This window comes from Pseudomonas sp. UBA6315, from assembly GCF_002438125.1.
In the GTDB taxonomy this organism is placed as follows: domain Bacteria; phylum Pseudomonadota; class Gammaproteobacteria; order Pseudomonadales; family Pseudomonadaceae; genus Aquipseudomonas; species Aquipseudomonas faucium.
Genome location: NZ_DJTF01000027.1, coordinates 1 through 45,024 on the forward strand (window position 1 = coordinate 1; position 45,024 = coordinate 45,024).

49 protein-coding genes are annotated in these 45,024 nt (G+C 65.0%); 27 read left to right on the plus strand and 22 right to left on the minus strand.

Features of this window, described 5'->3' with window-relative positions; all coding sequences use genetic code 11:
- Positions 1-379 precede the first annotated feature (379 nt).
- Complete coding sequence (locus tag B3E94_RS02595) at positions 380-1,162, plus strand: AraC family transcriptional regulator (RefSeq protein WP_176517035.1); 783 nt, start codon at positions 380-382, stop codon at positions 1,160-1,162.
- On the opposite strand, the gene B3E94_RS02600 is transcribed toward B3E94_RS02595, so the two are convergent.
- Complete coding sequence (locus B3E94_RS02600) at positions 1,150-2,037, minus strand: LysR family transcriptional regulator (protein ID WP_286912209.1); 888 nt, start codon at positions 2,035-2,037, stop codon at positions 1,150-1,152. The two genes, B3E94_RS02595 and B3E94_RS02600, sit on opposite strands and share 13 nt — an antisense overlap.
- 139 nt (positions 2,038-2,176) lie before the next feature.
- Between B3E94_RS02600 and moaB the strand changes: the two genes are divergently transcribed.
- Complete coding sequence (gene moaB / locus B3E94_RS02605; RefSeq protein WP_176517039.1) at positions 2,177-2,716, plus strand: molybdenum cofactor biosynthesis protein B; 540 nt, start codon at positions 2,177-2,179, stop codon at positions 2,714-2,716.
- An 88-nt stretch (positions 2,717-2,804) separates the two neighbouring features.
- On the opposite strand, the gene B3E94_RS02610 is transcribed toward moaB, so the two are convergent.
- A complete protein-coding gene (locus B3E94_RS02610) occupies positions 2,805-3,704 on the minus strand; it encodes a bestrophin family protein (RefSeq protein WP_286912211.1) in 900 nt (299 codons plus the stop codon).
- Positions 3,705-3,724: 20 nt separating this feature from the next.
- Complete coding sequence (gene moaA, locus B3E94_RS02615; protein ID WP_236237975.1) at positions 3,725-4,729, minus strand: GTP 3',8-cyclase MoaA; 1,005 nt, start codon at positions 4,727-4,729, stop codon at positions 3,725-3,727.
- 278 nt (positions 4,730-5,007) lie between these two features.
- Between moaA and B3E94_RS02620 the strand changes: the two genes are divergently transcribed.
- Positions 5,008-7,338 carry an FdhF/YdeP family oxidoreductase gene (locus B3E94_RS02620; RefSeq protein ID WP_286912213.1) on the plus strand — a complete coding sequence of 777 codons (2,331 nt, stop codon included), beginning with the start codon at positions 5,008-5,010 and terminating at the stop codon, positions 7,336-7,338.
- A gap of 91 nt (positions 7,339-7,429) precedes the next feature.
- Here the strand turns inward: B3E94_RS02620 and B3E94_RS02625 are convergent, their stop codons facing one another.
- Positions 7,430-7,891, minus strand: coding sequence for an Lrp/AsnC family transcriptional regulator (locus B3E94_RS02625; protein WP_286912214.1), 462 nt, complete (start codon positions 7,889-7,891; stop codon positions 7,430-7,432).
- A 126-nt stretch (positions 7,892-8,017) separates the two neighbouring features.
- Here B3E94_RS02625 and B3E94_RS02630 point away from each other — a divergent pair, with 126 nt between their 5' ends.
- Complete coding sequence (locus B3E94_RS02630) at positions 8,018-9,202, plus strand: trans-sulfuration enzyme family protein (protein ID WP_286912215.1); 1,185 nt, start codon at positions 8,018-8,020, stop codon at positions 9,200-9,202.
- 84 nt (positions 9,203-9,286) lie between these two features.
- Here B3E94_RS02630 and B3E94_RS02635 read toward each other — a convergent pair whose 3' ends face one another.
- A complete protein-coding gene (locus B3E94_RS02635) occupies positions 9,287-9,523 on the minus strand; it encodes a YdcH family protein (protein WP_286912216.1) in 237 nt (78 codons plus the stop codon).
- A 297-nt stretch (positions 9,524-9,820) separates the two neighbouring features.
- On the opposite strand from B3E94_RS02635, the gene B3E94_RS02640 reads away from it, so the two are divergent.
- The 4 genes from B3E94_RS02640 to B3E94_RS02655 all read left to right on the plus strand — a co-directional run bounded on the left by B3E94_RS02640 (position 9,821) and on the right by B3E94_RS02655 (position 13,919).
- Positions 9,821-11,458, plus strand: a complete 1,638-nt coding sequence (locus B3E94_RS02640) for a phosphoethanolamine transferase (protein ID WP_286912217.1) — start codon at positions 9,821-9,823, stop codon at positions 11,456-11,458.
- A 102-nt stretch (positions 11,459-11,560) separates the two neighbouring features.
- The gene (gene rnd / locus B3E94_RS02645) at positions 11,561-12,694 is read left to right on the plus strand and encodes a ribonuclease D (RefSeq protein ID WP_286912218.1); all 1,134 of its coding nucleotides are present in this window, start codon (positions 11,561-11,563) and stop codon (positions 12,692-12,694) included.
- Positions 12,691-12,984 (plus strand): YcgL domain-containing protein, encoded by a 294-nt coding sequence (locus tag B3E94_RS02650; protein ID WP_176517057.1) that lies wholly within the window; start codon positions 12,691-12,693, stop codon positions 12,982-12,984. The genes rnd and B3E94_RS02650 overlap by 4 nt, the downstream gene beginning before the upstream one ends.
- Before the next feature lie 2 nt (positions 12,985-12,986).
- Entirely contained in the window at positions 12,987-13,919 is a 933-nt protein-coding gene (locus B3E94_RS02655) for a D-2-hydroxyacid dehydrogenase (protein WP_286912219.1), read from the plus strand.
- Between the two features lie 125 nt (positions 13,920-14,044).
- Here the strand turns inward: B3E94_RS02655 and B3E94_RS02660 are convergent, their stop codons facing one another.
- On the minus strand, positions 14,045-14,638 hold the full coding sequence (locus tag B3E94_RS02660) for a nitroreductase family protein (RefSeq protein WP_176517060.1): 594 nt from the start codon (positions 14,636-14,638) through the stop codon (positions 14,045-14,047).
- 145 nt (positions 14,639-14,783) lie between these two features.
- Here B3E94_RS02660 and B3E94_RS02665 point away from each other — a divergent pair, with 145 nt between their 5' ends.
- Complete coding sequence (locus B3E94_RS02665) at positions 14,784-15,233, plus strand: YcgN family cysteine cluster protein (protein WP_176517061.1); 450 nt, start codon at positions 14,784-14,786, stop codon at positions 15,231-15,233.
- A gap of 41 nt (positions 15,234-15,274) precedes the next feature.
- The gene (locus tag B3E94_RS02670; protein ID WP_286912220.1) at positions 15,275-16,483 is read left to right on the plus strand and encodes a hypothetical protein; all 1,209 of its coding nucleotides are present in this window, start codon (positions 15,275-15,277) and stop codon (positions 16,481-16,483) included.
- Positions 16,484-16,584: 101 nt separating this feature from the next.
- On the opposite strand, the gene B3E94_RS02675 is transcribed toward B3E94_RS02670, so the two are convergent.
- The 3 genes from B3E94_RS02675 to B3E94_RS02685 all read right to left on the minus strand — a co-directional run bounded on the left by B3E94_RS02675 (position 16,585) and on the right by B3E94_RS02685 (position 17,912).
- Entirely contained in the window at positions 16,585-16,908 is a 324-nt protein-coding gene (locus tag B3E94_RS02675) for a YgaP-like transmembrane domain (protein WP_286912221.1), read from the minus strand.
- A gap of 85 nt (positions 16,909-16,993) precedes the next feature.
- Entirely contained in the window at positions 16,994-17,464 is a 471-nt protein-coding gene (locus B3E94_RS02680; protein ID WP_286912223.1) for an RNA methyltransferase, read from the minus strand.
- Between the two features lie 76 nt (positions 17,465-17,540).
- On the minus strand, positions 17,541-17,912 hold the full coding sequence (locus tag B3E94_RS02685) for a YajD family HNH nuclease (protein WP_176517065.1): 372 nt from the start codon (positions 17,910-17,912) through the stop codon (positions 17,541-17,543).
- A gap of 132 nt (positions 17,913-18,044) precedes the next feature.
- On the opposite strand from B3E94_RS02685, the gene B3E94_RS02690 reads away from it, so the two are divergent.
- On the plus strand, positions 18,045-18,323 hold the full coding sequence (locus tag B3E94_RS02690; protein ID WP_176517066.1) for a hypothetical protein: 279 nt from the start codon (positions 18,045-18,047) through the stop codon (positions 18,321-18,323).
- On the opposite strand, the gene B3E94_RS02695 is transcribed toward B3E94_RS02690, so the two are convergent.
- Together B3E94_RS02695 and B3E94_RS02700 are read right to left on the minus strand one after the other, a co-directional pair.
- Positions 18,320-18,787 carry a cyclic nucleotide-binding domain-containing protein gene (locus tag B3E94_RS02695; protein ID WP_176517067.1) on the minus strand — a complete coding sequence of 156 codons (468 nt, stop codon included), beginning with the start codon at positions 18,785-18,787 and terminating at the stop codon, positions 18,320-18,322. The genes B3E94_RS02690 and B3E94_RS02695 overlap by 4 nt on opposite strands.
- Before the next feature lie 146 nt (positions 18,788-18,933).
- Positions 18,934-20,976 (minus strand): S9 family peptidase, encoded by a 2,043-nt coding sequence (locus B3E94_RS02700; protein WP_286912224.1) that lies wholly within the window; start codon positions 20,974-20,976, stop codon positions 18,934-18,936.
- An 82-nt stretch (positions 20,977-21,058) separates the two neighbouring features.
- Here B3E94_RS02700 and B3E94_RS02705 point away from each other — a divergent pair, with 82 nt between their 5' ends.
- The 3 genes from B3E94_RS02705 to B3E94_RS02715 are packed head-to-tail and all read left to right on the plus strand — an operon-like array spanning position 21,059 to position 22,879.
- Positions 21,059-21,559 carry an MFS transporter gene (locus B3E94_RS02705; RefSeq protein WP_176517069.1) on the plus strand — a complete coding sequence of 167 codons (501 nt, stop codon included), beginning with the start codon at positions 21,059-21,061 and terminating at the stop codon, positions 21,557-21,559.
- 15 nt (positions 21,560-21,574) lie between these two features.
- Complete coding sequence (locus B3E94_RS02710) at positions 21,575-22,348, plus strand: class II glutamine amidotransferase (protein WP_176517070.1); 774 nt, start codon at positions 21,575-21,577, stop codon at positions 22,346-22,348.
- Between the two features lie 9 nt (positions 22,349-22,357).
- On the plus strand, positions 22,358-22,879 hold the full coding sequence (locus B3E94_RS02715) for a DUF2937 family protein (protein ID WP_236237965.1): 522 nt from the start codon (positions 22,358-22,360) through the stop codon (positions 22,877-22,879).
- Between the two features lie 135 nt (positions 22,880-23,014).
- Here B3E94_RS02715 and B3E94_RS02720 read toward each other — a convergent pair whose 3' ends face one another.
- Positions 23,015-23,926, minus strand: a complete 912-nt coding sequence (locus B3E94_RS02720) for a LysR family transcriptional regulator (RefSeq protein WP_176517073.1) — start codon at positions 23,924-23,926, stop codon at positions 23,015-23,017.
- Between the two features lie 130 nt (positions 23,927-24,056).
- Here B3E94_RS02720 and B3E94_RS02725 point away from each other — a divergent pair, with 130 nt between their 5' ends.
- Genes B3E94_RS02725 through B3E94_RS02740 form a run of 4 tightly spaced genes read left to right on the plus strand, consistent with a single transcriptional unit; the run spans position 24,057 to position 27,729 of the window.
- Complete coding sequence (locus B3E94_RS02725) at positions 24,057-25,343, plus strand: MFS transporter (protein WP_286912225.1); 1,287 nt, start codon at positions 24,057-24,059, stop codon at positions 25,341-25,343.
- A 9-nt stretch (positions 25,344-25,352) separates the two neighbouring features.
- Positions 25,353-26,132, plus strand: coding sequence for a 5-oxoprolinase subunit PxpA (locus tag B3E94_RS02730; RefSeq protein ID WP_286912226.1), 780 nt, complete (start codon positions 25,353-25,355; stop codon positions 26,130-26,132).
- Positions 26,129-26,815, plus strand: coding sequence for a 5-oxoprolinase subunit PxpB (gene pxpB, locus B3E94_RS02735; RefSeq protein ID WP_286912228.1), 687 nt, complete (start codon positions 26,129-26,131; stop codon positions 26,813-26,815). Before B3E94_RS02730 ends, pxpB begins: the two co-directional genes overlap by 4 nt.
- Positions 26,812-27,729, plus strand: a complete 918-nt coding sequence (locus B3E94_RS02740) for a biotin-dependent carboxyltransferase family protein (protein ID WP_286912229.1) — start codon at positions 26,812-26,814, stop codon at positions 27,727-27,729. The genes pxpB and B3E94_RS02740 overlap by 4 nt, the downstream gene beginning before the upstream one ends.
- Before the next feature lie 104 nt (positions 27,730-27,833).
- Here B3E94_RS02740 and B3E94_RS02745 read toward each other — a convergent pair whose 3' ends face one another.
- The 3 genes from B3E94_RS02745 to B3E94_RS02755 all read right to left on the minus strand — a co-directional run bounded on the left by B3E94_RS02745 (position 27,834) and on the right by B3E94_RS02755 (position 31,173).
- A complete protein-coding gene (locus B3E94_RS02745) occupies positions 27,834-29,012 on the minus strand; it encodes a vWA domain-containing protein (protein ID WP_176517846.1) in 1,179 nt (392 codons plus the stop codon).
- 12 nt (positions 29,013-29,024) lie between these two features.
- Positions 29,025-29,870, minus strand: a complete 846-nt coding sequence (locus tag B3E94_RS02750; protein WP_176517845.1) for an AAA family ATPase — start codon at positions 29,868-29,870, stop codon at positions 29,025-29,027.
- A gap of 229 nt (positions 29,871-30,099) precedes the next feature.
- Positions 30,100-31,173: a DUF748 domain-containing protein gene (locus B3E94_RS02755; protein WP_286912230.1), complete on the minus strand. Its 1,074-nt coding sequence runs from the start codon at positions 31,171-31,173 to the stop codon at positions 30,100-30,102.
- 132 nt (positions 31,174-31,305) lie between these two features.
- On the opposite strand from B3E94_RS02755, the gene cysK reads away from it, so the two are divergent.
- Both cysK and B3E94_RS02765 read left to right on the plus strand, forming a co-directional pair.
- Positions 31,306-32,280: a cysteine synthase A gene (cysK, locus tag B3E94_RS02760; RefSeq protein ID WP_286912231.1), complete on the plus strand. Its 975-nt coding sequence runs from the start codon at positions 31,306-31,308 to the stop codon at positions 32,278-32,280.
- 171 nt (positions 32,281-32,451) lie between these two features.
- Positions 32,452-33,387: an aspartyl/asparaginyl beta-hydroxylase domain-containing protein gene (locus B3E94_RS02765; RefSeq protein WP_176517842.1), complete on the plus strand. Its 936-nt coding sequence runs from the start codon at positions 32,452-32,454 to the stop codon at positions 33,385-33,387.
- A gap of 98 nt (positions 33,388-33,485) precedes the next feature.
- On the opposite strand, the gene B3E94_RS02770 is transcribed toward B3E94_RS02765, so the two are convergent.
- Positions 33,486-33,641: a hypothetical protein gene (locus B3E94_RS02770; protein ID WP_286912232.1), complete on the minus strand. Its 156-nt coding sequence runs from the start codon at positions 33,639-33,641 to the stop codon at positions 33,486-33,488.
- A 183-nt stretch (positions 33,642-33,824) separates the two neighbouring features.
- On the opposite strand from B3E94_RS02770, the gene B3E94_RS02775 reads away from it, so the two are divergent.
- Positions 33,825-34,706: a DMT family transporter gene (locus tag B3E94_RS02775; RefSeq protein ID WP_286912233.1), complete on the plus strand. Its 882-nt coding sequence runs from the start codon at positions 33,825-33,827 to the stop codon at positions 34,704-34,706.
- Between the two features lie 6 nt (positions 34,707-34,712).
- Here B3E94_RS02775 and B3E94_RS02780 read toward each other — a convergent pair whose 3' ends face one another.
- Positions 34,713-35,183 carry a DUF4265 domain-containing protein gene (locus B3E94_RS02780; RefSeq protein WP_286912234.1) on the minus strand — a complete coding sequence of 157 codons (471 nt, stop codon included), beginning with the start codon at positions 35,181-35,183 and terminating at the stop codon, positions 34,713-34,715.
- A gap of 56 nt (positions 35,184-35,239) precedes the next feature.
- On the minus strand, positions 35,240-36,121 hold the full coding sequence (locus B3E94_RS02785; protein WP_236237958.1) for a DMT family transporter: 882 nt from the start codon (positions 36,119-36,121) through the stop codon (positions 35,240-35,242).
- Positions 36,122-36,349: 228 nt separating this feature from the next.
- On the opposite strand from B3E94_RS02785, the gene aceK reads away from it, so the two are divergent.
- Positions 36,350-38,059 (plus strand): bifunctional isocitrate dehydrogenase kinase/phosphatase, encoded by a 1,710-nt coding sequence (gene aceK / locus B3E94_RS02790; RefSeq protein ID WP_176517837.1) that lies wholly within the window; start codon positions 36,350-36,352, stop codon positions 38,057-38,059.
- A gap of 121 nt (positions 38,060-38,180) precedes the next feature.
- Here the strand turns inward: aceK and B3E94_RS02795 are convergent, their stop codons facing one another.
- Positions 38,181-39,041, minus strand: coding sequence for a DUF6279 family lipoprotein (locus tag B3E94_RS02795; protein ID WP_286912237.1), 861 nt, complete (start codon positions 39,039-39,041; stop codon positions 38,181-38,183).
- Between the two features lie 131 nt (positions 39,042-39,172).
- On the opposite strand from B3E94_RS02795, the gene B3E94_RS02800 reads away from it, so the two are divergent.
- On the plus strand, positions 39,173-40,009 hold the full coding sequence (locus tag B3E94_RS02800; protein ID WP_286912238.1) for a CvfB family protein: 837 nt from the start codon (positions 39,173-39,175) through the stop codon (positions 40,007-40,009).
- Positions 40,010-40,011: 2 nt separating this feature from the next.
- On the opposite strand, the gene B3E94_RS02805 is transcribed toward B3E94_RS02800, so the two are convergent.
- Both B3E94_RS02805 and B3E94_RS02810 read right to left on the minus strand, forming a co-directional pair.
- Positions 40,012-40,392 (minus strand): hypothetical protein, encoded by a 381-nt coding sequence (locus tag B3E94_RS02805; RefSeq protein WP_176517834.1) that lies wholly within the window; start codon positions 40,390-40,392, stop codon positions 40,012-40,014.
- 129 nt (positions 40,393-40,521) lie between these two features.
- The gene (locus tag B3E94_RS02810; RefSeq protein WP_286912239.1) at positions 40,522-41,991 is read right to left on the minus strand and encodes a right-handed parallel beta-helix repeat-containing protein; all 1,470 of its coding nucleotides are present in this window, start codon (positions 41,989-41,991) and stop codon (positions 40,522-40,524) included.
- Positions 41,992-42,234: 243 nt separating this feature from the next.
- Here B3E94_RS02810 and B3E94_RS02815 point away from each other — a divergent pair, with 243 nt between their 5' ends.
- From B3E94_RS02815 to def, 3 genes are all read left to right on the plus strand, one after another.
- Positions 42,235-42,414: a CsbD family protein gene (locus B3E94_RS02815; protein WP_016711918.1), complete on the plus strand. Its 180-nt coding sequence runs from the start codon at positions 42,235-42,237 to the stop codon at positions 42,412-42,414.
- 147 nt (positions 42,415-42,561) lie between these two features.
- Positions 42,562-43,515: a YihY/virulence factor BrkB family protein gene (locus tag B3E94_RS02820; RefSeq protein ID WP_176517832.1), complete on the plus strand. Its 954-nt coding sequence runs from the start codon at positions 42,562-42,564 to the stop codon at positions 43,513-43,515.
- Positions 43,512-44,048, plus strand: coding sequence for a peptide deformylase (gene def / locus B3E94_RS02825; protein ID WP_176517831.1), 537 nt, complete (start codon positions 43,512-43,514; stop codon positions 44,046-44,048). The genes B3E94_RS02820 and def overlap by 4 nt, the downstream gene beginning before the upstream one ends.
- Here def and B3E94_RS02830 read toward each other — a convergent pair.
- Entirely contained in the window at positions 44,003-44,452 is a 450-nt protein-coding gene (locus B3E94_RS02830) for a GNAT family N-acetyltransferase (protein WP_286912241.1), read from the minus strand. The two genes, def and B3E94_RS02830, sit on opposite strands and share 46 nt — an antisense overlap.
- Before the next feature lie 270 nt (positions 44,453-44,722).
- On the opposite strand from B3E94_RS02830, the gene B3E94_RS02835 reads away from it, so the two are divergent.
- Positions 44,723-44,980, plus strand: a complete 258-nt coding sequence (locus tag B3E94_RS02835) for a DUF2790 domain-containing protein (protein ID WP_176517830.1) — start codon at positions 44,723-44,725, stop codon at positions 44,978-44,980.
- Positions 44,981-45,024: the final 44 nt, after the last annotated feature.

The following is a 45,024-nucleotide window of genomic DNA, read 5'->3' on the forward strand; positions in this document are numbered from 1 at the left end:
GTCTGATGTCACGTGATGCGGCGTTACGGCCGCGCTCTTGTAGGTGTGGGGCGGCTTGCGTGGGGCATAGAGTGAACCTGGCGGGGGTGGGGGTTCTTGATGGTTTTCTGCAGGGAGGATGACGAAATCGGCACAGTTGCAGAAAAGGCTGGTGGCCGGGTGGGGCCGCTGGATAGGCTGGAGGGCCTGTAGGGGAAGGGCTGGAGAGATGTGTTGGGCGTGCTGGCACCATCGCCGGCAAGCCGGCTCCCACCTGTGATCCTGTGATCCTGTGATCCTGTGATCCTGTGATCCTGGACCTTGGGTCTTGTGAACCCGTGACCCTGTGGGAGCCGGCTTGCCGGCGATGGCGGCGGTAAAGACAACAGAGAACCGACAGATGACAACCGAGCCCCTGGCAACCCTCTACCACAACCTCGCCGAGCACCGCCCCGCGACACTCGAGGCCCTGCTGGCCAGCGTCTCCCTGCTGCTGCCGATTCTCGACGCCATCCCCAACGCCGCGATCTTCATCAAGGACCCGCACGCCCGCTACGTACTGGCCAACACCACGCTGGTGCAGCGCTGCGGCCTCAAGCGCCTGCAGCCGCTGCTGGGCAAGACCAGCGCCGAAGTCTTCCCGGCGCAACTGGGCCCCGGCTACACCGAACAGGATCGCCGGGTGCTGCAACAGGGCCTGGTGCTCGAAGACCAGCTGGAGCTTCACCTGTATGGCAGCCGCGAGCCCGGCTGGTGCCTGACCCACAAGCGCCCGTTGCACAACCCCGCGGGTGAGATCATCGGCCTGGTCGGCATCTCCGTCGACCTGCAGTCAGCCGCCGACACCCACCCCGCCTACCAGCGCCTGGCCGCGGTGGACGAACACATCCGCCAGCACTTTCACCAGCCGATCAGCATGGGTGAACTCACCCGCATCGCCGGGATTTCCGTGGCGCAACTGGAGCGCTACTGCAAGCGGGTGTTCCACCTCACGCCGCGGCAGATGATCCACAAGGCCCGCCTGGAAAACGCCCACCGCCTGCTGCACAGCGAGCTGCCGATCACCGAGGTGGCACTGCAGTGCGGCTACACCGACCACAGCGCCTTCAGCCGGCAGTTCAAGCAATTGACGGGGTTTACCCCACGGCAGTACCGCCAGGCGACGGCGACTCAGAGGGTTTGAAACAGCGCACGCGCCTCGTCAAAGCACTGCTCGGCAATCGCCGAACGCGGCTCGCTGCGGCGCAGCAGCAGGCCGACCGGGCTGTGGATGCTGGCGTCGGCGATGGGGATGATGCGCAGGTGTTCGCTCAGGTCTTCGAGGCCGAAGTTCAGCGGCATCACCGCGCAGCACACGCCGGCGGTGATGGCCTGGACCAGCTGGAAGCTGGAGTCGCTTTCCAGCACTGCCACAGGCTCCAGGCCCCGGCTGCGCAAGCTCAGGTCCAGCGACTGGCGATAGTGCATGCCCTTGCTCAGCAGCCCCAGCGGCAGGTTGGCCAGCTCGCTCCATTGCAGTTCGGCGGCATCGAGATGGAAGTGCCGGGTGTCGTACAGCAGGCCCATGGTGGTGGTACCCAGTTCGATCACTTCGAAGAAGCCGGCGTTGACCTGGTCCAGGTAGCAGATGCCAAGGTCCAGCTGGTTGCGGCTCAGGCCGTCCATGATCTGCTCGGTGCTGTGGGTGCTGAGCTGGAAATGCAGCTCGGGGTATTTTTCGCGCAGCGGCATCAGCAGGTTCATGGTGTTGAAGCTGGCCAGGGGCACGCTGCCCAGGCGCAGGCTGCCGACCACTTGGCCGCGGCAACTGGCGGCCTCGGCTTGCAGGCCGTCATGGGCGGCGAGCAGCGTGCGGGCCCAGGCCAGGATCCGCTCGCCAGCTTCGGTGAAACCTTCGAAACGCTGGCCGCGCTTGACCAGCATCAGGTCCAGCTCGTCCTCCAGGTTGCGCAGGCGCATGGACAGGGTCGGCTGGGTGATGTGGCACAGCGCCGCGGCCTGGCCGAAGTGGCGGGTCTGGTCGAGGGCGATGAGGAACTTGAGCTGCTTGATGTCCATGGGGCTGCCTGGGGTGGGGTGTACAGACCTTAACCAAGTCTGCGATAGATGTCATTGATCGGCCAGTTCGCCATATCGATTGGACGCCCTGGCGCCGTGCCTCTAGCGTTGCGGCACAGCCCATTCAAGGAGCCATCCCGTGCGCGTCAAACCCGACGCGGTCTTCGTACCGCTCAACATCGCCGTGCTGACTGTCAGCGATACCCGCAGCTTCGACAACGACACCTCCGGCGAACTGCTGGCCAACCGCTCGGTGCAGATCGGCCATCGCCTGGTGGCGCGCGTGCTGCTCAAGGACGACCTGTACAAGATACGCGCCCAGGTCGCCACCTGGATCGCCGATGACGAGGTGCAGGTGGTGCTGATCACCGGCGGCACCGGCTTTACCGGGCGTGACAGCACGCCGGAAGCGGTGCAGTGCCTGTTCGACCGGCATATCGACGGTTTTGGCGAGTTGTTCCGCGCGCTTTCGATTCTCGACATAGGCTCTTCGACCGTGCAAAGCCGCGCCTTGGCGGGCATGGCCAATGGCACGCTGGTGTGCTGCCTGCCGGGCTCGACCGGCGCCTGTCGCACGGCCTGGGAGGGGATTCTGGCCGAGCAGTTGGATGCACGGCACATGCCGTGCAACTTCGTGAAGCATTTGAAGCCGATTCAAGCTTGCCAGAGCCGTGGGTGACCGTAGCGGCCCTATCGCCGGCAAGCCGGCTCCCACAGGTCAAGGCCAGTGATTTCCTGTGGGAGCCGGCTTGCCGGCGATCGGGCCTTCAGCTCAACACATAATCCACCGGCAGCAACGCCGGTGGCAGCGGCTGCACCTCCAGTGCCCCCAACACATCCCGCTCGACCGTGCGCACCATGGCATCGAGTGGCAAGTCGTTCTCGTCGCGCCCGAACGGGTCCTCCAGCTCATTGCCGATCGCATCCAGGCCGAAGAACGTATAGCCGACGATGGTGGTGAACAGCGGCGCCAGCCACCCCAGCGGCTCGGCCAGGGCAAATGGCAGCAGCAGGCAGAAGATGTAGATGGTGCGGTGCAGCAGCAGGGTATAGGGGAAGGGCAGCGGCGTGCCCTTGATCCGCTCGCAGGTGGCCTGCACCTCGGTCAGGCCGGCCAGGCGTTGCTCCAGCAGGGTATAGCGCCATTCGCTGATGTGCTGCTGCTCGGCCAGGCGCGAGCACTGCTCGCCAATCTCGCGCAGGATGCCGTCATAGACGTTGTGCTCGGCCACCGGCGCGTTGCCCTTCAGCCAGGGCCGCGCGGCGCGGCTTTCGTCCTCGTTGCGCAGGCGCGCACTCAGTGCGTGGGCAAAGCCGCACAGGTTGCGCAACAGCTCGGCGCGCAGCGGCGCATCGGCGATCACCGTGCTTTCGCGCACGAACGAGCGCGTCTCGATGATCAGCTTGCCCCACGCCTTGCGCCCTTCCCACCAGCGGTCGTAGCAGGCGTTGTTGCGAAAGCTCATGAAGATCGACAGCGACAGGCCGAGCAAGGTGAAGGGCGTGGCGCTGACCGGGTAGAAGAACGCCGGGAAGTGGCGCTCGACCAGCACGATCAGCGCGGCCAGCAAGGTGACCATCAGGCAGCGCAGGGCAATGCGCTTGACGATCGACCCCTTGAGGGTGAACAGCACGCGCAGCACATCGGGGTTGGGGTGGACGATCATGGAAATCCAGAGGCAGCGGGTCAGCCGCCGGTCATGTTCATGAAGCGCAGGATCTGCACATCGCCACCCACCTCGAAATGGTGCCGGTAGGGTTTGAGGTGCAGCGAGTCGCGAATGGCTTTTTCCAGCCGCTCGGGGTTGCCCGGGTGAGCGCGCAGCACTTGCTTGAGGTCCACCGAATGCTCGTTGCCCAGGCACAGCAGCAGGCGGCCCTCGACGGTCAGGCGCACGCGGTTGCAGGTGGCGCAGAAGTTGTGGCTGTGCGGCGAGATGAAGCCGACCCGGGTGTTCGCCGCTTCGGCCAGGCGCCAGTAGCGCGCCGGGCCTTGTGACGATTCGGTCGACTCGATCAGGGTGAACTGCTCGGCCAGGCGCTCGCGCACTTCATCGCTGGAGCAGAACGACTCGCCACGTTCGTGCTCGCTGATCACGCCAAGGGGCATCTCTTCGATGAAGGTGATGTCCAGCTCGCGGTCGATGGCGAAGCGCACCAGGTCGACCAGCTCGTGGTCGTTGCGGCCCTTGAGCACCACGCAGTTGAGCTTGATGCGCTGGAAGCCCGCGCGGCGGGCAGCGTCGATGCCGGCGATCACCTGCTGCAGGTCGCCCGTGCGGGTCAATTGCTTGAAACGCTCGGTATCGAGGCTGTCGAGGCTGATGTTCAGGCGCGACAGGCCGGCATCGAACAGCGGCTGGGCCAGGCGCCCGAGTTGCGAGCCGTTGCTGGTCATGCACAGTTCGCGCAGGCCCGGCAGGGCGGCAATGCGCCCGCACAAGTCGACGATGCCCTGGCGCACCAGCGGCTCGCCACCGGTGAGGCGGATTTTGCGGGTGCCCAGGGCGACGAAGCGCTCGGCCACCTGGAACAGTTCTTCGAGGCTGAGGATCTGCTGGCGCGGCAGAAACTGCATGTCTTCGGCCATGCAATAGACACAACGGAAGTCGCAACGGTCCGTCACCGACATCCGCAGGTAGTCGATTTTGCGGTTGAAGCCGTCGATCAGGGGCCGGAGGGTCTGTTCCACGTGGGGGCTCGAAAGGGTTGAGGTGTAAGGTCCAAGCTATTACCTGTAGGCGCCCCCGTCAAATTGCTTTGCCCGACTATTCGATCAGTCTCCTCTATCACGGCTGCACGCGCCGAAATCCGAGGCCTGCAGCGCGCCCCTGGGGCATCATCGAAACGGCCTATCAGGCTGTAAGCCATATCGATTGGACGCACCTGTGCCGGCCTCCATAGGCTGGAAAAAAGCACCGGGCTACACGACCCGCTGCACTTTTCCATGCCAGCGTGAGGATTTACCGCATGAGCCAGGACCAACACATCCGGGACTACAAAGGCCCCGCTGCCGGCTGGGGCGCGCTCAAGAGCGTGACCAAGAGCTGGCTGGGCAGCGAGAACGCCTTCAAGAACCTGCGGGCGATGCTCAAGACCAACCAGAACGGCGGCTTCGACTGCCCGGGCTGCGCCTGGGGCGAGTCGCCGGAAAGCGACATGGTCAAGTTCTGCGAGAACGGCGCCAAGGCAGTGAACTGGGAGGCCACCGGGCGTTCCGTGGACCCGGCCTTCTTCGCCAAGTACAGCGTCAGCGCCCTGGCCGAGCAGACCGACTACTGGCTCGAGTACCAGGGCCGCCTGACCCATCCCATGCGCTACGACGCCGCCACCGACCATTACGTCGAAACCAGCTGGCAAGAGGCATTCGCCCTGGTCGCCAAGCACCTGCGCTCGCTCGACTCGCCCGACCAGGCCGAGTTCTACACCTCGGGCCGGGCCAGCAACGAGGCGGCGTTCCTCTACCAGCTGTTCGTGCGCGCCTACGGCACCAACAACTTCCCCGACTGCTCGAACATGTGCCACGAAGCCAGTGGCGTGGGCATGTCGGAAACCCTCGGGGTCGGCAAGGGCACCGTGGTGTTCCATGACCTGGAGCTGGCCGATGCGATCTTCGTCATCGGCCAGAACCCCGGCACCAACCACCCGCGCATGCTCGAACCGCTGCGCGAAGCGGTCAAGCGCGGAGCCCAGGTGGTGTGCTTCAACCCGCTCAAGGAGCGGGGCCTGGAGCGGTTCCAGCACCCGCAGCACCCGTTCGAAATGCTCAGCAACGGCTCCGAGCCGACCAATACCGCCTACTTCCGCCCGGCCCTGGGCGGCGACATGGCCGCCATGCGCGGCATCGCCAAGTACCTGCTGCAGTGGGAGCGCGAGGCCCAGGCCAAGGGCGAGCCCGCGGTGTTCGACCACGCCTTCATCGCCGAGCACACCAGCGGCGTGGACGCCTACCTGGCGGCGGTGGACGCCACCTCGTGGGCGCACATCGTCGAGCAATCGGGCCTCACCCTGGCCGAGATCGAGCTGGCTGCGCGCATGTACCGCAAGGCCGAGCGGGTGATCATGTGCTGGGCCATGGGCGTGACCCAGCACCGCCATTCGGTGCCGACCGTGCAGGAGTTGGTCAACCTGCAGCTGCTGCGGGGCAACGTCGGCAAGCCGGGCGCTGGCCTGTCGCCGGTGCGCGGCCACAGCAACGTGCAGGGCGACCGCACCATGGGCATCGACGAGAAGCCCAAGGCGGCGCTGCTCGATGCCCTGGAAAAACGCTTCCAGTTCCGCGTACCTCGCGCCCACGGGCACAACGCGGTGCTGGCGATCAAGGCCATGGAAGAGGGGCGGGCCAAGGTGTTCATCGGCCTGGGTGGCAACTTCGCCCAGGCCACGCCCGATACCCACCGCACCCACGCGGCCCTGCGCAACTGCGCGCTGACCGTGCAGATTTCCACCAAGCTCAACCGCTCGCACCTCGTCACCGGCACCGATGCGCTGATCCTGCCGTGCCTGGGCCGCACCGAAATCGACCTGCAGGAAGGCGGCCCGCAGGGCGTCACGGTGGAAGACACCTTCAGCATGGTGCACATTTCCCATGGCCAGCTGCGCCCACGTTCGCCGCACCTGCGCTCGGAGCCGTGGATCGTTGCCGGCATGGCCAAGGCCACCTTGGGCAACGCGCCGATCGACTGGGAGTATGCGGTGGCCGATTACGGCCGGATTCGCGCCATGATCGCCGATGTCATCCCAGGCTTTGCCGATTTCAACGAGCGCCTGCAGCACCCCGGCGGGTTCCACCTGGGCAACAGCGCGGCCGAGCGCAACTGGCGCACCGCCACTGGCAAGGCGCGTTTCAGCCCCAGCGCGCTGCCGGAGCAGCTGGTCAACGCCAAGGTGCTGGCGCGCGGTGACAAGCCCGACCTGATCCTGCAGACCATGCGCTCGCACGACCAGTACAACACCACGTTGTACGGGCTGGACGACCGCTATCGCGGGGTGTTCGGGCTGCGTGAGGTGGTGTTCGTCAGCGAGGCGGACATTCGCCGGCTGGGCTTCGAGCCGGGCGAGCAGGTGGATTTGGTGTCGCTGTGGGAAGACGGCGTGGAGCGGCGGGTGTCGGGGTTCCGGCTGGTGCCCTATGACATTCCGGATGGGCAGGCGGCGGCGTATTACCCCGAGACCAACCCGCTGGTGCCGTTGGACAGTTATGGCGAAGGGACCTACACCCCGACTTCCAAGTTCGTGGCGATTCGGTTGGAGAAGGCCAAGCCGGGGAACCGGATCGAGGCGGTGCTGGCGGCTGACTGAGTGGTTGCCTGTACGGGCCCTATCGCCGGCAAGCCGGCTCCCACAGGGGTGATACCTGTGGGAGCCGGCTTGCCGGCGATAGGGCCTCTGGTCAGGTGCGATGCACTGGAAAGGCGGTGGTGTACTTCATCTGCTCCATGGCAAAACTCGAAGTAATGTTGGAAAGCCCATCGGTACTGGTAATCAGCTTCTTGTAGAACCGGTCATACGCCGCAATGTCCCCCACCACCACCCGCAGCATGTAGTCCCAGTCCCCGGACATCCGATACACCTCCATCACCTCCTCGAAGCCCGTCACCGTCGCGGCAAACTGCTCCAGCCAGGCGCTGTCGTGGCGCTGGGTCTTGAGCTGGACGAACACGGTCAACCCCAGCCCCAGGCGCTCGGGGTCGAGCAGGGCGACGCGGCCAAGGATGTAGCCGTCTTCCTCCAGGCGCTTGACCCGCTTCCAGCAGGGCGTGGTCGAGAGGTTCACCGCTTCGGCCAAGTCCTTGAGCGAGATCGAGGCATCGCGCTGGAGCAGGGTGAGGATGTGCTGGTCGAAGCTGTCCATATCGATCGGGAACCGGTAAGAAAATTATTCCAGAGACTACCCCAGCGGCAGAAAATTTTCCTGCGCCGGCGGGCGTTGCCGCAGCCTGTGGTTGTGCGATAGTTGCAGCCTCATCACCACTGCCTAATGGGCCTGACCATGTCCGACAAGCCGCGCAATTTCGCCACCCTTGCCATCCACGCCGGCGAGCAGTCCAGCGTCGCCGACAACGCGATCTTTCCTCCGATCTACACCGCCAGCTCCTACATCAAGCGCAGCCTCGACGATAACCCCGAGTACGCCTACAGCCGCGTCGGCAACCCCACCCGGCATGCCTACGAAAGCTGCGTGGCGGCGCTGGAGCAAGGGGTGGGCGCGGTGGCCTGCGCTTCCGGGGTCAACGCCACGGCCACGGTGCTGGAGCTGCTGCCCAAGGATGCCCACGTGGTGGTGATGAACGGCGTCTACGGCGGCACCTTCCGCATCCTCGAAGACTATCGCGGCCGCACCTCGGGCCTGACCACCACCTACGTCGACCTCAACGACCTGGAGGCGGTGGCTGGCGCCATCAAGCCGGAAACCCAGCTGATCTGGATCGAGTCGCCGACCAACCCCTTGCTCCACCTGGTCGACATCAAGGCCGTGTGCGATCTGGCGCGGGCGCGGGGCATCCTCACCTGCATCGACAACACCTTCTGTTCGCCCTGGAACCAGCGCCCGATCACCCTCGGCGTGGACCTGGTGATGCACTCGGCGAGCAAGTACATCGGCGGCCACTCCGACCTGACCGGCGGCGTGGTGGTGGCGGCAAACGACGCGCTGCTGGCGCGCCTGCGCAAGATCAGCATGGCGGTGGGCGCCATCCAGGGCCCGTTCGACTGCTACCTGGCGCTGCGCGGCCTGAAGACCCTCGATGTGCGCATGGAGCGCCAGTGCGCCAATGCGCTGCAGGTCGCGCGTTTTCTGGAGGGTCATCCGCAGGTCGAGCAGGTGTTCTACCCGGGGCTGGAGAGCCATCCGCAGCATGAGCTGTGCAAGCGCCAGATGCGCGCAGGCGGCGCGGTGGTGGCAATGAAGGTCAAGGGGGCTGACCGGGCGGCGCTCAATCGCCTGGTGGAGGCCTTGGGCATCTTCGTGCTGGCCGACTCGCTGGGGGGCGTGGAAAGCATGATCAACCACTCCTGGAGCATGTCGCACAACTCCCTGAGCCCGGAGCAGAAGGGCGGCATGGGGATCAGCGAGAACCTGCTGCGGCTGTCGGTGGGGATCGAGGATTATCGCGACTTGATCGAGGACCTGGATGGCGCGCTGAAGGCTTCGGCAGGGGTGTGAGGGGCGCTGGCCCCATCGCCGGCAAGCCGGCTCCCACAGAGCTAGCTTGCCGGCGATGGGGCCGGTTGATTCAGCAGAAATCCATCAGGACTTGGGCGGATGAATGATCCGTTCGATCTTGTCCTTGATCAGCAGGCGCTCCTTGCGCAGGCGATTGACGGCGTCGTCGTTGGTGCCATTGCCTTCGGCGGCCACCACCTCCTTGTCCTTGGCGTTGTATTCCTTGTGCAGCGCATGCAGCGCGTGGTCCTTGTCTATCAATGCCTGGAATGCATCAGCGGTAACGTGCAAGTCAGCGAGCAGATCGTGCGGAACTGGCATTTCTTCACCTCTGTCAGGGTTGTCGTTAAGGTCCTGAGCATTGAGGATAGCCGCCTTTGCGCCGCTGGGGGACTGGGGTGGGCTGTCGCATCCCCCTCACGCCTGCCTGCGCCAAACTCCGCGTGCCGGCTGAATGAACGCTGAACAAACTTCAGTCATTGGGTGAAAAGCGCCGTTTCACGGATTTGTTGGCGTCTTTTTCACAAAAAATTGATGGCGTGCTTTCTAGAGTGCCGCAACTTTCCCACGGTGCCGTCTGCCCGGGGGGTTGATAATCACTCTTGATTGCGAACACCAATGCTCAACTTCAAATCCCTGCGGACTGAATGGGTCACGCTGCTGGCCAGCCTGTACCTGCTGATCGGCTTCAACATGTTTCTCTGGGAGCACCTGCAGCAGGTGGTGCCCGCAGGGTTGCCGGGCCTGTGGTTGAGCTTGGCGTTCGCCGCGCTGATGCTGTTCGCGTTCAACCTGATATTGACCCTGTTCGCCTTCCGTTATGTATTGAAACCGCTATTGATCATCTTGTTCATGAGTGGCGCAGGGGTCGCTTACTTCATGAACCAATATGGCGTGCTTATTGATTCGGGCATGTTCCGAAACATGGCCGAAACCAATGTGGCGGAAGTACGCGACCTGATGTCGTTCAAGTTTGCCGCTTATATCCTGTTGCTCGGCGTATTGCCGTCGGTGCTGCTGTGGAGGGCACCGATCGCCTACCGCGCCTGGCACCGCGAAGTGCTGGGCAAGCTGGTGGTCAGCGGTGCCTGCGTGGTGGCCCTGGGGGCGGTGGCGCTGATCAACTATCAAGGCCTGTCGTCGCTGTTTCGCAATCACCATGAACTGCGCCTGATGCTCACCCCGAGCAACATCGTCGGTGCCTCCATCGGTTATGTCAGCGAGCGCGTCGGCACGGCAGCGCGGCCGTTCCAGAACTATGGCGAAGATGCCAAGCGCGATACCGCCTGGCAGCACCATGAGCGCAAGTCGCTGACCGTGCTGGTCGTGGGTGAAAGTGCGCGGGCAGACCATTTTGGCGTGCTCGGCTACGACCGCGACACCACCCCGAACCTGGCCAAGGAGCAAGGCCTGCTGGCGTTTTCCGATGTGCATTCGTGTGGCACCGAAACGGCCGTGTCGGTGCCGTGCATGTTCTCCGGCATGGGGCGCAAGGATTACGACGCTCGCGTGGCGAAGAACCGCGAAGGCCTGCTGGACATCCTCCAGCGCGCAGGCCTGGCGGTGCAATGGCGGGATAACCAGTCCGGTTGCAAGGGCACCTGCGACCGGGTGCAGTTCATCGATGTCAGCAACCTCAAGGACCCGGGCCTGTGCGCCAACGGCGAATGTCATGACGAGATCCTGCTGCAGGGCCTGGCCGAACTGATCGACAACCTCGACAAGGACACCGTGCTGGTGCTGCACCAGATGGGCAGCCACGGCCCCGAATACTTCAAGCGCTACCCCACCGCTGGCGAGCGCTTCACCCCGGTGTGCCAGAGCAACGCCCTGAACCAGTGCAGCGAGCAGGAGATCATCAACGGCTACGACAACACCCTGGCCTACACCGACAAGGTGCTGTCGTCGCTGATCGACACCCTGCGCAGCAAGCAGGACAAGGTCGACACGGCGATGATCTACCTGTCCGACCATGGCGAGTCGCTGGGCGAGTACAACCTGTTCCTGCACGGCACCCCTTACGCCATCGCCCCGGAGCAGCAGAAGCACGTGCCGCTGCTGACCTGGTTCTCCGACAGCTACAAGGAAGACTTCGGCCTGGACACCGACTGCCTGGCCAAGCTCAGCGATGCGCCGCTGTCGCAGGACAACCTGTTCCACTCGATGCTCGGCCTCTTGCAGGTGCGCACCGAGGTCTACCAGCAGTCGCTGGACATGTTCGCCAGCTGCCGGCCGTGGCTGGCGGCCAAGCGCTGAATCAATCCATCGCGCAGCCCATGGACGGCGCGGCGGTCGCCAGGTTTCACCCACAGTGCCCGCGCCGTATATACTGCGCGCCAATGTTAGTGGGAGAGCCTCGTGGCCATCGAAATACACTGGATCCGTGACGACCAGACCCTGGCCGAAGGCTGCCGCAAGTGGCGTCAACTGCCCTTCGTGGCCGTCGACACCGAATTCATGCGGGTCGACACCTTTTACCCCAAAGCCGGCCTGATCCAGGTCGGCGACGGCCAGTGCGCTTTCCTCATCGACCCGCTGCTGATCAGCGACTGGCAGCCGCTGGCCGACCTGCTCGACGACAGTGGCGTGGTCAAGGTGCTGCATGCCTGCAGCGAAGACCTCGAGGTATTGCTGCGCCTGACCGGCAAGCTGCCACAGCCGCTGTTCGACACGCAGCTGGCAGCCGGTTACCTGAACCTGGGCTTCTCCATGGGCTACTCGCGCCTGGTCCAGGACGTGCTCGGCATCGAGCTGCCCAAGGGTGAAACCCGCTCCGACTGGCTGCAGCGCCCGCTGTCGGAAACCCAGGTGAGCTACGCCGCCGAGGATGCCGTGCACCTGGCCGAGCTGTTCGCCGCCCTGCGCCCGCGGCTGTCCGACGACAAGTACGCCTGGGTGCTGGACGACGGCGCCGAACTGGTTGCCGCGCTGCGCCGTGAAGTCGAGCCGCAGACCCTCTACCGCGACGTCAAGCTGGCCTGGAAGCTGAGCCGTCAGCAACTGGCCGTGCTGCGCGAACTGTGCGCCTGGCGCGAGCGCGAGGCCCGCAGCCGCGATGTGCCGCGCAACCGCATCCTCAAGGAGCACTCGCTGTGGCCCATGGCCAAGACCCAGCCGGACAACCTCTCGGCGCTGGCCAAGATCGAAGAAATGCACCCGCGCACCATCCGCCAGGACGGCGCCCAACTGCTCGAGCTGATCAAGCGCGCCGCCAGCCTGCCGCCTGAGCAGTGGCCGCCGGCGCTGCCCGAGCCGCTGCCGATCGAAGCCTCCGGCATCCTCAAGCGCCTGCGCGCCATCGGCCAGGCCGAAGGCGAGCGCCTAGGGATTGCCCCGGAGCTGATGCTGCGCAAGAAAACCCTGGAAGCGCTGCTCAAGAGCGGCTACCCCAATGGCCCCTATCAACTGCCCGATTCGCTGCGCGGCTGGCGCCGTGAGCGGATGGGCCAGGCCCTGCTCGACGACCTGGCAGGCGCTGGAGAAACCCGATGAAACGTATCTGCTCGATCTACAAGAGCCCACGCAAGAACGAAATGTACCTCTACGTGCTCAAGGCCGAGGGCCTGGAGCGCGTGCCCGAAGCGCTGCTGCCGTTCTTCGGCACCCCGGTGCACGCCTTCGACCTGGTGCTCACCCCCGAGCGCAAGCTGGCCCGCGAGGACATCGCTAAGGTGCTGGAGAACCTCGACAACCAGGGCTACCACCTGCAGATGCCGCCGCAGGACGATGACTACATCGAGCACCTGCCCGAAGAGCTGCTGCGCCGCAACGACCCTGCCTGACCATGCGCGTTCTGATCGCTGAACACAGCCACGACCACTACGCCCAGTTGCTCGCCGAAGCCGCCCCCGAGCTGCAAATCCTCACCAGCGGCGACTCGGCCGAACTGGCCAGCCAGGCCCCGCAGTGCCAGATCTGGCTGGGCCAGCCAGACTTGCTGGCCAGCCTGCTGCGCCAGGGCCACAAGCCGGCCTGGGTGCAGTCGACCTGGGCGGGCATCACGCCGTTGCTGGCCGAAGGCCTGCCGCGTGACTACCGGCTGAGCCGTGCGGTGGGCATCTTTGGCCAGGTCATGGCCGAGTACATGCTCACCTACATGCTCGGCCACGAGCGCGAAGTGCTGTCGCGCCTGGTCAGCCAGGTGGAGCGGCGCTGGGACGACCGCCCCGGGCGCACGCTGGAAGGGCGCAAGGTGCTGATCGTCGGCACCGGCGACATCGGCCAGCGCGTGGCCGAATTCCTCGTGCCCTTCGGCGTGAGCGTGTACGGCATCGCCAGCAGTGCCCGCAGCCAGGCGCCGTTCGTCGAGGTGGCTGGGCTGAGCGAGCTGCCGCGCCTGGTTGGCGAGGTGGACTATGTGCTCAACCTGCTGCCGGACACCCCGGCCACCCACGACTTGTACGATGCGGCGATGTTCAAGCGCTTCCAGCCCACGGCCCTGTTCATCAATGCCGGGCGCGGCGCGGCGGTGGTCGATGCCGACCTGGTCGAGGCGTTGAAGGAAGGGCACCTGGCGGGTGCGGTGATCGACGTCTGCCGGCAGGAACCGCTGCCGCAGCGCCACCCGTTCTGGACCGCCTGGGGCTTGTTGCTGACCGGGCACAGCTCGGCGCCGACTTCGCCTTCGGCGATGGTGCGGTTGTTCGTTGAGAATGTGCAGGCTTATGCGGCGGGGCAGCCATTGCGTGGGGAAGTGGATTTTGCCAAGGGATACTGATTTGTAGTGTTTGTACTGGCCCTATCGCCGGCAAGCCGGCTCCCACAGAAAACCCCACAGGTAATCAGTGGAGCATCTGTGGGAGCCGGCTTGCCGGCGATAGGGCCGGTACAGGCAGCATCAAATCACAGGCTGAAATCACCCTCGGCCGCCAGCTCGCTCAGCGGCTTGCGCGGGCTCGGCACTTCGCGCGCCTGCAGGGCTTCGTCCAGGCTTGCCTTGTCACCCAGCTTGCCAATCGCCACCATGGCATGCAGCTCATAGCCTTCGGGCACCTTCAGCTCGCGGCGCGCCAGGTCCTGGTCAAAGCCGGCCATGCCGTGGGTGTGCCAGCCGCTGATGCTCGCCTGCAGCGCCAGGTGGCCCCAGGCGGAGCCGGTGTCGAAGGTGTGCCACAGCGCAGGCTTTTCCTCGCTGGCGCCAGGTGCGGCGAAGGTGGTCTTGGAAATTACCAGCACCAGCGCCGAGGCCTGCTGCGCCCAGCTGCGGTTGAACGGCACCAGCAGGTCCAGGTAGCGTGCCCAGTTTGGCGTGTCGCGGCGCGCATAGAGGAAGCGCCAAGGCTGCGAGTTGTAGGCCGAAGGCGCCCAGCGCGCGGCTTCCAGGAAGCTCAGCAGGGTCTCTTCGCTGATCGGCTCGGCGGTGAAGGCCCGTGGTGACCAACGGTTGATGAACTGCTCGTTGATGGCGTAATCGGCGATGCGTGGGGTGGCGCTCATGGCGGCTCCTGCAAATGGATGGGAAACGCTGCACGCTACTGCGTCCTCCCGTTACTGACAAGCGGTCTGGCGTTGCCCAATGCCAGGCTCTAGACTGGCGCCGCCGCGCGCCGCGGCCCCCGGATGAACCCAGGAAACCCGTGTGATGATCGCTGAAAGCGCGCCGTTCTGGCGGCGCAAGACCCTCGAACAACTCGACCCGCAGGAATGGGAGTCGCTGTGCGACGGCTGCGGCCTGTGCTGCCTGCAGAAGCTCGAGGATGAAGACGACAACAGCGTCTATTACACGCGCATCGCCTGCAAGTTGCTCGACCGCGACACCTGCCAGTGCAGCGACTACCCCAACCGCTTCGCCCAGGTGCCCGATTGCATCCAGCTCACCCCGGGCAAGGCCGACCAGTTCAAGTGGCTGCCGAGTACCTGCGGCTACCGCCTGGTCAGCGAGGGCAAGGACCTGCCGGCCTGGCACCACCTGGTCTGCGGTGACCGCAAGCAGGTGCACGAACAGCGCATATCCCAGTCGGGGCGTATGCTCAGTGAACATGAAGTGGATGAAGACGACTGGGAAGACCACCTGATCTTCCGCGCCAGCTGATTGCGCTGGCCGGTCGCCTCTGGGGAACAAGGAGTTTCAGTATGCGTTGCCAGCTGTTGCTGTTCCTGGGCCTTCTTGCCTGCACGCCGGCCTGGGCGAAAAAAGTCGACTTCGATTACCAGGTGCGCCTGTTGCCCGCCAGCGGCCAGGCCGAAGTACGCCTGACCCTGGCTGAGGGCAGCGCGGTGCGCAGCCTGGATTTCGACCTGGGCAAGGCCAATGCCTACAGCGGCTTCCAGGCTGACGGCCAGTGGCAGCAGCAGGGCGAGCGGGGTGTCTGGCACCCGGCCGCAGGCAAGACTAGCCTGAGCTACCGGGTCAAGCTGGACCAGAAGCTGCGCAGCGGCGCCTACACCTCGCGCATCACGCCCCATTGGGCGCTGTTCCTGGGCGAGCAACTGGTGCCAGCGGCACGCCTCGACCAGCAGGACGGCACCGAGCTGGTGGCGCGCCTGTCGGTGGACCTGCCCGAAGGCTGGAAAAGCATCGAAACGGCCTGGCCGCGCATCGGCAAGGACAAGTTTCGCATCGATGATGTATCGCGCCTGTTCGACCGCCCGACCGGCTGGATGCTCGCCGGCAACCTGGGTAGCCGGCGCGCGCGCCTGGGCGAAACCGACGTGACCGTGGCCGCGCCAGTGGGGCAGGGCATGCGGCGGATGGACAACCTGACGCTGCTGACCTTCATCTGGCCGCAGTTGCAGGCGGTGTTCCCGCGCAACCCGCCGAAGCTGCTGCTGGTCGGTGCCCGTGACGGCATGTGGCGCGGGGCGATGGCGGCCAACGGTTCGCTGTACCTGCACAGTGGCCGGCCGATGGTCAGCGAGAACGGCAGCAGCCCGTTGTTGCGCGAGCTGGTGCAGTTGTTCGCGCAGATTCGTGTGCGCGACAACAGCGACTGGCTGGGCCAGAGCCTGACCGACTACTACGCCAATGAGCTGTTGCGCCGCGCCGGTGGCATCAGCGATGACCGCTACCAGGTGTGGCAGGCGCGCTTGCAGAAGCAGGGCGCCAAGGTCACCCAGCTGCGCGGCGGCCGGGCCAGCCCGGCGCAGGTGGCGCGGGGCGTGCTGCTGCTGCAGGCGCTGGACAAGGAAATCCGCATCCACACTCAGGCCAAGCGTTCGCTGGATGATGTCACTCAGGCGCTGATGCGCCTGCCGAGTGTCAGCACCGAGGAGTTTGTGCAGATCAGCGAGAATGTGCTGGGGCGGCGCTCAGAGGTGTTGCAGAGCAAGGCGCTGCAATAGTTGGCCCTATCGCCGGCAAGCCGGCTCCCACAGGGATTGGGGTGTGCTCGGTACCTGTGGGAGCCGGCTTGCCGGCGATAGGGCCAGTACAGGCAACCCCCTCACTCGCCGGTTACGCTTATCCCGCGAGTAGCCGCCCGGGCACTGCGCTTGAGCGCCTCCAGCTCCGCCGCACTGCGCTCGATGTCCGAGCGCAGGCGGTGGTACTCCTGGCGATGGCTTTGCCACCAGGCCTTGGTCGAGCAATGCCCGCTGACCCCACGCGCCAGCGCCAGGCCGCCGACCACCACCTGCAGCATCCCCACCAGGCCGCCATGGCGCAGCCCCTTGGTGACCATCAGCGCACCGCCGGCCAGCGAACCGAGCCGTTCCAGCCCGTGGACATTGTGCTCCGAAGCCCCCGGAGCGGTATGGATATCAAGCATGGCAAGGCCTCCCTGTGATCTGTAAGCAGCTGACCCCCGGCCGCCGGCCGCCGTTCACTCTGCCTGCATCAATGGGCGCCCGCGCTTACTTGAACTTCGGCCCCGAACGGGTATTGAGCCCCTTGGCCAGGCGGTCATACAGCACCACATTCACCGTCGCGGCCAGGTTCATGCAGCCTTCGGTGGGGATGTAGATCGTCTCTTCGCACCACGCCCGCACCTCGGCACTCAAGCTGCCGTCTTCGGGCCCGAAAATGTAGATGGCGCGGTCCGGGTGGGTGTAGTCGGGCAACGGCCGGGCGCCTTCGACCAGTTCCACGGCCACCGGTGTGCAACCCAGGGGAATGATGCGTTGCAGGTCGTCGATGCCGATCAGCGGGATGTCGTAGTGCACCCGCTTGGTGTCGGTGACGAAGTCGCGTGCGCGCTCATAGCGCTTGCCGGTGTAGAACACCGAGTTGACGCCGTAGCAACCCGCTGCGCGCATCACCGAACCGACGTTCTCTGCAGACTTGGGGTTGAACAGGCCGATGCAGCTGTACCGTTTGTTTGCCACGTGCCGGGGCCTTTCGCAAAAAAAGCGCGATTATACGGGCTTGCCGGCAGCAGCGGGGGGCGGGAAGTATCGACGGTCAGTCTTTCTTGAGCATGCCGGCCAGCGCGGCGAACGGGTTGTGGGTGGCCTTGGCGATGCTCGGGGTGCTGGTGGAGCCTTCGCTGAAGTACTGCTGGTCGGTGTAGCGCGAGTGCTCGTTGTCGTGGCAGTACAGGCACAGCAACTCCCAGTTGGAGCCGTCCTGGGGGTTGTTGTCGTGGTTGTGGTCACGGTGGTGCACGGTCAGCTCGCTCAGGCGCTTGCCGGCGAATTCGCGGGCGCAGCGGCCGCACACGTGCGGGTACATTCTCAGGGCCTTGTCGCGGTAGCCCATCTCCTTGTCGCGCTTGGCGTCGGCGAGGATGCGGTCGAGGCGGGCAGTGGCGGCGGAAGTGGAAGCCGAGCTCATGGTGTTTCCTTTGTTCTGATCAGGCATGTGACGGTTATGCCAATGAGTCTAGCGCGCTTGCCGTGCAGGCGGACAGGCAAAATCAGCATAAACGGCGTAGCCTGTAGGAAGGTTCCCGACAGGAGGTTGCTGATGTTGCATGCGATCCTCGCCGCGCTGCTTGCAGCCGCCGTGCCTCTGGCCGAGGCGGCGAGCACGCCACCGCGCTTGAACACACCGGTGCCCGGTGCGCCGGGCACGCCCACGCCCACGCCCTACCCGCAAATCACCCCGAGCACGCCGCCCAAGGCGTATGGCAACCAGCCCGGCGCCCCGCTGCTGCCGCCCATGCCGGTGCCGGGGCCGCCCAGGGACCAGCCCTTGCCGGGGTTGCGCCAGGAGCCGGCAAAACCGCCGGCCGAGGACGACTAGAGCGACAGCCGCTGGCCATCCTGCATGCGCAGGCGTTTGGACAGCGCCACCGCCAGGGCGCGGATGATTCGCGCGGCGATGCGCGGTGCTTCGTTGAGCATCTTTTCCAGTGAGTCCTTGCCCAGGGTCAGCAGCTGGCAGTCGCTGGCGGCCACACAGCTGGCCGAGCGGCGCTCGCCGTCGAGCACGGCCATTTCGCCGAACGCCCGGCCACTGCGCAAGGTGGCGATTTCCACCGGCTGGCCGTTGCCATCGGCCTTGCGCACGCTGACCCGGCCGCGGTGCAGGATGCACATGAAGGTGCCGGCATCGCCTTCGTTGAAGATGACTTCGCCTTCGCTCATGGCGGCCAGGCTGAAGTAGCCGGCGGCGGTGTGGAAGTCGGCGAGCTGGAGGGTGTCGAACAGGCCGCAGTCCATGAGCATGTCGCGGATTTCGGTGCTGAGGTGGGTTGGGTCGGGCATGGGGTGTTCTTCTTGGCGGGGTGACCGAGGGATTTTGGGGCCGCTTTGCGGCCCTTTCGCGACGCAAGGCCGCTCCTACAGGCGGCGTTGTGTGGCGAAACGAGGGCAAAGCCCTCGCCGCCTCGTATGACAACAAAAAACGCGTTTTATGCCACGCCCAGCTCATTGAAGACGAACGCATATTCCAGCGCCACATCCCGCAGCCCCTGGTAGCGCCCGCTCATGCCACCGTGGCCGGCGCCCATCTCGGTCTTGAGCAGCAGCAGGTTGCTGTCGGTCTTGAGCGTGCGCAGGCGCGCCACCCACTTGGCCGCTTCCCAGTACTGCACGCGGCTGTCGTTGTAGCCGGCGACTACCAGCATGGCCGGGTAGGCCTGGGCGCGGACGTTCTCGTAAGGGGCATAGGCCTTGATCCGCTCATACACCTCGGGCTCCTCGGGGTTGCCCCATTCGTCGTACTCGGTGACGGTCAGCGGCAGTTCGGGGTCGAGCATGGTGTTGAGCACATCGACGAACGGCACCTCGGCGATGGCGCAGCGGAACAGCTCCGGGCGCTGGTTGAGCACCGCGCCCATCAGCAGGCCACCGGCACTGCCGCCACTGATGGCCAGCCGCGCCGGCGAGGTCACGCCCTGGGCGATCAGGTGCTCGGCGCAGGCGATGAAGTCGCTGAAGCTGTTGTGCTTGTTCTCCTGCTTGCCGGCGCGGTACCAGGCCTCGCCCAGCTCGCCGCCCCCGCGCACATGGGCGATGGCAAAGCCCACGCCGCGTTGCAGCAGGCTCAGGCGGGCATGGGAGAACCAGGGGTCGAGGCTTTCGCCGTAGGCGCCGTAGCCATACAGATACAGCGGCACCGTCTTGCCCAGGTCCTGCTTGCGGCGTACCAGGCTGATCGGCACCTGGGTGCCATCGGCGGCGCTGGCCCAGAGGCGCTCGCTGACGTAGTCGTCGGCATCGAACTCGCCCAGCACCGGGGTTTGCTTGAGCACCACCTGCTCACCCGTGGCCAGGGTCAGCTGGCGCACCTGCGCCGGGCGGTTGAGCGCCTCGTAGCGCAGGCGCACACGGCCGCTGGCGAACTCCAGGCTGTCCTGCACGTACAGGCTGTAGGCCGCATCGGGCAGCTCGACGCGGTAGCTGGCAAGGCCCTGGGGGCGCACTTCGATGATCGGCAGGCCGCCTTCGCGCAGGCTCAGTGTGAGGGCGCTGGCATTCAGGCTCAGGCCTTCGAGCATCACCTGGGGGTTGTGCGCCACCAGCAACTGCCACTGCGCGCGGGCCGGTACCTGCTCGGCCGGGGCGTGGTACAGCGCGAAGTTGATGCCGTCCTGGTTGGTGCGGATGAACCAGCGCCACTGGCCGTCGAGCTGGCCGTGGTCGGGGAAGTACTCGTGGCCTTCCTCTCGCGGCGCCAGGCAGGTGAAGGCGGCCTGGGGCGTGTGCGCATCGAGCACCCAGGCTTCGCTGGTGGTCTTGCTGTTGAGCAGCAGCACCAGCTGTTGCTCCGAGCTTGCGCGGTAGCAGTGCAGGAAGAAGCGGCCGTCGGGCTCTTCGAACACGCTCTGCGCGTCGGCCTCGCACAGGGTGTGGCGGCGCAGGCGCCAGGGCCTGTGAGTGTCGTCCAGCTCGGCGAAGAACAGCGTCTGGTTGTCGTTGGCCCAGGTCAGGCTGCCGTCGCAGTCGTCGAAGGGCAGGGTGGTCAGCGCGCCGCTGGTCAGGTCCTTGACGTACAGGGTGTAGATTTCGTCGCCACTGGTATCGAGGCTATAGGCCAGCAGGCGGTGGTCGGGGCTGATGCTGAAGGCGCCCAGCGACAGGAAGCCGCCAGCGGCCAGGGCGTTGGGGTCGAGCAGCAGCTGCTCCTGGCTTTCGTCCACGGTGTTGGAATCGTCGGCCGGGCGCGGGCAGCGGTAGTGGCGCGGGTACTCGTCGCCTGCCGTGGTGCGGGTGTAGTACAGGTACGGGCCCCAGGGCGAGGGCAGCGACAGGTCGGTTTCCAGGATGCGGCCCTTGATCTCTTCGAACAACTGCTCGCGCAGCGGCGCCTGGCCGGCCAGGCAGGCCTCCTGGTAGGCGTTTTCCGCTTGCAGGTAATCGAGCACATCAGGGGTGTCGCGCTGTTGCAGCCAGGCGTAGGGATCGGCGCCCTGGTCCTGGCGGGCGATGGGGGGCTGGAGCGCGTTGGGCATCGGGGATCTCTTGGCTGGGGGGCGCCTGCGCCCGGAAAAGTGTTTATCATAGGCATCTCTTTGCCTGGCTTGCACGATCACCATGACCGAGAACGACTATACCCTCGCCTGGGGCCTCTATGCCGTGGCCGCCCTGGGCTGCCTGTGGGTGGGTTTCAAAATCACCGGCTGGATGTGGCGTTGGCTGCGTGAGCCGCTGCGGGTGATCCTGGCGGTGCTGCTGCTGACCCCGACCGTGGTCGACCCGGCCAAGGATGCCGTTGCCCCGGCCATCGCCATCACCGCCCTGGACCTGGCCTTCAAGGTCGGCAACAACGCCTGGCGGGCGATTTCCGACTTCGCCATGTACGGCATGATCGCCTTTGCCCTGTACCTGCTGTTCGTGCTGCTGCGCTGGCCGCTGGAAAAACGCGCCCGCGAGCGCCGCGCGCAGGCCGAGGCCAATGCCCAGCGCCAGGCCGCCGAGGACGCCCGCCTCGAAGCCGGCGCGCCACTGGCCGCCGAGCGCCACGACCGCTACCGCGATGACCCGCCACCCGCTGCGCCGTCTGGCGGGCGTGGCCGGGTCGAGCCGCGGTTGTAGGCGGAGGCAGCGAACATGTGCGAACTGCTGGGCATGAGCGCCAACGTCCCCACCGACATCGTCTTCAGCTTCACCGGCCTGATGCAGCGCGGTGGCCGCACCGGCCCGCACCGTGACGGCTGGGGCATCGGCTTCTACGAGGGCCGCGGCCTGCGCCTGTTCCAGGACCCGGCCGCGAGCAGCGAGTCGGAAGTGGCCAACCTGGTGCAGCGCTACCCGATCAAGAGCGAGGTGGTGATCGGCCACATCCGCCAGGCCAACGTCGGCCGGGTGTGCCTGTCCAACACCCATCCGTTCGTGCGCGAAATGTGGGGCCGCAACTGGTGCTTCGCGCACAATGGCCAGCTTGGCGACTTCAAGGGCGAGGCCACGTTCTACCGGCCGGTTGGCGACACCGACAGCGAGGCCGCCTTCTGCGACCTGCTCAACCGCATCCGCGCCGCCTTCCCCGAGCCGGTCGAGGTGGAACAGCTGCTGCCGGTGCTGGTCGAAGCCTGTGCCGAGTATCGCGGCAAAGGCGTGTTCAACTGCCTGCTCAGCGACGGCGACTGGTTGTTCTGCTTCTGCTCGACCAAGCTGGTCCACATCACCCGTCGTGCGCCGTTCGGTGCTGCGCGGTTGAAGGATGTCGACCTGATCGTCGATTTTCACACCCAGACCACGCCCAACGACGTGGTCACGGTGATTGCCACCGAGGCCTTGACCGAAAACGAGACCTGGCGGCGCTACGAGCCCGGCCAATGGGGCTTGTGGCGGCACGGAGAATGCGTTTCGCAAGGCCAGAGCTAAGGACGCTGCATGTTCAGAAGTTACCTGCGGTTGCTGCTGTTCACCGTCGGCCTGCTGGCCGGCATACAGGTGCCGGGGCTGGTCAAGGACTACAGCCAGCGGGTGGAGGCGCACCTGTTCGAATCGCGCCAGGCGCTCGATGGTTTCAAGCAGACCGCCGAGCGCTTCTTCAATGGCGATTTGCAGGCGTTGCTGCGCCACTACCGCAGCAGTGACGACCCGGTGTTCAACAGCGATGCCAACAGCATCGAAAGCCTGATGATCCGCAACCAGTTGCTGGAGGACGAGTGGCAGGCGCTGCAGGGGTCGTGGCTTACCACCACCTGGCATGTGCTGGTGCAGCCGGACCCGCAATTGCGCGAGGAGACGCTCAAGGGCTACAGCTACCAGATCCTGCTGGTGCCGGAGGCGATCGGCTGGGGCGTGGGTGCGGGGTTCGTGCTGGCGTTGGTGGTCGAGAGCCTGTTGCTGGGGATTGGTTGGGTGATCCTGGGTGGGCGGCGCAAGGCGGTGAAAGAGAGCTGGCGCTGATTCATCGCGGTGCCAGTAGCGGCCCTATCGCCGGCATGCCGGCTCCCACAGGAACACCACTGTTCTCAAGTGCAGTGATTTACCTGTGGGAGCCGGCTTGCCGGCGATAGGGCCAGTACAGCCACCAAACACATCTCAGACCAGCACAATCCGCTGCCCGCCCACATCCCGCGCATAGCGCTCCAGCACCTGCCGGCACACCCCGACCACCTCATCCACCAGCGCCACCCCGGTCTGCCAGGCCACCACCAGCTCCAGGCTCGGCGGCGGCTGCAACCCCTCCAGCAGCACCAGTTCCCCGCGGCCCAGTTCCGCATCCACCAACGCCGGCGGCAGGGCGCCAATGCCAAAGCCATCGCGCAGCAGGCGGGTGATCGCCGCCACCGAGTTCACACAGTTCAAGCGCGGGCTTTCGGCACCCGCGCCCTGCAGCAGGCTGAGCACTTCCTGATGCGGCCGCGAGTTCTTCGAAAAGGTCACGATCCGCTCGCGGCCCAGTTCCGCCAGCGAGGCGTAGTCGCGGTGCTGGGCAGAGCCTGCGGCCACCACCCAGCCCATGGGGTAGCGCGCCAGGTCCAGGCTGCGAATCGACTGCTCGCGCAAAAGGTCGGTCTGCAGGATCACATCGAGAAAGCCTTTTTGCAGCTGTTCGCGCAAGTTGAGCGCGGTATCGGCCACCAATTCGATCTCCACCTGCGGGTAACGCTCGCTCAGCTCGGCCACCAGCGCGCTCATCCAGGTATGAATGACGGTGTCCATCACCCCCAGGCGAATGCGCCCGACCTTGGCCCGGTCGCTGTCCAGCGACTGCTTCATGGCCTTGGCGGTATCGAGCATGCGTTCGGCGTACTCCAGCACCTTGGCGCCTTCCGGGGTCAGGCTGACGCCACGTGAATCGCGCAGCAGCAGCTTCACCCCCAGGTCGGCCTCCAGCGCTGCGATGCGGCTGGAGACCGAGGCCTGGGTGGTGAACAGTTTCTCGGCGGTGAGGCGAAAGCTTTTCAGCCGGGCGACCCAGACGAAGGTTTCGAGGAAGCGAAGGTTCATGATCAGTTTTTCTTGTTCCAGACCGGCGGTTTTTCTCGTTGGACGCATCTTGCGCAGGCTCTGAACAATGATGCCCAGGCCGCGACGCCAGACGTCGCCCATAAAACAATACCAACAAGCCGAGGCAAGCATGAACCCGACCGGCGTGCAGCAGCAGGTTTCGCCCTCATCTTCCAGCGGGCCTTTCGCCTGGTACCGCGACATCGACTCCCAGCAACGACGCACCTTCTGGAGCTGCAAGATCGGCTATGGCCTGGACGGCATGGACACGCAGATGCTCAGCTTCGTCATCCCCACGCTGATCATGCTGTGGGGCATCAGCACCACCGAAGCCGGGCTGATCCATACCAGCACCCTCATTGCCTCGGCCATCGGCGGTTGGGTCGCCGGCATCCTCTCCGACCGCATCGGCCGCGTGCGCACCTTGCAGCTGACGGTGCTGTGGTTCGCCTTCTTCACCTTCCTCTGCGGCTTTGCCCAGAACTACGAGCAACTGCTGATCGCCCGCACCCTGATGGGCTTTGGCTTCGGCGGCGAGTGGACCGCCGGGGCGGTGTTGATCGGCGAGGTGATCCGCGCCCAGGACCGGGGCAAGGCGGTGGGCATGGTGCAGTCCGGCTGGGCGCTTGGCTGGGGGCTGACGGCGATCCTCTATGCGCTGCTGTTTTCCTGGTTGCCCGCAGAGCAGGCCTGGCGCGCGCTGTTCCTGCTCGGGCTGGTGCCGGCGATCTTCGTGATCTTCGTGCGCCGCCTGGTCAAGGACCCCGAGGTGTATCGCCAGGCCAAGGCAGAGGAACAGGCCCAGGCGCCTGCGCACTTCTACGAGATCTTCGCCCCCGGCATGCTCTGGACCACCGTGCGTGCGTCGTTGCTGACCACCGGCGCGCTGGGCGGCTACTACGCCATCACCTCGTGGCTGCCGACCTTCCTCAAGAACGAGCGCGGCCTGAGCGTGCTGGGCACCGGCGGCTACCTGGCGATGGTGATCGTCGGCTCCTACGTGGGCTACGTGATCAGCGCGTATCTATCCGACCTGCTGGGGCGCAAGAAGAACTTCATCCTGTTTGCCGTGGGGTCGTTCGTCATCGTGCTGCTGTACACGCAGATGCGCGTCAGCGACGACCTGATGCTGTGGCTGGGCTTCCCCCTGGGCTTTTTCGCCTCGGGCATCTTCAGCGGCATGGGCGCGTTTCTCACCGAGCTGTTCCCCACCCGCATCCGCGGTTCGGGGCAGGGCTTTTGCTACAACATCGGCAAGGTGATCGCGGCGCTGTTCCCGCTGCTGATCGGCCTGCTCAGCCAGAAGGTATCGCTGGGCCTGGGGATTGGCGGCTTCGCCGCGGTGTCTTACGGTGTGGTGATCCTGGCGGCCCTGAGCCTGCCGGAAACCCGCGGCAAGCAACTCAAGGCGCGCTAAGGTAGGCACATGAACATCGAAACAGGAGCACGCCAGGTGGAACGCCTGCTACTCAATTGCGACATGGGCGAAAGTTTCGGCAGCTGGCGCATGGGCCTGGATGCCGAGGTGATGCCCTACATCGACTGCGCCAACATCGCCTGCGGCTACCATGCCGGCGACCCAAGCATCATGCGCCGCACAGTGGCCCTGGCGCTGGAGCACGGCGTGACCATCGGCGCGCACCCGGCCTACCCGGACCTGGTCGGCTTCGGCCGCCGCTCCATGGCCTGCAGCCCTGAAGAAATCCGCGACCTGCTGCATTACCAGATCGGTGCCCTGGACGGCATCTGCAAGGTGCTCGGCGGCCGCGTAGCCTATGTGAAGCCCCATGGCGCGCTGTACAACGACATGATGGCCGACCCGCTCAAGCTGCGTACCGTGCTGGAAGCCGTCGCGGCCTATGACAGCGGCCTGCCGCTGATGCTCATGGCCACCGCCGACAACCGCGCGGCCCAGGCCCTGGGCGATGAAGTCGGCGTGCCGCTGTGGTTCGAGGCCTTCGCCGACCGCGCCTACACTGCCAGCGGCCACCTGGTCTCGCGGCGCCTGCCGGGAGCGGTGCATCACGACCCGGCCCTGGTGGTCGAGCAGGCCGTGCGCCTGGCCCGCGGTGAAACACTGGTGGCCGATGATGGCAGCGCGTTGAAGCTTGCCGCCAGCACCCTTTGCGTGCATGGCGACAACGACAGTTCCGTGGTGGCCGTGCGCCAGATCCGCCAGGCCCTCGATGCGCTGGAGGCGCGATGAAGCTGCGTATCGAGGTGGTGGCCATCGACAGCCTGATGGTGCGCCTGTTCGACCGTATCGACGAAGCCAACATGCCTTGGATGCTCGCTGCGAGCCAGCGCCTGAGCGCGGCGTTCGGCGTGCATCTGCTGGACCTGGTGCCGTCGTACACTACGCTGATGCTGCAGTTCGACCTGCCGCCAGGCGAGGCGCGGGCGCTGATCGGCCAGGCGCTGGACGGCCTGCAGGCCGACACCGGCAAAGGTGGCCGGCGCCATGAAATCCCGGTGTGGTACGACGCCAGCGTCGGCCCGGAACTGCCCGTGCTGGCCGCACGCAGCGGGCTGAGCGAAGCCGAAGTGATTCGCTTGCACAGCGAGCGCGAATACCCGGTGTTCGCCCTGGGCTTCGCCCCCGGCTTCGGCTTCATGGGGCTGGTCGACGAGCGCCTGGCCAGCCCGCGCCTGAGCACGCCGCGCAAGCGCGTGGCGGCCGGCAGCGTGGGTATCGCCGAACGTCAGACGGCGGCGTATCCGGCGGTATCGCCGGGTGGCTGGAACCTGATCGGGCGCACGCCGGTGCGCCTGTTCGACCGCGAACGTGAGGGCTACAGCCTGCTGCAGCCGGGCGACCGGGTGCGCTTCGTGGCGGTGTCGCGGGCCGAATTCGTGGCCTTGGGCGGTGATGTGGAGGTGCAGGCATGAAGCAATTGCAGATCGAGGCCAGCACCGCCTTGTGCCAGCTGCAGGACGCCGGCCGCTTTGGCGTGCGCCACCTGGGGGTGACCCAAGGTGGCGCGCTGGACTGGGTGGCGATGCATTGGGCCAACTGGCTGCTGGGCAACCCGCTGGGGGCGCCCGTGGTCGAGGTGGCGCTGGGTGGTTTTGCGCTGGTAGCCGAGCAGGATTGCGTGCTGGCGCTGGCCGGGGCTGACCTGGATGCGCGGGTGGATGATCAGCCACTGCTGCCATGGCGCAGCTTCATCTTGGGCAAAGGGCAGCGCTTGACCCTTAAGCAGCCAAGGCAGGGTGTGCGGGCGTATCTGGCTGCCCCGGGTGGATTCGTTGGTGAGGAGGTGCTGGGTAGCTGCGCTACGGTCGTGCGCGAAGAACTGGGGGGTATCGATGGGCGAGGGGCCGCGCTGGCCAAGGGGCAGATGATTTCCTTTGCCGGAGGTTCGCCGGCCTTGCGCGAAGTGCCGGCGGCCCTGTGCCCGAGCTACGTGGCCAAGCCCGTGCTCGACCTGGTGATGGGTGCGCAGATCGGTGACTTCAGTGGCACCAGCCTGTTCGAGGCCTTCAACCGCGACTGGACCCTGGACAGCCGCGCCGACCGCATGGGTATCCGCCTGTTGGGGCCGCAGTTGGTCTACCAGGGTGCGCCGATGATCTCCGAAGGCATTCCGCTGGGGGCGGTGCAGGTGCCGCCGGATGGGCAGCCGATCGTGTTGCTCAATGATCGGCAGACCATTGGCGGCTATCCGCGGCTGGGGGCGTTGACGCCGTTGGCGTTGGCGCAGCTGGCGCAGTGCATGCCGGGGGCGCTGGTGCGGTTCAGGGCGGTGGTGCAGGAGCAGGCGTGGCGGGAGCAGCAGGCGTATCTGCAACGTTGGCGGTGAGGCTGCTGGCCCTATCGCCGGCAAGCCGGCTCCCACAGGGATTAGGGTGTGCTCGGTACCTGTGGGAGCCGGCTTGCCGGCGATAGGGCCGGAGCAGTCGGCAATTACTTGGACAGGTAACGCATCCCTTCCTCCAACCCCTGCAAGGTCAGCGGGTACATCTTGTCCTCGATCAGGTCCCGCACCAGGTGCGTCGATGCGGTGTATTCCCAGGCCTGCTTCGGATAAGGGTTGATCCAGATGACCTTCTTGAATTTCTCCATGAAACGCTGGATCCACACATAACCGGCTTCTTCGTTCCAGTGCTCGACGCTGCCACCGGGCTGGGTGATTTCGTAAGGCGCCATGGCCGCGTCACCGACGAACACGACCTTGTAGTCATCGCCGTACTTGTGCAGCAGGTCGAAGGTGGAGAAGCGCTCCGAGGTGCGGCGCAGGTTGTTCTTCCACACCGATTCATACACGCAGTTGTGGAAGTAGTAGTACTCCAGGTGCTTGAACTCGGTCTTGCACGCCGAGAACAGCTCTTCGCAAACCTTGACGTGGGCATCCATCGAGCCGCCGATATCGAACAGCAGCAACAGTTTCACGGTGTTGCGCCGCTCCGGGCGCATCTGGATGTTCAGCAGCCCGGCATCACGCGCGGTGTGGTCGATGGTGCCGTCGATGTCCAGCTCTTCGGCGGCGCCTTCGCGGGCGAACTTGCGCAGCCGGCGCAGGGCCAGCTTGATGTTGCGCGTGCCCAGTTCGACCTGGTCGTCGAGGTTCTTGTACTCGCGCTGGTCCCACACCTTCACGGCCTTGCCCTGGCGCTTGCCGGCTTCGCCGACGCGGATGCCTTCGGGGTTGAAGCCGCCGGAGCCGAACGGGCTGGTGCCGCCGGTGCCGATCCACTTGTTGCCGCCGGCGTGGCGTTCCTTCTGCTCTTCGAGGCGTTTCTTGAATTCCTCGATCAGTTTGTCCAGGCCGCCCAGTGACTGGATCTGCGCGCGCTCTTCATCGGTCAGGGAGCGCTCGAATTCCTTGCGCAGCCAGTCTTCGGGGATCAACGCCTCAAGGTGCTGGTCGAGGTTTTCCAGGCCCTTGAAGTAGGCCGAGAAGGCCCGGTCGAACTTGTCGAAATGGCGTTCGTCCTTCACCAGGATGGCGCGGGCCAGGTAGTAGAACTCGTCCATGTCGGCGAACACCACGCGCTTTTGCAGGGCGTTCAGCAGGTCGAGCAGCTCGCGCACCGACACCGGCACCTTGGCCGCGCGCATTTCATTGAACAGGTTGAGCAGCATGGCCGGCTCCTGTCAGCGGTTGCCGCGCCGGCTCATGAAGGCCAGGCGCTCGAGCAGCTGCACGTCCTGCTCGTTCTTCACCAGGGCGCCGGCCAGCGGCGGGATGGCCTTGGTCGGGTCGCGCTCGCGCAGCACCGCTTCGCCGATGTTGTCGGCCATCAGCAGCTTGAGCCAGTCGACCAGTTCGGAAGTGGAGGGCTTTTTCTTCAGGCCCGGGACCTTGCGCACATCGAAGAACACATCCAGCGCTTCGCTGACCAGCGACTGCTTGATGTTGGGGTAGTGCACATCGACGATCTGCTGCAGGGTGGTGCGGTCGGGGAAGGCGATGTAGTGGAAGAAGCAGCGGCGCAGGAAGGCGTCGGGCAGCTCTTTTTCGTTGTTCGAGGTGATGATGATGATCGGGCGCTGCTTGGCCTTGATGGTCTCGTCGATTTCGTAGACGTAGAACTCCATCTTGTCGAGTTCCTGCAGCAGGTCGTTGGGGAACTCGATGTCGGCCTTGTCGATTTCGTCGATCAGCAGGATCACCCGCTCTTCGGCCTCGAAGGCTTCCCAGAGCTTGCCCTTCTTCAGGTAGTTGCGTACGTCGTGGACCTTGTCCACGCCCAGCTGCGAGTCACGCAGGCGGCTGACCGCGTCGTACTCGTAGAGGCCCTGGTGGGCCTTGGTGGTGGACTTGATGTGCCAGGTGATCAGGCGGGCGCCGAAGGAGGCGGCCAGCTGCTCGGCGAGCATGGTCTTGCCGGTGCCCGGCTCGCCCTTGACCAGCAGCGGGCGTTCGAGGGTGATGGCCGCGTTTACTGCCAGTTTCAGGTCGTCTGTGGCGACGTAGTCGCGGGTGCCTTCGAACTTCATCGGGGGTGTCCTCTGCGGGGGCCTGTACTGGCCCTATCGCCGGCAAGCCGGCTCCCACAGGTACGCCACAGCTTTCAAGGCTTGTGGTTTGCCTGTGGCAGCCGGCTTGCCGGCGATAGGGCCACAACGGGCAATACATGTTTATCGTTTGTCAGCGACTATACCCCGGCCCCAGACGCGTGCAAACGCAGACCGGGTATTCAGTCCCTGAATGGCCCGTCACGGCCGCTCAGTCGGCTTTCGGCGGCGACTGCTCGTAGCGTGCGTTGAATGCCTGGATGAAGCCGTTGCGCAAAATCTGCAGAAACGCCTCGAAGGCGCTGATGTCCTGCTGGTGCACGCTGCCGCTGAGCTCCACGCGGGTGGCGAACTGGTTCTTGCGCTGGTTCTTCAGCGCCGTCTCGCTGGCCCCCACCAGCGCCTCCCACACCGAGCGCAGGAAGCTCTTGTTCTTGTTTTCCACGTCCTGCTGCCAGTTGAACACCTCGACATCGCGCAGCAGCGGCTTGATATAGCCGTTCAGGCGCCCATCCTGGGCCTGGGCTTCGATCACCACGTCGCCATGCCCGGCATTGAAGTCGAACTTGCCGTAGGCGCTGGCGAAGTCGTTGAGCTTGCGCAGCTCGATGCCGGTGGCGCGCAGGCGGAACTGGAAGTCGTCGAAGTCGCTGAAGGGGTCGAAGGTGGCGCGGCTTTCCACCTTGGCATCGCCCAGCAGCAGGGCATTGGCGTCGAAGCTGGCGTCGCGCCGGCCCTTCTTGTCGCGCACGTTGGTCAGGTTGCGGATGTCGGCGTCCAGCTGGGTGGCCTTGAGGTTGACGGGCGGCTTGGAGCTGAAGTTGCGAAAGGTCAGGGTGCCATGGTCGATGTGCACCTGGTCGAGGGTGATGGGCAGCAGTTTTTCCAGCTGCTGGCGCCAGTCGGTGCCTTGGCCGGTCTGCGAGGCTTGATGGCTGCCGCCATCGACGAAGTTGATCTCGGGGTGGACGAAGGTCACCTTGGCCACCACGGCATGGTCGAACCACAGCGAATGCCAGCTCACCGACAGGTCGATCAACGGCGCATCGAGCAGCGGCACCGGCACCTTGCCGCTGGTCTTGACGATTTTCAGGCCATTGATCTTGTAGGCGCCGCGCCACCAGGCCAGGTCCACGTCAGCGACCTGGCCGCGGTACTCGCCCATGTCGGCCAGCTTGTCGTTGAGGTAGTCGCGCACCAGGTAGGGCAGCGCCAGGTGCAGGGCAACCAGCAGCACCACCAGGCCGGCGAGGCCGACCAGCGGCCAGCGGTAGCGAGCGTTCATCGCGGGCTCTCCAAGGCAGGATGCTCGGTTGACCGCGCGTGCTGGCGGGGAGTTCGAACAGGCTTTACTGGCTTCGGGGGCAGGCTTACCCTTTAAGTCTTTCCCTGCTCAATTCATGTCAAGGATCCTGCCATGAGCCGTATCTACGCAGACAACGCCCATTCCATCGGCAACACGCCGCTGGTACAGATCAACCGCATCGCCCCGCGCGGTGTGACCATCCTGGCCAAGATCGAGGGGCGCAACCCGGGCTACTCGGTGAAGTGCCGGATCGGCGCGAACATGGTCTGGGACGCCGAGAGCAGCGGCAAGCTCAAGCCGGGCATGACCATCGTCGAGCCGACCTCGGGCAACACCGGCATCGGCCTTGCCTTCGTCGCCGCTGCCCGCGGCTACAAGCTTATCCTGACCATGCCGGCGTCGATGAGCCTGGAGCGGCGCAAGGTGCTCAAGGCCCTCGGCGCCGAGCTGGTGCTGACCGAGCCTGCCAAGGGCATGAAGGGCGCGATCGAGAAGGCCAACGAGATCGTCGCCTCCGACCCCGCCCAGTACTTCCTCCCGGGCCAGTTCGACAACCCGGCCAACCCGGCCATCCACGAGAAGACCACCGGCCCGGAAATCTGGAACGACACCGACGGCGCGGTCGACGTGCTGGTGGCGGGGGTGGGCACCGGCGGCACCATCACCGGCGTGTCGCGCTACATCAAGCACACCCAGGGCAAGTCGATCCTGTCGGTGGCGGTGGAGCCCGTGTCCTCGCCGCTGATCAGCCAGACCCTGGCCGGTGAGGAGCTCAAGCCCAGCCCGCACAAGATCCAGGGCATCGGCGCCGGCTTCGTGCCGAAGAACCTCGACCTGTCGATCGTCGATCAGGTCGAAACCGTGACCGACGACGAGTCCAAGGCCATGGCCATTCGCTTGATGCAGGAGGAGGGCATCCTCTGCGGCATTTCCTGTGGCGCGGCCATGGCAGCGGCGGTGCGCCTGGCGGAAAAACCGGAGATGCAAGGTAAGACCATCGTCGTAATCCTGCCCGACTCCGGCGAGCGCTACCTGTCGAGCATGCTGTTCAGCGACCTGTTCAGCGAGCAGGAAAACCAGCAGTAATCAGCCCGGCCGCTGATCCGGCGCAACATTTGTCGGCCTGGTTCGTTGCAAAATCTTCATGACTGAGATCCTGCCCAGGTTGTTTTTACCTGGGCAGGATGGGTTTATGATGGCCGGATGATTTTTTTGGGGCAGGCAGCGCTGGCCTGTTTCCATTCCAAGGAGTGTTGCATGACCTTTTCCTTCCTCGCCAAGGCGGGTGTCCTGCTGGTGTTCTTCGGCAGCGTGCTGTTCGTGCACCTGCGCGGCAAGGCGCGCCTGCCGGTGCTGCGCCAGTTCGTCAACCATTCGGCGCTGTTCGCCCCGTACAACAGCCTGATGTACCTGTTTTCCGGTGTGCCGTCCAAGCCGTACCTGGACCGCCAGCGCTTCCCTGAGCTGGATGTGCTCAAGGACAACTGGCAGGTGATCCGCGAGGAGGCCATGCGCCTGTTCGACGAGGGCTACATCCGCGCCGCCGAAAAGGACAACGACGCCGGTTTCGGTTCGTTCTTCAAGAAAGGCTGGAAGCGCTTCTACCTGAAGTGGTACGACAAGCCACTGCCGTCGGCCGAGGCGCTGTGCCCCAAGACCGTCGAGCTGGTCAGCAGCATCCCCAACGTCAAGGGCGCGATGTTCGCCCTGCTGCCCGGCGGCAGCCACCTCAACCCGCACCGCGACCCGTTCGCCGGCTCCCTGCGCTACCACCTGGGGCTGTCGACGCCCAACTCCGACGACTGCCGCATCTACGTCGATGGCCAGGTCTATGCCTGGCGCGATGGCGAAGACGTGATGTTCGACGAAACCTACGTGCACTGGGTGAAGAACGAAACCGACGTGACCCGGGTGATCCTGTTCTGCGACATCGAGCGCCCGCTGAGCAGCCCGCTGATGACCCGCATCAACCGCAAGGTCAGTGCCTTCCTCGGCCGCGCCACCGCGCCGCAGAACACCGATGACGAGCGCGTGGGCGGCATCAACCAGGCGTATGCCTGGAGCAAGCGCTTCAGCAACAAGATCAGCACCCGCATGAAGCAGTTCAAGCGCGCCAACCCCAAGGCCTACCGCATCCTGCGGCCGGTGCTGGCGGTGGTGGTGGCTTACCTGTTGTATCGCTGGTTGTTCTGAGTGCTGGTCGGGCCCTATCGCCGGCAAGCCGGCTCCCACAGGTAATGTAGGAGCCGGCTTGCCGGCGATAGGGCCCGCTCGAACAGCACAAAGCCCCGCTATTGCCCATCAGCCGATTCACCGCTATATTCCAGACCATTCACTTTCTCGAAGACCTGTTCATGCCAGCCACCCCTTCCACCACACGCTTTGCCATCGCGCCAGTCGCGGGCATGGTCGTGCGTGGCAGCCAGCAGCCGGCCATGATCAGTCATTACCCACCACCTGTCAGTGGCGTCGTAGGCGGCGTAGCTCCGCCTCGCTGCGTGGTCGTGCTGGGCTGATCGGCCTCTGGCCGCATCCCTTCACACGCGCAACCTACTGAACACGGTCGGCTACTTCCCTTACTGAAGTTCACGCCCACCGTTCGGCTTATTTGCCCGAATACAGGTGCATTCATGTCTGCCTTCAGCAAAACTTCCGTGGCCTCGGCGGCCACCACCAGCCTGTTCGTCCTGCTCTGGAGCAGCGGCGCCATCGTTTCCAAGCTCGGCCTGGCGCAGGCCAGCCCGTTTGCCTTCCTGCTGCTGCGCTCGGCGCTGGCGCTCACCGGCCTGCTGCTGATCAGCCCGTTGCTGGGCCTGCGCTGGCCGCGTACCCGCGGGGCCATCCTGCGCGCCCTGGGCACCGGCTGCGTGCTGCTCGGCGCCTACCAGATCTTCTACCTGCTGGCGCTCAACACCCATGTCACCCCCGGCGTCATGGCCACGGTGATGGGCGTGCAACCGATCCTCACCGTGGTGCTGATGGAGCGCCAGCGCTCCTGGAGCCGGCTGTTCGGCCTGGGCCTGGGGCTTGGCGGGCTGGTGATGGTGGTCTATCAGGGCATCAACCTGGGCGGGGTGTCGCTGCTCGGCATGCTGTTCGCCTTGCTGGCCCTGGCCAGCATGACCTTTGGCTCGATTCTGCAAAAGCGCATCACCGACAACCCCATGGGCACCCTGGGGCTGCAGTACCTGGCAGGCTTTGCCCTGTGCGCGGTGTTCGCACCGCTGCAGCCGCTGCATGTCCAGTGGAGCACCAGTTTCATCGGTGCGCTGCTGTGGATGGGCCTGGTGGTCTCGCTGCTGGCGACCTTGCTGCTGTACCGGCTGATCGCCAAGGGCAACCTGGTCAACGTCACCAGCCTGTTCTACCTGGTGCCGGCAGTGACCGCGTTGATGGACTACCTGATCTTCGGTAACCGCCTGGCCCCGCTCAGCCTGCTGGGCATGGGCCTGATCGTGGTCGGCCTGCTGTTCGTGTTCCGCAAGCCCGCGGCGCGGCTGGCCGAAGCGTAGGGCGTTCTAGCGAAACTCTTCGGGGATGGCGTGGCGCAGCACGCCTTCCTCGAAATCGAGGGTGCCGGCTTCTCGCTGGGTCAGCAGGTAGTAGAGCAAGGTGTCGAGTGAACGCGAAGGCGGCACCTCGACAGCCAGCATCCTCACGGCCTTTTCCACCTGGCTCGGGCAGCCGAAGTCTTCGAGCGCGGCGCGTACCTGTTCCAGGTCGCCAGCGGCTTTTACCAGAATGCGAAATACCGAGGCGCCGCCACTGCATTGCAGGGCTGCAAACCAGGACTGTTCGCCGTCCTCGCTGATGCTGATGGTGTCGCCGGGTGCGATGCCATAGGCATAGAAGGGGATGCTGTCGACCTGGTAGCCAGCGTCGGTGCGCTTGGCCCACAGGCCTTCGACCGAGGCGGGTGGGTAGCCTTGCGCATCCTGCTCCAGGCGCCAGAGCACGATCTTGTAGGTTGAGGTTTGCTCAGGGGGCATGGGGTTTTACAGGTCAGGAGGGCTGCGTATCGTAATGCCCTTTGCCCCCTCTGTCTTCAGGCAACGCGCCTGGCCGGCTTGAGCACCAGCCACAGCGCCACGCCAATCAGCACGCCGCCGTACAGGTGCCCCATCGACAGCGACTCATCCAGCAGCCATGCGCCCCACAGCACGCCGAACACCGGAATCAGGAAGGTCACGGTGCTGGCCTTGACCGGCCCGATCTCGGCCAGCAGGCGGAAGTAGAGGATGTAGGCGAAGGCCGTGCACAACAGCCCCAGGCCCAGCAGCGACAACCACACCTGCCAGCCGCCCCAGCTTGCCGGGGGCTGGGTCAGTGCGCTCCAGGCGAACAGCGGGGTCATCATCAAGGTGGCGCCGAGCATGCTGCCCAAGGCCGAGAGGCGGCTGTCCAGGCCACTGACCCAGCGCCGTGCGAGGAAACCGGCGAAACCGTAGCAGGTGGTGGCGGCCAGGCAGGCCAGCGCGCCCTGCAGCAAGGCCATGTCCAGGGCTACAGGGCCGGCGCCGCTGAGGATGCCGACGCCGAACAGGCCAAGGAAGATGCCGCACAGCTTGGGCAGGGTCATCGCCTCGCGGAAGAACAGTGCGCCGATCAGCACGCCCATCAGCGGCGTGGTGGCGTTGAAGATTGCCGAATAGCCGGCTGGCAGCAGCTGCGCCGCCACCGAATAGAAGGTGGCCGGGATCCCCGAGTTGATCATGCCCAGTACCAGGCAGGCGCCGAGCTTGCCCTGGAAGTTCCAGCGCACGCCGGCGGCGGCGAGGATGACGATCAGGCCCAGGCAGGCGATGGACACGCGGAAGAAGGCGGTGGGGATGGTGCCCAGCTCGGGGGCGATGATGCGCATGAACAGGAAACTCGCGCCCCACACGGCGGCAAGGGTCAGCAGGCGGGTCAGGGCGATGGGGCTCACGGCGGTCTCCAGGTACAAGGCAGGGCGCGAGTGTACGCGACGTGGCGGGATGGGTTCTTGTGCTTTCTTGCTGTGTGAATCTGCGCGGGCCCCATCGCCGGCAAGCCGGCTCCCACAACCCCTGATAGCAGTGCCGTACATGTGGGAGCCGGCTTGCCGGCGATGGGGCATCGCGAAATGCCGGGGCCGGCTAAGCTGTCTATCTCAACCTGCACCGAGATGCCTTGCATGACCGAGCACTGGCCTGCCGGCGAAATCGCCCGGATGATCCTCGATGGCTTCGACGACTACCGCGAACACTTTCGCCGCATCACCCTCGGCGCCCGCGAGCGCTTCGCGCAGGCGCGCTGGCAGGAGAGCCAGCGCGCGGCGGCTGCGCGAATCAACCTCTATGAACGCAAGGTCGGCGAGGTCAACAGTTGGCTGCGCGATGGCTTCGAGGACGAGGTGCTGCTGCAGGTGGCGCAATGGCCGTTGGTGAAAAGCGCCTACATCGGCCTGATCGACCCGCGTCTGGACGATGAACTGGCAGAAACCTGGTACAACTCGCTGTTCTGCAGCCTGTTCAGCCACGACCAGATCAGCGACGGCTGCATGTTCATCCACACCACGCGGCCCTCGATGCGTGGGCGCGAGCGGGCTGCGCAAACCCGCACCTACCGCCTCGATGGCAGCCTCAAGGGCCTGCTGCGGGCGATTTTCGCCGACCATGCGTTCGCCTACGGTGACCTTGAAGGCGACCTGTCGCGCCTCGAAGAGCAATTGCGCGAGTGCCTGCCGGACTGGGTGTGCAAGGACCCGGCGCTGGCCGTGGAACTGTTCGTGCCGGTGCTGTACCGCAACAAGGGCGCCTACCTGGTCGGGCGGCTGTACAACGCCGACGAGCAGTGGCCGCTGGTGATCCCCCTGCTGCACCGCGAGGGCCATGGCATCGAGGCCGACGCGTTGATCACCGACGAGGCCGAGGTGTCGATCATCTTCTCCTTCACCCGCTCGTATTTCATGGTCGATGTGCCGGTGCCGGCGGAGTTCGTCAACTTCCTCAAGCGCATCCTGCCGGGCAAGCACATCGCCGAGCTGTACACCTCGATCGGCTTCTACAAGCATGGCAAGTCGGAGTTTTACCGGGCGCTGATCAACCACCTGGCCAGCAGCGACGATCGCTTCGTCATGGCCCCCGGGGTGCGTGGCATGGTCATGAGCGTGTTCACCCTGCCGGGCTTCAACACCGTGTTCAAGATCATCAAGGACCGCTTTTCACCGTCCAAGACCGTCGACCGCGCCACGGTGATCGACAAGTACCGGCTGGTGAAGAGTGTCGACCGGGTCGGGCGCATGGCCGATACCCAGGAGTTCGCCGACTTTCGCTTCCCGCGTGGCAAGTTCGAGGCCGAGTGCCTGGCCGAATTGCTGGAAGTGGCGCCGTCCACCGTGGCCCTGGAAGGCGACACGGTGCTGATCCGCCACTGCTGGACGGAGCGGCGCATGGTGCCGCTCAACCTGTACCTGGAGCAGGCCAGCGAAGCCCAGGTGCTCGAAGCACTGGAAGACTACGGCCTGGCCATCAAGCAGCTGGCGGCGGCGAACATCTTCCCGGGTGACATGCTGCTGAAGAACTTCGGCGTTACCCGGCATGGCCGGGTGGTGTTCTACGACTATGACGAGATCAGCTACCTGACCGAGGTGAACTTCCGCCATATCCCGCCGCCGCGCTACCCGGAGGACGAGATGTCGGGCGAGCCTTGGTATTCGATCGGGCCGCATGATGTGTTTCCCGAGGAGTTTCCGCCGTTCCTGTTTGCCGATATTGGCCAGCGGCGGTTGTTCAGCCGCTTGCACGGCGAGTTGTATGACGCCGATTACTGGAAGGGGCTGCAGGAGACGATTCGCCAGGGCAAGGTGATCGATGTGTTCCCTTATCGGCGCAAGGGACGGTGATTGGCAAGGGCTGTGCCGGCCTCTTCGCGGGGCAAGCCCGCTCCCACAGGGCTAACAACAATCTGGAACACTGGGGTGGGAGCGGGCTTGCCCGCGAAGCGGCCGGCACTGATGCAACACATCACCCCTTCAAGCACTTGAGCTCGCTGAAATCGGTGCGCACCTTGGCCAACTGGCCCTGCAGGAACTGGCGTTGGGCCGGCGTGCTCTGGTGCACCAGGTCGATGAGCAGGCTGCGCGCCTGCTGTTCGCTGTTCTGGAAGGCGATGCGGTACTCCGGCGTCCACAGGCTTTCCTTGCGCTGCAGCAGTTGCGCCAGGCGTGGCTCGAAGCTTTGCTCGCCGCGCTGGTTCATGGCCAACAGCAACTGCTGCTGCCAGTGGGCACGGTTGGCGATCGACTCGCGGTTCTGGTCGCCCAGCGCCTGCGACCAGCTCAGCACCCGCAGGCGCTGGGCGGCGGAGAGCTCGCCGAACCAGGGCACCAGGCGTTTTTCCATGCGTTCGGCGCGGCGGGTGATCTGCTTGGGCAGCGGGGTGTCTGCGTATTGCTTCTGGCGCTCGCTGATGTCTTCGCGGAAGGCTTCGCGCATTTTCGCCACCTGGGCATCGCTCATGCCACGCAGCAGCTCGGTGGCCGAGGGGGTGATCTGCTCGGCGACCCGGCCGATCGCCTGGCGGGCTTCGGCCGTGCGCTGCTGCAGGGCCTGGTCGGTGACCTGGTCCTCGGCCAGCATGTCGCGCACCCGGTCCAGCCAGTCGAGGTAGCCGGGCAGTTGCGTCTGGCAGTGCCAGGCCAGGTGCTGCTTGAGCCGTTCGTCGAGCAGTGCCTTCTGCTCGCGGTTCATCGCCAGGTAGTCGTCCAGCGACCAGGGCACCAGCCGGTCGAGGTTGCGGTAGGCCAGGTCGATGCGGCTGCAGGCCGCCAGGGCCAGGGCGAAGCTGAAGGCGATGAGCAGGGCTTTGGACAGGCGTAGAGGCATGTGCTGATCCTTGCAGTGGCTGGCCACTCGGTAGACGCAAGGGCCGCGCGGACGGTTCCGCCAAATCAGCGGTGGGGCAGCGTGCGGGCTTCAGGTGTAGAATAGCCGCCTTGTCTTGAGGAACATCGGAAATGGCTCTGCTTGGGCGTTACAACAGTTTGCAAATCGTGAAACACGTGGACTTCGGCCTGTACCTGGACGGCGGCGCCGACGGCGAGATCCTGCTGCCCGGGCGCTACATCCCGAAGGACGCCGAAACCGAGATCGACGACTGGCTGAACGTGTTCATCTACCTGGACAGCGAAGACCAGCTGATCGCCACCACCGAGAAGCCCAAGGTGCAGGTCGGCGAATTCGCCAGCCTCAAGGTCAAGGACATCAACGGTGCCGGCATCTTCCTCGACTGGGGCCTGTCCAAGGACCTGCTGATGCCGTACTCGGAAGAGGCGCGGCCGCTGAAGGTCGGCGATTACTGCGTGGTGCACGTCTACCTCGACAAACGCACCCGGCGCATCACCGCCACTTCACGCCTGGACCGCTACCTGGACCGCACCCCGGCCGATTACCCGATCGGCCAGCCGGTCGAACTGCTGGTGGCCGGGCAGACGCCCATGGGCTTCAAGGCGATCATCAACAACCGCCACTGGGGCCTGATCCACAAGAACGAAGTGTTCAAGTTCCTGCGCTCGGGCATGCACGAGAAGGGCTACATCAAGGAAGTGCGCCATGACGGCAAGATTGCCCTGAGCCTGCAGCCGGTCGGCCAGGCACTGTCCGACGGCCTGCATGAGCAGATCATGGCGCGCCTGGAAGCCGAGGGTGGGGTGTTGCCGGTGTGCGACAAGAGCGACCCGGAAGTGATCAGCCGCATGTTCAATGTCAGCAAGGGCAACTTCAAGAAGGCGATTGGTGCGTTGTTCAAGCAAGGCCGCATCGTCATCCATGACGATCGCATCGAGCGGGCCTGAAATCAGGCCTGCACGAACGGCTTGAAGTCGAGCTGCTCGCCACCCGGGCGGGTGTCGCGCAGCAGCGAGTCGCGGTCGGCGCTCAGCGCCAGGCTGATGGTCGAGCGGCGCTTGCCGGGGTTGCGCACTTCCATCTGCTCCTGGTGAGCCTTGAGGAAGTTGGTGGGCACCTTGAGGTGCTGCAACTGGTCGGTCTCGGGGGTGTGCAGCAGCAGGTTGACCCAGTCTGGCTGGCCTTTGCGCAGCAATGCCACCGGCACATCGAACCACCACAGGTTGCGTTTGCGGTCGAGGATGGCGAACAAGGTGTTGGCGCTGCTGAGCACCGGGTTGGCCAGCGCCTGGTTGCGCCGGGCGATGGCGGCGGGTTTGTCGAGTTTCATGCAGGTTCCTGCGGTGTGAAGCTATAAAGGCCTGCATTGTGAGGGGTGGCATCGGGCGGGGCAAGGTTGATTCTGCAAGCGCTGCTGCACTTGTGGGAGCGGGCTTGCCCCGCGAAGAGGCCGGCAGCCTCAGCGACGAACCGGCAGGCTCAACTCGGAAGTCGCGCCATCGGCCGTGGTCACGGTCGCGGTAAAACTGTGCAACCCTGCAGCCCCCTGCAAAGGCTGGGCAAACCGCGCTCGCCCTTGCTCATCGCTGTTCACCAGCACTTCCCCCAGAAACTGCTCGGCCTCGCTGCCCTGGGCCTGGGCATTGCCAAACACCTCGACCCGCAACAGGCTCGACGCCGGCCCGTTCACCTCGCCGCGCAGCACCTCGCCGTCCAGCGCCAGCAACCGTGGCGGCTGCTGATTGTGGTTAGGCAGCGGCTGGCACGGCTTGGGCTCGCCCTGGGCATCGCAGATGGCCGCCTGGTCTTTCTCCGGCAACTCTGCCCCCACCCCGCGCGAGCCGACATACAGGGCATGCGCCTGGGCCGGCACGCCAAAGACGATGGCGCCGGTACGCTGATTGGCCACGCACGAGCCGCCTGCCTCGCAGCGGCGAATGTCCTGGCTGTTGCCCCAGATGCGGTTGCCCGTCAGGCGCGTGGCGGTGACCTCCGGTTCCGGGCGCAGGGCCACACCGATGCGATTGCCGTGGATCTGGTTGCCGTCGAGGATGTTGCCTTCGCCGGTCACGCTGACGCCGATCGAATTGCCACTGAAGGTGTTGGCACCCAGGTAGTTGCGCTTGCCCCAGTTGATCTGCAGGCCATCGGAGTAATTCTCGAAGCGGTTGCGCACCACCGTGTTGTCGTTGCCCAGCAGGATCTCGATGCCCTGGGAGGGCTCGGGGTTGGCGGCGGTGGAGCGGAACAGGTTGTCGGCCACCAGGTTGAACGCCGCGCCGCGGGTCAGCTCCAGGCCATCGCCGTTGTCGATGAGCTGGTTGCGCAGCACCTTGTTGTTGACCGTGGTGGTGGCGGTGGGGTTGCCGGCGCCGTCGTCGCCGGTGAGCATGATGCCGGCACCGCCCTTGTTGGCGACGATGCGGTTGTCTTCGATGACGTTGCCACTGGCCCGGTTGACCAGGATGCCGATGCAGAAGTTGCGCACCTCAAGGCCGCTCAACTGCACGCCCTGGGTATCACGCAGCACCAGCCCGGGATGGGTGGTGGTGCGCACGTTGGTGCCGAACTGGCCGGGCAGGGCGCCGGGGCAGGTGCGCACTCCCTGGTCCTTGATGTAGCCGGAGCCGTCGATGGCGACGTACTGCCCCTCTCGCGCCCAGGGCAGGCCGGTGATGCGCACCGGGCCCTTGATTTCCGGCAGAGCGTGCGTCGGGCGGATGACGTAAGGGGCCTTGCCGACGGCGGCGATTTCGATGCGGTACTGGCCGGGGTGCAGGTTGCTGGTCTCGATTGCCCAGCGCAGGGTGCCGGGTTGGCCATCGTCTTCATAGCGGTCCACCCGCAAGGTGTCACTGGCCGGTGCGGCGGCGAGTGCAGGCAGGGGCAACAGCGGCAGCAGGGCCGCGAGCAAAGGCATGAGGCGCATGGGTGCGGGGTTTCCGAAAACTGTTGTTTTTATCGAGGGCAACCTGCTTGGGGCTGCCGTTTGCCGCGATTCTAGGCAGCTGCCTGAGCTTGCGCAGCGGCCTGGGGCCGATTCAGTGCGGTATTCGCCCGCAGAATTACCGCTCGGCTTGAGCGCTGCAAATTGTTTGAAACTCCTGGGCAGGTGCCCCGGTCCACCCATTGTCGACACGGACCCCGTGTCTCCATTTGCAGGAGATTTGCCATGAGCGGCACTAAAGACAAAGCAAAAGGCTTGGCCAATGAAGCTGTCGGCAACATCAAGCAGGGTGTCGGCAAGGTGACCGACAACGACAAGCTGCGCGCCGAAGGCAAGGCCCAGGAACTCAAGGGCGAGGCGCAGCAGATCAAGGGCAACGTCAAGGACGCCGTGAAAAAGCCTTGATGGTGAACTGACTGGCCGGCCTCCCTGTGTGGAGGCCGGCACAGTTTCAGGCAGGCAAATTCTTCAACTATGGTAGGGAGCGGTACATCAGTCGCGTGGTCTATTAGACTTGCCTGTTGTATTGATCAAGCGGCGAAAGGAGACGCTATGATTTTCCCCGACCTGCGCGGCCTGCCCTTGCACCGCGTGCTGGTACGCACCGTCCAGGAATTTCTCGACGACGAGATGTCCACCTATGCCTCAGCGCTGGCCTACCAGATGCTGTTTTCGCTGTTCCCGTTCCTGCTGTTTCTGATCGCCTTGATCGGCTTTTTGCACCTGCCGGACTTCTTCTCCTGGTTGCGCCTGCAATCGGAGCTGGTGCTGCCACCCCAGGCGCTGGAACAGGTCAACCCCGTCATCGACCAGTTGCAGCAGTCCAAGGGCGGCCTGCTTTCGGTGGGTATCGTGATCGCGCTGTGGACCGCCTCGGCCGGCGTGCGCCTGATGATGAGCGCCATGAACGCCGCCTACGACGTGCCCGAAGGGCGCCCGGTGTGGAAGCGCATCCCGCTGTCGATCTTCTACACCATCGGCATCGCCGGCATGCTGCTGTCGACCGCGGCACTGATGGTGCTGGGGCCGCAGGTGATGGAGTGGATCGCCGCACAGGTCGGCATGCAGGAGGTGGTGGTCACCGTGTGGACCATCCTGCGCTGGCCGGCGATCATCATCCTGATGATGGTGGCGGTGGCGTTGATCTACTACGTGATGCCCGATGTGAAACAGAAGTTTCGCTTCATCACCCCAGGTTCGGTGCTGGCGGTGGTGGTCTGGATCATCGCCTCGCTGGGCTTTGCCTATTACGTGAAGACCTTCGCCGACTACAACGCGATGTACGGCAGCATCGGTGCAATCATCGTGCTTTTGCTGTATTTCTACATCTCCGCGGCCGTGTTGCTACTGGGCGCTGAAATGAACGCCGTGATCGAGCACATGTCGGCCGAGGGCAAGAACCCCGGCGAGAAGGATTTCGAGGGCACCCAGGCCAAGGAAAACCTGACCGTGCTCGGCCATGAGCATCCTGCCGAGCCCCAACCGTCCGAGCCGAACCCGCGATGATCCGTGACATCCTCAAGATGGGCGACGAGCGCTTGCTGCGCATCGCCCCAGCGGTACCCGACCACCTGATCGGCAGTGCCGAGCTGCAACAGCTGATCGACGACATGTTCGAGACCATGCGTCATGTCGGTGGGGTAGGGCTGGCGGCGCCGCAGATCGGCATCGACCTGCAGTTGGTGATCTTCGGCTTCGAGCGCAGCGAGCGCTACCCGGATGCCGAGGCCGTGCCGCAGACCATCCTGATCAACCCAGTGATCACGCCGCTGACCAGCGAGGTGGAGGATGGCTGGGAGGGCTGCCTGTCCGTCCCCGGCCTGCGCGGTGTGGTGCCGCGCTACAAGCACATCAGCTATACCGGCATCGACCCGCAGGGCAACCCGGTCAACCGCTTTGCCGACGGCTTCCATGCGCGGGTGGTGCAGCACGAGTGCGACCACCTGATCGGGCGGCTGTACCCTTCGCGCATTCAGGATTTCGCCAAGTTCGGCTACACCGAGGTGCTGTTCCCAGGGCTCGATGCCAGCGACGACTGAGCCCGCACCAGGGCAATGAGTGGCTTGCTGCGCTGGTAGCGCAGCAGGCGGCTTGCCAGGGCTTGCGGCAGGCTCGTGGCGGGTTCGAAGCCCAGGCGCTCATATAGCCCGGCAAGGTCGGGGTGGCAGAACAGCCACGTACTGCCACAGGCCTCTGCCAACGCAGCGTTAACCAATTGCCCGGCCACGCCCTGGCCCCGTTGCGTCGGGGCGACGAACAGGCCGCTGAGCCAATGGCCACCCTCCACGGGCCTGAGGCTCAGGCCAGCGACGATGGCCGTGGTCCGTGCCACCCACAGCTGCCCTTCATTGTCTGCACGCATGCGTGAACCTTGCTGGCGGTAGAAATGATCGAGCAGGCGGCGCTCGGGGCCGATCAATTGTGTGCAGTGCAGCGCAGTCATGGACATTCCGGAAAGTCGTGGCAGAAGCTCTGTGGCGGTATTTTCAGGCGTTTTTTGTTGCAGATTGTTGCAAATTCTACAAGGGTGAATGTCCGACGTCGGGGTTCAACTATTCCGATCGGGGAGTAGAATTTCAACCATCCCCCCTGGCAGTACGACGAAGCGGGATCGGTACTTCGTGTCATCTTCGCAGTCGATGACAACTTCTCCGCGCCAATGACGGCATATGAAGTCAATCGATCAGCTTGATTGCTTTGAAGGCCCAACACCATGAAACCATTACTGATTCTTGCACTGGTCGGTATGTCCTCGCTCGCCCTGGCGGATGAGGCCAAGCCCGTCTCCAGCGAGCCTGTGGCCCAGCAGTATGACTATTCCATGAACCTGGACATCAAAAGGGTGATCAACCTGTCGACCATCCCCAATGTCTGCGAAGTGGTGCCTGCGACCATGACCTATGAAGACCATCAAGGCCAAGTGCACACCATCCAGTACCGCGCCATGGGCGAAGGTTGCCAGCAGGGTTGATCGATTCGATCTGTAAAAGCTGACCCAATCCGCTTGTGGGAGCC

What these genes read in the sequence shown, in the direction of transcription:
- B3E94_RS02595 (WP_176517035.1), top strand. Translation starts at nt 380, where the DNA reads ATGACAACCGAGCCCCTGGCAACCCTCTACCACAACCTCGCCGAGCAC.
- B3E94_RS02600 (WP_286912209.1), bottom strand. Translation starts at nt 2,037, where the DNA reads ATGGACATCAAGCAGCTCAAGTTCCTCATCGCCCTCGACCAGACCCGC.
- B3E94_RS02610 (WP_286912211.1), bottom strand. Translation starts at nt 3,704, where the DNA reads ATGATCGTCCACCCCAACCCCGATGTGCTGCGCGTGCTGTTCACCCTC.
- B3E94_RS02620 (WP_286912213.1), top strand. Translation starts at nt 5,008, where the DNA reads ATGAGCCAGGACCAACACATCCGGGACTACAAAGGCCCCGCTGCCGGC.
- B3E94_RS02625 (WP_286912214.1), bottom strand. Translation starts at nt 7,891, where the DNA reads ATGGACAGCTTCGACCAGCACATCCTCACCCTGCTCCAGCGCGATGCC.
- B3E94_RS02630 (WP_286912215.1), top strand. Translation starts at nt 8,018, where the DNA reads ATGGGCCTGACCATGTCCGACAAGCCGCGCAATTTCGCCACCCTTGCC.
- B3E94_RS02635 (WP_286912216.1), bottom strand. Translation starts at nt 9,523, where the DNA reads ATGCCAGTTCCGCACGATCTGCTCGCTGACTTGCACGTTACCGCTGAT.
- B3E94_RS02640 (WP_286912217.1), top strand. Translation starts at nt 9,821, where the DNA reads ATGCTCAACTTCAAATCCCTGCGGACTGAATGGGTCACGCTGCTGGCC.
- B3E94_RS02650 (WP_176517057.1), top strand. Translation starts at nt 12,691, where the DNA reads ATGAAACGTATCTGCTCGATCTACAAGAGCCCACGCAAGAACGAAATG.
- B3E94_RS02655 (WP_286912219.1), top strand. Translation starts at nt 12,987, where the DNA reads ATGCGCGTTCTGATCGCTGAACACAGCCACGACCACTACGCCCAGTTG.
- B3E94_RS02660 (WP_176517060.1), bottom strand. Translation starts at nt 14,638, where the DNA reads ATGAGCGCCACCCCACGCATCGCCGATTACGCCATCAACGAGCAGTTC.
- B3E94_RS02665 (WP_176517061.1), top strand. Translation starts at nt 14,784, where the DNA reads ATGATCGCTGAAAGCGCGCCGTTCTGGCGGCGCAAGACCCTCGAACAA.
- B3E94_RS02670 (WP_286912220.1), top strand. Translation starts at nt 15,275, where the DNA reads ATGCGTTGCCAGCTGTTGCTGTTCCTGGGCCTTCTTGCCTGCACGCCG.
- B3E94_RS02675 (WP_286912221.1), bottom strand. Translation starts at nt 16,908, where the DNA reads ATGCTTGATATCCATACCGCTCCGGGGGCTTCGGAGCACAATGTCCAC.
- B3E94_RS02685 (WP_176517065.1), bottom strand. Translation starts at nt 17,912, where the DNA reads ATGAGCTCGGCTTCCACTTCCGCCGCCACTGCCCGCCTCGACCGCATC.
- B3E94_RS02690 (WP_176517066.1), top strand. Translation starts at nt 18,045, where the DNA reads ATGTTGCATGCGATCCTCGCCGCGCTGCTTGCAGCCGCCGTGCCTCTG.
- B3E94_RS02695 (WP_176517067.1), bottom strand. Translation starts at nt 18,787, where the DNA reads ATGCCCGACCCAACCCACCTCAGCACCGAAATCCGCGACATGCTCATG.
- B3E94_RS02700 (WP_286912224.1), bottom strand. Translation starts at nt 20,976, where the DNA reads ATGCCCAACGCGCTCCAGCCCCCCATCGCCCGCCAGGACCAGGGCGCC.
- B3E94_RS02705 (WP_176517069.1), top strand. Translation starts at nt 21,059, where the DNA reads ATGACCGAGAACGACTATACCCTCGCCTGGGGCCTCTATGCCGTGGCC.
- B3E94_RS02710 (WP_176517070.1), top strand. Translation starts at nt 21,575, where the DNA reads ATGTGCGAACTGCTGGGCATGAGCGCCAACGTCCCCACCGACATCGTC.
- B3E94_RS02715 (WP_236237965.1), top strand. Translation starts at nt 22,358, where the DNA reads ATGTTCAGAAGTTACCTGCGGTTGCTGCTGTTCACCGTCGGCCTGCTG.
- B3E94_RS02720 (WP_176517073.1), bottom strand. Translation starts at nt 23,926, where the DNA reads ATGAACCTTCGCTTCCTCGAAACCTTCGTCTGGGTCGCCCGGCTGAAA.
- B3E94_RS02725 (WP_286912225.1), top strand. Translation starts at nt 24,057, where the DNA reads ATGAACCCGACCGGCGTGCAGCAGCAGGTTTCGCCCTCATCTTCCAGC.
- B3E94_RS02730 (WP_286912226.1), top strand. Translation starts at nt 25,353, where the DNA reads ATGAACATCGAAACAGGAGCACGCCAGGTGGAACGCCTGCTACTCAAT.
- pxpB (WP_286912228.1), top strand. Translation starts at nt 26,129, where the DNA reads ATGAAGCTGCGTATCGAGGTGGTGGCCATCGACAGCCTGATGGTGCGC.
- B3E94_RS02740 (WP_286912229.1), top strand. Translation starts at nt 26,812, where the DNA reads ATGAAGCAATTGCAGATCGAGGCCAGCACCGCCTTGTGCCAGCTGCAG.
- B3E94_RS02745 (WP_176517846.1), bottom strand. Translation starts at nt 29,012, where the DNA reads ATGCTGCTCAACCTGTTCAATGAAATGCGCGCGGCCAAGGTGCCGGTG.
- B3E94_RS02750 (WP_176517845.1), bottom strand. Translation starts at nt 29,870, where the DNA reads ATGAAGTTCGAAGGCACCCGCGACTACGTCGCCACAGACGACCTGAAA.
- B3E94_RS02755 (WP_286912230.1), bottom strand. Translation starts at nt 31,173, where the DNA reads ATGAACGCTCGCTACCGCTGGCCGCTGGTCGGCCTCGCCGGCCTGGTG.
- cysK (WP_286912231.1), top strand. Translation starts at nt 31,306, where the DNA reads ATGAGCCGTATCTACGCAGACAACGCCCATTCCATCGGCAACACGCCG.
- B3E94_RS02765 (WP_176517842.1), top strand. Translation starts at nt 32,452, where the DNA reads ATGACCTTTTCCTTCCTCGCCAAGGCGGGTGTCCTGCTGGTGTTCTTC.
- B3E94_RS02770 (WP_286912232.1), bottom strand. Translation starts at nt 33,641, where the DNA reads ATGACTGATCATGGCCGGCTGCTGGCTGCCACGCACGACCATGCCCGC.
- B3E94_RS02775 (WP_286912233.1), top strand. Translation starts at nt 33,825, where the DNA reads ATGTCTGCCTTCAGCAAAACTTCCGTGGCCTCGGCGGCCACCACCAGC.
- B3E94_RS02780 (WP_286912234.1), bottom strand. Translation starts at nt 35,183, where the DNA reads ATGCCCCCTGAGCAAACCTCAACCTACAAGATCGTGCTCTGGCGCCTG.
- aceK (WP_176517837.1), top strand. Translation starts at nt 36,350, where the DNA reads ATGACCGAGCACTGGCCTGCCGGCGAAATCGCCCGGATGATCCTCGAT.
- B3E94_RS02795 (WP_286912237.1), bottom strand. Translation starts at nt 39,041, where the DNA reads ATGCCTCTACGCCTGTCCAAAGCCCTGCTCATCGCCTTCAGCTTCGCC.
- B3E94_RS02800 (WP_286912238.1), top strand. Translation starts at nt 39,173, where the DNA reads ATGGCTCTGCTTGGGCGTTACAACAGTTTGCAAATCGTGAAACACGTG.
- B3E94_RS02805 (WP_176517834.1), bottom strand. Translation starts at nt 40,392, where the DNA reads ATGAAACTCGACAAACCCGCCGCCATCGCCCGGCGCAACCAGGCGCTG.
- B3E94_RS02810 (WP_286912239.1), bottom strand. Translation starts at nt 41,991, where the DNA reads ATGCGCCTCATGCCTTTGCTCGCGGCCCTGCTGCCGCTGTTGCCCCTG.
- B3E94_RS02815 (WP_016711918.1), top strand. Translation starts at nt 42,235, where the DNA reads ATGAGCGGCACTAAAGACAAAGCAAAAGGCTTGGCCAATGAAGCTGTC.
- B3E94_RS02820 (WP_176517832.1), top strand. Translation starts at nt 42,562, where the DNA reads ATGATTTTCCCCGACCTGCGCGGCCTGCCCTTGCACCGCGTGCTGGTA.
- def (WP_176517831.1), top strand. Translation starts at nt 43,512, where the DNA reads ATGATCCGTGACATCCTCAAGATGGGCGACGAGCGCTTGCTGCGCATC.
- B3E94_RS02830 (WP_286912241.1), bottom strand. Translation starts at nt 44,452, where the DNA reads ATGACTGCGCTGCACTGCACACAATTGATCGGCCCCGAGCGCCGCCTG.
- B3E94_RS02835 (WP_176517830.1), top strand. Translation starts at nt 44,723, where the DNA reads ATGAAACCATTACTGATTCTTGCACTGGTCGGTATGTCCTCGCTCGCC.